General features: G+C 50.6%; 53 protein-coding genes (2 of these 53 running past the window's edge). 23 read left to right on the forward strand and 30 right to left on the reverse strand.

Annotation, left to right across the window (positions count from 1 at the left end):
- Window positions 1–280 carry the 5' portion of a translation initiation factor IF-3 gene (gene infC, locus F7P81_RS05620; protein WP_075653946.1) on the reverse strand. The gene continues 260 nt to the left of window position 1, outside the view, so the window shows 280 of its 540 coding nt (coding positions 1–280); its start codon is at window positions 278–280; the stop codon falls past the left edge of the window.
- 367 nt (window positions 281–647) lie between these two features.
- On the opposite strand from infC, the gene F7P81_RS05625 reads away from it, so the two are divergent.
- The 9 genes from F7P81_RS05625 to F7P81_RS05665 all read left to right on the forward strand — a co-directional run bounded on the left by F7P81_RS05625 (window position 648) and on the right by F7P81_RS05665 (window position 9,595).
- On the forward strand, window positions 648–1,415 hold the full coding sequence (locus tag F7P81_RS05625; RefSeq protein WP_151158817.1) for an alpha/beta hydrolase: 768 nt from the start codon (window positions 648–650) through the stop codon (window positions 1,413–1,415).
- A gap of 33 nt (window positions 1,416–1,448) precedes the next feature.
- Complete coding sequence (locus F7P81_RS05630; RefSeq protein WP_151158818.1) at window positions 1,449–2,594, forward strand: benzoate/H(+) symporter BenE family transporter; 1,146 nt, start codon at window positions 1,449–1,451, stop codon at window positions 2,592–2,594.
- Between the two features lie 180 nt (window positions 2,595–2,774).
- Complete coding sequence (locus F7P81_RS05635; RefSeq protein ID WP_151158819.1) at window positions 2,775–3,206, forward strand: DUF2852 domain-containing protein; 432 nt, start codon at window positions 2,775–2,777, stop codon at window positions 3,204–3,206.
- A gap of 90 nt (window positions 3,207–3,296) precedes the next feature.
- Complete coding sequence (locus F7P81_RS05640; protein WP_151158820.1) at window positions 3,297–4,094, forward strand: M48 family metallopeptidase; 798 nt, start codon at window positions 3,297–3,299, stop codon at window positions 4,092–4,094.
- Window positions 4,095–4,161: 67 nt separating this feature from the next.
- A complete protein-coding gene (locus F7P81_RS05645; RefSeq protein ID WP_151158821.1) occupies window positions 4,162–4,824 on the forward strand; it encodes a phosphoribosylanthranilate isomerase in 663 nt (220 codons plus the stop codon).
- Between the two features lie 48 nt (window positions 4,825–4,872).
- A complete protein-coding gene (trpB, locus tag F7P81_RS05650) occupies window positions 4,873–6,117 on the forward strand; it encodes a tryptophan synthase subunit beta (RefSeq protein WP_022709381.1) in 1,245 nt (414 codons plus the stop codon).
- Between the two features lie 2 nt (window positions 6,118–6,119).
- Window positions 6,120–6,959, forward strand: coding sequence for a tryptophan synthase subunit alpha (gene trpA / locus F7P81_RS05655; RefSeq protein ID WP_151158822.1), 840 nt, complete (start codon window positions 6,120–6,122; stop codon window positions 6,957–6,959).
- A 130-nt stretch (window positions 6,960–7,089) separates the two neighbouring features.
- A complete protein-coding gene (gene accD, locus F7P81_RS05660) occupies window positions 7,090–7,995 on the forward strand; it encodes an acetyl-CoA carboxylase, carboxyltransferase subunit beta (protein ID WP_151158823.1) in 906 nt (301 codons plus the stop codon).
- Window positions 7,996–8,257: 262 nt separating this feature from the next.
- Window positions 8,258–9,595, forward strand: a complete 1,338-nt coding sequence (locus F7P81_RS05665; RefSeq protein ID WP_151158824.1) for a bifunctional folylpolyglutamate synthase/dihydrofolate synthase — start codon at window positions 8,258–8,260, stop codon at window positions 9,593–9,595.
- A 69-nt stretch (window positions 9,596–9,664) separates the two neighbouring features.
- Here F7P81_RS05665 and trxA read toward each other — a convergent pair whose 3' ends face one another.
- From trxA to F7P81_RS05725, 12 genes are all read right to left on the reverse strand, one after another.
- Window positions 9,665–9,985, reverse strand: coding sequence for a thioredoxin (gene trxA / locus F7P81_RS05670; protein ID WP_151158825.1), 321 nt, complete (start codon window positions 9,983–9,985; stop codon window positions 9,665–9,667).
- A 110-nt stretch (window positions 9,986–10,095) separates the two neighbouring features.
- Window positions 10,096–13,626, reverse strand: a complete 3,531-nt coding sequence (addA, locus tag F7P81_RS05675) for a double-strand break repair helicase AddA (protein ID WP_374828054.1) — start codon at window positions 13,624–13,626, stop codon at window positions 10,096–10,098.
- Window positions 13,623–16,751, reverse strand: a complete 3,129-nt coding sequence (addB, locus tag F7P81_RS05680) for a double-strand break repair protein AddB (RefSeq protein WP_151158827.1) — start codon at window positions 16,749–16,751, stop codon at window positions 13,623–13,625. Before addB ends, addA begins: the two co-directional genes overlap by 4 nt.
- 134 nt (window positions 16,752–16,885) lie before the next feature.
- Window positions 16,886–17,626, reverse strand: a complete 741-nt coding sequence (locus F7P81_RS05685; protein ID WP_151158828.1) for a nucleotidyltransferase family protein — start codon at window positions 17,624–17,626, stop codon at window positions 16,886–16,888.
- Between the two features lie 5 nt (window positions 17,627–17,631).
- A complete protein-coding gene (tsaE, locus tag F7P81_RS05690) occupies window positions 17,632–19,158 on the reverse strand; it encodes a tRNA (adenosine(37)-N6)-threonylcarbamoyltransferase complex ATPase subunit type 1 TsaE (protein ID WP_151158829.1) in 1,527 nt (508 codons plus the stop codon).
- 87 nt (window positions 19,159–19,245) lie between these two features.
- Window positions 19,246–21,861: a sensor histidine kinase gene (locus F7P81_RS05695; RefSeq protein WP_151158830.1), complete on the reverse strand. Its 2,616-nt coding sequence runs from the start codon at window positions 21,859–21,861 to the stop codon at window positions 19,246–19,248.
- 199 nt (window positions 21,862–22,060) lie between these two features.
- Window positions 22,061–23,461, reverse strand: coding sequence for an adenosylhomocysteinase (gene ahcY / locus F7P81_RS05700; protein WP_151158831.1), 1,401 nt, complete (start codon window positions 23,459–23,461; stop codon window positions 22,061–22,063).
- A gap of 169 nt (window positions 23,462–23,630) precedes the next feature.
- Window positions 23,631–23,942: an HPr family phosphocarrier protein gene (locus F7P81_RS05705; RefSeq protein WP_022709257.1), complete on the reverse strand. Its 312-nt coding sequence runs from the start codon at window positions 23,940–23,942 to the stop codon at window positions 23,631–23,633.
- Between the two features lie 80 nt (window positions 23,943–24,022).
- A complete protein-coding gene (locus F7P81_RS05710) occupies window positions 24,023–24,424 on the reverse strand; it encodes a PTS sugar transporter subunit IIA (protein ID WP_022709258.1) in 402 nt (133 codons plus the stop codon).
- Window positions 24,425–24,709: 285 nt separating this feature from the next.
- Complete coding sequence (locus F7P81_RS05715) at window positions 24,710–25,192, reverse strand: HPr kinase/phosphorylase (protein WP_151158832.1); 483 nt, start codon at window positions 25,190–25,192, stop codon at window positions 24,710–24,712.
- Window positions 25,193–25,211: 19 nt separating this feature from the next.
- Window positions 25,212–27,053, reverse strand: coding sequence for a sensor histidine kinase (locus F7P81_RS05720; RefSeq protein ID WP_075653929.1), 1,842 nt, complete (start codon window positions 27,051–27,053; stop codon window positions 25,212–25,214).
- Between the two features lie 194 nt (window positions 27,054–27,247).
- Window positions 27,248–27,967 (reverse strand): response regulator transcription factor, encoded by a 720-nt coding sequence (locus tag F7P81_RS05725; protein ID WP_022709262.1) that lies wholly within the window; start codon window positions 27,965–27,967, stop codon window positions 27,248–27,250.
- Window positions 27,968–28,278: 311 nt separating this feature from the next.
- Here F7P81_RS05725 and F7P81_RS05730 point away from each other — a divergent pair, with 311 nt between their 5' ends.
- The 3 genes from F7P81_RS05730 (at window position 28,279) to lysM (ending at window position 31,025) form a co-directional block, all read left to right on the forward strand.
- The gene (locus F7P81_RS05730; RefSeq protein WP_151158833.1) at window positions 28,279–29,889 is read left to right on the forward strand and encodes a phosphoenolpyruvate carboxykinase; all 1,611 of its coding nucleotides are present in this window, start codon (window positions 28,279–28,281) and stop codon (window positions 29,887–29,889) included.
- A 103-nt stretch (window positions 29,890–29,992) separates the two neighbouring features.
- A complete protein-coding gene (gene arfB / locus F7P81_RS05735; RefSeq protein ID WP_151158834.1) occupies window positions 29,993–30,433 on the forward strand; it encodes an alternative ribosome rescue aminoacyl-tRNA hydrolase ArfB in 441 nt (146 codons plus the stop codon).
- Window positions 30,434–30,575: 142 nt separating this feature from the next.
- Window positions 30,576–31,025 carry a peptidoglycan-binding protein LysM gene (lysM, locus tag F7P81_RS05740; RefSeq protein ID WP_022709265.1) on the forward strand — a complete coding sequence of 150 codons (450 nt, stop codon included), beginning with the start codon at window positions 30,576–30,578 and terminating at the stop codon, window positions 31,023–31,025.
- Between the two features lie 63 nt (window positions 31,026–31,088).
- Here lysM and coaA read toward each other — a convergent pair whose 3' ends face one another.
- The 7 genes from coaA to hisB all read right to left on the reverse strand — a co-directional run bounded on the left by coaA (window position 31,089) and on the right by hisB (window position 35,908).
- Window positions 31,089–32,045 carry a type I pantothenate kinase gene (gene coaA, locus F7P81_RS05745; RefSeq protein WP_022709266.1) on the reverse strand — a complete coding sequence of 319 codons (957 nt, stop codon included), beginning with the start codon at window positions 32,043–32,045 and terminating at the stop codon, window positions 31,089–31,091.
- A 52-nt stretch (window positions 32,046–32,097) separates the two neighbouring features.
- The gene (locus tag F7P81_RS05750; RefSeq protein ID WP_075653926.1) at window positions 32,098–32,421 is read right to left on the reverse strand and encodes a phosphoribosyl-ATP diphosphatase; all 324 of its coding nucleotides are present in this window, start codon (window positions 32,419–32,421) and stop codon (window positions 32,098–32,100) included.
- Between the two features lie 171 nt (window positions 32,422–32,592).
- Window positions 32,593–33,381: an imidazole glycerol phosphate synthase subunit HisF gene (gene hisF / locus F7P81_RS05755; protein WP_151158835.1), complete on the reverse strand. Its 789-nt coding sequence runs from the start codon at window positions 33,379–33,381 to the stop codon at window positions 32,593–32,595.
- Window positions 33,378–34,121 (reverse strand): 1-(5-phosphoribosyl)-5-[(5-phosphoribosylamino)methylideneamino]imidazole-4-carboxamide isomerase, encoded by a 744-nt coding sequence (hisA, locus tag F7P81_RS05760; RefSeq protein WP_151158836.1) that lies wholly within the window; start codon window positions 34,119–34,121, stop codon window positions 33,378–33,380. Before hisA ends, hisF begins: the two co-directional genes overlap by 4 nt.
- Window positions 34,118–34,768, reverse strand: a complete 651-nt coding sequence (hisH, locus tag F7P81_RS05765) for an imidazole glycerol phosphate synthase subunit HisH (protein ID WP_151158837.1) — start codon at window positions 34,766–34,768, stop codon at window positions 34,118–34,120. Before hisH ends, hisA begins: the two co-directional genes overlap by 4 nt.
- 1 nt (window position 34,769) lies before the next feature.
- Window positions 34,770–35,303: a DUF2628 domain-containing protein gene (locus tag F7P81_RS05770; protein ID WP_151158838.1), complete on the reverse strand. Its 534-nt coding sequence runs from the start codon at window positions 35,301–35,303 to the stop codon at window positions 34,770–34,772.
- 2 nt (window positions 35,304–35,305) lie between these two features.
- Window positions 35,306–35,908: an imidazoleglycerol-phosphate dehydratase HisB gene (hisB, locus tag F7P81_RS05775; protein ID WP_151158839.1), complete on the reverse strand. Its 603-nt coding sequence runs from the start codon at window positions 35,906–35,908 to the stop codon at window positions 35,306–35,308.
- Window positions 35,909–36,173: 265 nt separating this feature from the next.
- On the opposite strand from hisB, the gene hslV reads away from it, so the two are divergent.
- The 4 genes from hslV to F7P81_RS05795 all read left to right on the forward strand — a co-directional run bounded on the left by hslV (window position 36,174) and on the right by F7P81_RS05795 (window position 39,851).
- Window positions 36,174–36,731, forward strand: coding sequence for an ATP-dependent protease subunit HslV (gene hslV / locus F7P81_RS05780; protein WP_022709154.1), 558 nt, complete (start codon window positions 36,174–36,176; stop codon window positions 36,729–36,731).
- Between the two features lie 57 nt (window positions 36,732–36,788).
- Window positions 36,789–37,388 carry a DUF2585 domain-containing protein gene (locus tag F7P81_RS05785; protein ID WP_151158840.1) on the forward strand — a complete coding sequence of 200 codons (600 nt, stop codon included), beginning with the start codon at window positions 36,789–36,791 and terminating at the stop codon, window positions 37,386–37,388.
- Between the two features lie 5 nt (window positions 37,389–37,393).
- Window positions 37,394–38,701 (forward strand): ATP-dependent protease ATPase subunit HslU, encoded by a 1,308-nt coding sequence (gene hslU, locus F7P81_RS05790; RefSeq protein ID WP_075653920.1) that lies wholly within the window; start codon window positions 37,394–37,396, stop codon window positions 38,699–38,701.
- 181 nt (window positions 38,702–38,882) lie between these two features.
- Window positions 38,883–39,851: a DUF1402 family protein gene (locus F7P81_RS05795; protein WP_151158841.1), complete on the forward strand. Its 969-nt coding sequence runs from the start codon at window positions 38,883–38,885 to the stop codon at window positions 39,849–39,851.
- Between the two features lie 217 nt (window positions 39,852–40,068).
- On the opposite strand, the gene F7P81_RS05800 is transcribed toward F7P81_RS05795, so the two are convergent.
- From F7P81_RS05800 to F7P81_RS05815, 4 genes are all read right to left on the reverse strand, one after another.
- A complete protein-coding gene (locus tag F7P81_RS05800; RefSeq protein WP_022709150.1) occupies window positions 40,069–40,446 on the reverse strand; it encodes a helix-turn-helix domain-containing protein in 378 nt (125 codons plus the stop codon).
- Window positions 40,443–41,132 (reverse strand): Smr/MutS family protein, encoded by a 690-nt coding sequence (locus F7P81_RS05805; RefSeq protein ID WP_151158842.1) that lies wholly within the window; start codon window positions 41,130–41,132, stop codon window positions 40,443–40,445. Before F7P81_RS05805 ends, F7P81_RS05800 begins: the two co-directional genes overlap by 4 nt.
- 58 nt (window positions 41,133–41,190) lie before the next feature.
- Window positions 41,191–42,306 carry a murein transglycosylase A gene (mltA, locus tag F7P81_RS05810; RefSeq protein ID WP_151158843.1) on the reverse strand — a complete coding sequence of 372 codons (1,116 nt, stop codon included), beginning with the start codon at window positions 42,304–42,306 and terminating at the stop codon, window positions 41,191–41,193.
- A gap of 61 nt (window positions 42,307–42,367) precedes the next feature.
- Window positions 42,368–43,072: a Tim44/TimA family putative adaptor protein gene (locus F7P81_RS05815; RefSeq protein ID WP_022709147.1), complete on the reverse strand. Its 705-nt coding sequence runs from the start codon at window positions 43,070–43,072 to the stop codon at window positions 42,368–42,370.
- Window positions 43,073–43,561: 489 nt separating this feature from the next.
- Here F7P81_RS05815 and F7P81_RS05820 point away from each other — a divergent pair, with 489 nt between their 5' ends.
- Window positions 43,562–44,104: an FxsA family protein gene (locus F7P81_RS05820; RefSeq protein ID WP_022709145.1), complete on the forward strand. Its 543-nt coding sequence runs from the start codon at window positions 43,562–43,564 to the stop codon at window positions 44,102–44,104.
- 324 nt (window positions 44,105–44,428) lie between these two features.
- On the forward strand, window positions 44,429–44,914 hold the full coding sequence (secB, locus tag F7P81_RS05825; RefSeq protein WP_022709144.1) for a protein-export chaperone SecB: 486 nt from the start codon (window positions 44,429–44,431) through the stop codon (window positions 44,912–44,914).
- Between the two features lie 71 nt (window positions 44,915–44,985).
- Here the strand turns inward: secB and dnaQ are convergent, their stop codons facing one another.
- The 5 genes from dnaQ to F7P81_RS05850 form a co-directional block, all read right to left on the reverse strand.
- Complete coding sequence (dnaQ, locus tag F7P81_RS05830) at window positions 44,986–45,687, reverse strand: DNA polymerase III subunit epsilon (RefSeq protein WP_151158844.1); 702 nt, start codon at window positions 45,685–45,687, stop codon at window positions 44,986–44,988.
- Window positions 45,688–45,706: 19 nt separating this feature from the next.
- Window positions 45,707–46,297, reverse strand: coding sequence for a dephospho-CoA kinase (gene coaE / locus F7P81_RS05835; protein ID WP_151158845.1), 591 nt, complete (start codon window positions 46,295–46,297; stop codon window positions 45,707–45,709).
- Between the two features lie 11 nt (window positions 46,298–46,308).
- On the reverse strand, window positions 46,309–47,160 hold the full coding sequence (locus tag F7P81_RS05840) for a shikimate dehydrogenase (protein WP_151158846.1): 852 nt from the start codon (window positions 47,158–47,160) through the stop codon (window positions 46,309–46,311).
- Window positions 47,153–47,752, reverse strand: a complete 600-nt coding sequence (locus F7P81_RS05845) for a Maf-like protein (RefSeq protein WP_022709833.1) — start codon at window positions 47,750–47,752, stop codon at window positions 47,153–47,155. The genes F7P81_RS05840 and F7P81_RS05845 overlap by 8 nt, the downstream gene beginning before the upstream one ends.
- 213 nt (window positions 47,753–47,965) lie before the next feature.
- Window positions 47,966–48,889, reverse strand: coding sequence for a pyruvate, water dikinase regulatory protein (locus F7P81_RS05850; RefSeq protein WP_374828030.1), 924 nt, complete (start codon window positions 48,887–48,889; stop codon window positions 47,966–47,968).
- 330 nt (window positions 48,890–49,219) lie between these two features.
- Between F7P81_RS05850 and hemE the strand changes: the two genes are divergently transcribed.
- From hemE to rho, 3 genes are all read left to right on the forward strand, one after another.
- A complete protein-coding gene (hemE, locus tag F7P81_RS05855; RefSeq protein ID WP_151158847.1) occupies window positions 49,220–50,245 on the forward strand; it encodes a uroporphyrinogen decarboxylase in 1,026 nt (341 codons plus the stop codon).
- On the forward strand, window positions 50,245–50,775 hold the full coding sequence (gene hemJ, locus F7P81_RS05860) for a protoporphyrinogen oxidase HemJ (protein ID WP_022709830.1): 531 nt from the start codon (window positions 50,245–50,247) through the stop codon (window positions 50,773–50,775). The genes hemE and hemJ overlap by 1 nt, the downstream gene beginning before the upstream one ends.
- A 244-nt stretch (window positions 50,776–51,019) precedes the next feature.
- A complete protein-coding gene (gene rho / locus F7P81_RS05865; protein WP_022709829.1) occupies window positions 51,020–52,285 on the forward strand; it encodes a transcription termination factor Rho in 1,266 nt (421 codons plus the stop codon).
- Between the two features lie 160 nt (window positions 52,286–52,445).
- Here rho and F7P81_RS05870 read toward each other — a convergent pair whose 3' ends face one another.
- Window positions 52,446–54,470, reverse strand: coding sequence for a thioredoxin domain-containing protein (locus tag F7P81_RS05870; RefSeq protein ID WP_151158848.1), 2,025 nt, complete (start codon window positions 54,468–54,470; stop codon window positions 52,446–52,448).
- A 91-nt stretch (window positions 54,471–54,561) separates the two neighbouring features.
- Here F7P81_RS05870 and mnmE point away from each other — a divergent pair, with 91 nt between their 5' ends.
- Window positions 54,562–55,890 carry a tRNA uridine-5-carboxymethylaminomethyl(34) synthesis GTPase MnmE gene (mnmE, locus tag F7P81_RS05875; protein WP_151158849.1) on the forward strand — a complete coding sequence of 443 codons (1,329 nt, stop codon included), beginning with the start codon at window positions 54,562–54,564 and terminating at the stop codon, window positions 55,888–55,890.
- Between the two features lie 219 nt (window positions 55,891–56,109).
- Window positions 56,110–57,671 carry the 5' portion of a tRNA uridine-5-carboxymethylaminomethyl(34) synthesis enzyme MnmG gene (gene mnmG / locus F7P81_RS05880; RefSeq protein WP_151158850.1) on the forward strand. Its footprint extends 334 nt past the window's final position, so only the first 1,562 of its 1,896 coding nucleotides appear in the window; the start codon lies at window positions 56,110–56,112; its stop codon lies beyond the right edge, outside the window.

Genomic DNA, 57,671 nt, shown 5'->3' on the forward strand with positions numbered 1-57,671 from the left:
CAACCGTCTTTTGCTTCTTACGCGCTTCGGCAGCTTTTTTCTGGTTTTGATATTTCAGCTTGCCAAGATCAACGATCTTACAGACCGGCGGCTCCGCATTAGGAACAATCTCAACAAGATCCAGACCCGCCTCTTCAGCGAGTGCAATGGCTTCCTGAATCGTCACTGTGCCATGGTTCTGGCCTTCGGCGTCAATAAGCTGAACCCGGGGTACCCGGATATCTCGGTTGGAGCGCGGTCCGTCTTTCTGGACCGGCGTCGCTCTGAACGGTCGGCGAATGGTCGTATTCTCCTCGAATTATTAAACATATACGGTGAATTCATGTCCGGATACGGGCTACGAATACCGCAGCTGCATCTTCAGCCTGTCTAAGGCACGCAGTGCAGCGCGAAAGTCAATAGCATCTTTTGAAATGCAAATCACCCCCCTCGGGGCAATATCAATGCAGTAAAATCACCCGAAAACCGGCTTAAAAGCTGCTTCTCATCACAGTTTCATTACTATGATGACAAATCGGCATCTGTGTGGCTGCTTTTAAAATGAGCATTGCCTCGCAGAATTTCAAGTTTATAGCTTGTGACAGCAATGTTTCGCCACCAAACAAAATTTATACGCCTAAACTTATAAGCATAGTCAGGAGCACCCCATGACCGATCAGGCCCCGCAGTTTCTTGATGTCAAAGGCACATCAATCGCCTTGCGTCACAGAAAAGGTGACAAAGCCCCCGGTCTTGTCTGGCTCGGCGGTTATTGCTCCGACATGCTCGGCGGCAAAGCCCAGCATCTCGATCAATGGGCGGAGGCGCATAATCATTCCATGCTGCGCTTTGACTATTCCGGCCATGGCGAATCCGGCGGTGAATTCAAAGACGGTACAATCTCGCTCTGGCTGGAACAGAGCCTTGCCACCTATCGCGCCTTCACAACCGGCCCGCAAATTCTGATCGGCTCCTCGATGGGGGGCTGGATTGCGCTGCGGATAGTGCAGGAACTCATCAAAGCCGGTGAGAAGCCTGCCGGTCTGATCCTGCTTGCCCCCGCTCCGGATTTTACTCAAGCCTTGGTAGAACCAGCGCTGACGGAAGATCAGAAAAACCAGCTTGAAACACAAGGCTATATGGAAGAGCCGTCAGAATATTCACCGCAGCCTTATATCTACACCAAAAACCTGCTCGAGGACGGACGTAGCAATCAGGTGCTCAACGGTATTATTGAAACCGGTTGCCCTGTCCATATTCTGCAAGGCATGGAAGACCCTGATGTGCCTTATGCCCATGCGCTGCGCCTCGTCGAACATCTGCCGGTTGATAATGTGACACTGACGCTGATCCGCGACGGCGATCACCGCCTCTCACGCCCACAGGATCTTGATTTGCTGACACGCACTGTGGAAGCCATGATCGCGCAAATATAACAATAAAAAGCCTGCAATAATCGGGAGGGGATCATGCGGTTTTCAGTGGTAGCATCGGCTGCAGTCGCGGCTTTTGTCGGGTTTGGCGGCACTTTAGCGCTGATTATTGCGGCAGCGACTGCACTTGGTGCAACGCAGGCCGAGACAGCAAGCTGGGTCACAGCCATATCACTCGCGCTCGCTGTCTCGTCCGGCTATCTCAGCTGGCGCTACCGTATCCCCATCATTACCGCATGGTCAACACCGGGGCTGGCGCTGATCGGCGCCAGTATCGGATTTACAATGCAGGAGGCTGTCGGGGCCTTCATCGTCACGGCCGTCGCGATCATCATCACCGGCCTGATCAAACCGGTGGCAAAATTTGTCGAGCGGATTCCCGCATCCATCGCCTCCGGCATGCTCGCCGGTGTTTTATCGAGCTTTGTCATCAATGCCGCCAAAACACTGTCGCTCGACCCGTTGCTGGTCTTGCCGCTAATCGGCTTGTTTCTGATTATCCGACTGTATAATCCGGCTATGGCTGTCATCAGTGTACTGATCGGCGGCGTGATTTTTGCGCTGCTGCTCGGTCGTGCCGATAATCTGCCGACACCGGAACTCTCCACTCTGACGATGATTGTGCCGGAATTCTCTCTGTCCGCCATGATCGGGCTGGCACTGCCGCTTTATCTGGTGACCATGGCATCCCAGAACCTGCCCGGTTTTGCCGTGCTGCGCGCTGCCGGATATGAACCGCCAACGGCCGCCTGCTTGCAGATAACCGGTCTTGTCTCGCTGATTTCTGCACCTTTTGGTGCCCATACCAGCAATATGGCAGCGATTTCAGCAGCAATCTGTACCGGTCATGATGCACATCCCGATCCGAAACAACGCTGGCTGACCGGACCGTTTTATGCACTGTGCTATCTGATTTTTGCGATTTTCGGCGCGTCACTGGTGGCGGTTTTTGCGGTGCTGCCGCCAGCATTAATTATGCTGATTGCCGGTCTGGGGCTGATCGGCCCGTTCATCAATGCCTTGTCGCTCGCTTTGAAAAACGAGCATGAGCGCTTTGCCGCAATTATCACTTTTGCCGTCACTGCTTCCGGCATTACAATCTTAGGCATCGGCTCGGCCTTCTGGGCGCTGATTGCCGGTCTGATCGTTGCCGGATCGGAATATCTTTCAAAATTCCGCTGAGAATTTAAAGCTTTGAAAAAGTTTAAAAATCAGTTCTGAAACACTGGTAAAACCGATCTGCCGACCCCGCGAAAACACCGATTCTGCGGGGTTTTTCTTGAATTCCGCCTCCGTACACACCACGTATTTTAGCGATTGGTGATTACTTCGGATCATCAAGCTGATTTACGGAGCCATTTCATGAACACATCCGCATTGATCCGCCCAGCCTGGACACCGGCAACAATTGCACTGATGGTCTTAGGCTTTATCTTTTTCTGGCCGCTTGGTCTTGCCATGCTGGCTTATATCATCTGGGGCGACCGTCTGCCCGGTGTAAAACGCGACATCAATCAGGCGACTGATGAATTTGTTGGTAAATGCCGCCGCAAAGGTCAGGATTTCTCCCGCTTCACCGGCGGCATGCAATCATCCGGCAACAGTGCCTTTGATGACTGGCGTGATGAAGAGTTGAAGCGCCTTGATGAAGAACGCCGCAAGCTTGATGAAGCCCGCTCTGAATTTGAAGCGCATATTCGTGAACTGCGCCGCGCCCGCGACCGTGAAGAATTCGAACGCTTCATGGCTGAACGCCGCAAAAACACATCAAAAGATGATGTGATTGAGCTGTAACCAGCGCGCATATTTACACACTATCTCAGAGGCGCATCGGCAGATGCGCCTTTCTTATAGTTCTAAGAGCGAATCACTTATAGTCTCGGCATGATCCTGTCTTTATTCCGCAAACCTCCGCTAAAAAAAGCAGCGAAAAAACAGCCTGCACCGAAAGCACTGCGTGCCGAGCGGACTTATCCTGTTGCGGGACGCAGTCTGCCGCTGAGTATTTGGGAAAATCCGCGCGCCAAAAGACTGACCCTGCGCATTGAAACCGGTGGCAAAGCTATCCGTGTTACCGTTCCGCCGCGCCTGCCGGAGCGTGAGCTTGATCTGTTCATTGCCCGTCATCACGGCTGGATTGAAGCACAAATTTCCAAAGTACCCGTCGCTGTGCCTTTTATGGACGGCAGTATCATTCACATTCGCGGCATTGCGCACCGGATTGTGCATGAACCGGCAAAGCGTGGCACCACAAGGCAGGATCGCGATGAAAACGGTCAAGCAATACTGATCGTGCATGGCGATGCCCAGCATATGGGACGACGCATTGCCGACTATCTCAAAAAACTGGCCAAGCTTGATATTAACGGGCTGGTGCTGGTGCATACGGGGCGCATCGGTAAACCGGCAACTTCTGTGCGCTTTAAAGACACAACCAGTCGCTGGGGCTCCTGCACCTCGAAGGGGGATCTGGCATTCTCATGGCGCATCATGATGGCACCGGCAGAGGTAATCAATTATCTGGTCGCTCATGAAGTTGCCCATCTGATCGAAATGAATCACGGGCCGGATTTCTGGGCGCTTTGCACCAGACTCTGCCCTGATACACCAACATCAAGGGCATGGCTCAAACGGCATGGCAGTACACTCCATGCGGTTTCCTTTGCCTCAGTGACGGATTAAGCTGTCCCTATGGCTTTTTACGCGCTAAACTCCGTACCTACTCAATAAACAGTCTGAAATTAAGCAAATGTCCTCCTCCGCTATTGAAGTTAAAATCTGCGGCCTGAAAACGCCGGAAGCCGTGGAAACCGTTCTGAAAAACGGTGCCAGCCATATCGGCTTCATCTTTTTCCCGAAAAGCCCGCGTCATCTCGAGCCTGCACAAGCAGCTAGGCTTGCCGCTGCTGCCCGTGGCAAAGCCAAAATCGTCGCTGTGACTGTGAATGCCGATGATGCGCAACTGGATGAAATTGTCGCTGCGCTGCAGCCGGATATTCTGCAATTGCACGGTAATGAAACACCGGAACGGGTGGCTCAGGTGAAGCAGCGCTACGGCCTGCCGGTAATGAAAGCCTTTTCCATCCGCGAAAACAGTGATTTTGATGTGGTTGCCCCCTATCAGGGCATTGCAGACCGTTTTCTGTTTGACGCAAAGGCACCAAAGGGTTCAGAACTGCCGGGCGGCAATGGTGTCTCTTTTGACTGGAACCTTCTGAAAGCACGGCAGGATCTGGGCAATTACATGCTTTCAGGCGGTCTGAACGCAGAAAATATTAATGTGGCTCTTGCCAAAACAGGCAGCTTTGCTATCGACATTTCATCAGGTGTTGAAAGCGAGCCGGGCAAAAAAGACGTGCATCTGATTGATGCGTTTTTTGCAGCCGTGCGTGAAGCAAGCAATACGAAATAAGACTGCCTTATAGGCATCCATTTGAATCAAAGATCGGAAGCATATCTCATGTCGAGCGAGCTCAATTCTTTCAAAACCGGGCCGAATGAAGACGGCATGTTTGGTATTTACGGCGGGCGTTTCGTTGCTGAAACCCTGATGCCGCTGATCCTTGATCTGCAGGCTGCCTATGATGCAGCCAAAGAAGACCCGGAATTCAAAGCCGAATTGCAGGCACTCTCCACCCATTATGCCGGTCGCCCTTCCAAACTCTATTATGCTGAAGGCCTGACCCGTTATGTGCGTGAACAGGCGCAAGCCAAGGGCGGCAAAGGCGGCGCGAAGATTTATTTCAAACGCGAAGACCTGAACCATACCGGCAGCCATAAAATCAATAACTGCCTCGGCCAGATTCTGCTTGCCAAGCGCATGGGCAAAACCCGCATCATCGCGGAAACCGGTGCCGGTCAGCACGGCGTGGCATCGGCCACTGTTGCTGCACGCTTTGGCCTGCCATGCGTGGTCTATATGGGCGCAACCGACGTTGAACGCCAGAAGCCGAATGTGTTCCGCATGAAACTGCTCGGTGCAAAGGTCAATGCCGTGACCGCCGGTAACGGCACGCTGAAAGACGCGATGAATGAAGCCCTGCGTGACTGGGTTACCAATGTAGAAGACACCTATTACCTGATCGGCACGGCGGCCGGCCCGCATCCGTATCCGGAAATGGTGCGTGATTTTCAGGCCGTGATCGGCACCGAAGCCCGTGAACAGATGCTGGAACGTGAAGGCCGTCTGCCGGATGCGATTATTGCGGCTGTCGGCGGCGGTTCCAATGCGATCGGCCTGTTCCATCCGTTCCTTGATGACACATCAGTTAAAATCTACGGTGTTGAAGCCGGTGGCCTTGGTCTGGATGGTGACAAGCATTGCGCTTCCATGACCGCAGGTAATCCGGGCGTGTTGCATGGCAACCGCACTTACTTGCTGCAGAATGAAGATGGCCAGATTCTTGAAGGCCACTCGGTTTCTGCCGGTCTCGACTATCCGGGTGTGGGTCCTGAACATTCATGGCTGAAAGATACCGGTCGCGTGAATTACGTGCCAATTATGGATGATGAAGCGCTCGAAGCTTTCCAGATCACCACCCGCACGGAAGGCATTATTCCGGCACTGGAATCTTCCCATGCGATTGCACAGGCTCTGAAACTGGCACCGGAAATGGATCAGGATCAGATCATGATCGTCAATCTCTCCGGTCGCGGCGATAAAGACGTGCACACTGTCGGCGAAATTCTCGGAATGGAAATGTAATCATGACAAAACGTATGGATGAGAAATTCGCGGCACTCCGCGCTGAGGGTCGCCCTGCGCTGGTCACTTATTTCATGGGCGGCGATCCTGATTACGCAACATCGGTTGAAATCATGAAAGCCCTGCCAAAGGCCGGTGCCGATGTGATTGAAATCGGCATGGCGTTTTCCGATCCGATGGCTGATGGCCCTGCCATTCAGGCCGCAGCCCTGCGCGCACTGCATGCAGGCCAGACTTTGCCGAAAGCCCTGCAGATGGTGCGTGACTTTCGCGTGAGCGATGACACAACACCGATCGTGCTGATGGGTTATTACAACCCGATCTATATTTACGGTGTTGAGCGCTTCATCAAAGATGCGCTGGAAGCCGGTATTGACGGCCTGATCGTTGTCGATCTGCCACCGGAAATGGATAATGAACTGTGCATTCCGGCCATTAAAGCCGGCATCAATTTCATTCGTCTGGCTACCCCGACAACAGATGAAAAGCGTCTGCCGAAAGTGCTCGAAAACACGTCCGGTTTTGTCTATTACGTGTCGATGAACGGTATTACCGGCTCGGCGCTGGCAGATACAGCACAGGTTAGTGAAGCCGTTGCACGGATCAAGAGCCATACAGACTTGCCGGTTTGCGTTGGCTTTGGTGTCCGTTCAGGCGAGCAGGCAAAAGCAATCGGTGCATCGGCTGACGGCGTGGTTGTCGGCTCCGCGATCGTGGCTGCTATTGCCGGTACATTGGATGCCAATGACAAGGTTCAGGGTGATCCTGTTGCTGCCGCAACGGCTGTTGTCAGCGAGCTTGCATCCGGTGTTCGCAGCGCCCGCCTTGCTCCTGCCCAATAAGCAGCGTAAAATAGATAATTAAGCTTGCCGGAGTAATCCGGCATTCTTTGTGTTCTGAATTTTGCGCTTTAAGCGCAATTTGGTATAAGAGCACAAAGACTTCAGGAATTAAGAACAACGGAAAGCCCATATGAACTGGATTACGAATTATGTCCGTCCGAAGCTCAACTCCATGCTGGGGCGTCGGGATATGCCGGAGAATCTCTGGATCAAGGACCCGTCAACCGGTGAAATGGTGTTTCACAAAGATCTGGAAAGCAATCAGTGGGTGATCCCTGCTTCCGGCCATCATATGCGCATTCCGGCTAAAGACCGCCTGCGCTTCTTCTTTGATGAAGGCAAATATGAAGTTCTGGAAAACCCTAAAGTTGCAACAGATCCGCTGAAATTCCGCGATGAAAAGAAATATGTTGATCGTCTGAAGGACTATCGTAACCGCACGCAGCAGGATGATTGCATCATCAATGCGCTGGGTACTATTGAAGATCTGCCGATTGTTGCCACCGTTCAGGACTTCGCTTTCATGGGCGGCTCCCTCGGTATGGCTGCAGGTGACGCAATCATCAAAGCGGCAGAAACAGCCATTGCGAAGAAACGCCCGCTGGTACTGTTCACCGCTTCCGGCGGTGCCCGCATGCAGGAAGGCATCCTTTCACTGATGCAGATGCCGCGCACAACTGTTGCCGTGGAAATGCTCAAAGAAGCAGGCTTGCCTTATATCGTGGTACTGACCAACCCGACATTTGGTGGCGTAACCGCTTCTTATGCCATGCTCGGCGATGTTCATATTGCTGAACCGGGCACAATGATCGGTTTTGCCGGTGCACGCGTGATTGAACAGACGATCCGTGAAAAGCTGCCGGAAGGCTTCCAGAGCGCGGAATATTTGCTGGATCACGGCATGATCGATATGGTGGTTTCCCGTCTCGAGATGAAAGAAACCGTTGCCCGTATCCTGAAAATCATGATGAAGCAGCCTGCAGCCGAAGTAAAACCTGCTATTGCTGAAGATGCTGCACGCGCAGCTTCTGCCTGACGGATTTATCCTGACCGGCAGAGTTTTTTGCCGGTAAGATGACTTTTCGCGCCGCTAAACCAGCGGCGCGTTTTCTTTTATAAGTACCCTGTTGCAAAACAGACTGCAAACTGGTCAGTTCATCTGCGATTATCAGAGCGTATCCCGAAAAGTGTGAAGCGCCTTCGCAGGGAAATCAGTTCACTGGACTGATTTCTTTTCCTGCTTCGATTGGGATAAGATACGCGTAAAAGCAAAAAGATAGAGCATTCCCGGATCTGCCATGACACAAAATCTCACCGCCGCACATCGTATTGAACGCCTTCTGGAAAAACACCCGAAGGGTTTTGATCTGTCACTTGAGCGCATCAGCCGCCTGCTGGAAGCGCTGGGCAATCCGCAGGATAAACTGCCGCCGATCATCCATATTGCCGGCACCAACGGCAAAGGCTCGGCCACCGCTTTCGCCCGCGCTTTACTGGAAGCGGAAGGACTGGCAGTGCATGTGCATACGTCCCCGCATTTGGTGAACTGGCATGAGCGCTATCGTCTGGGGCGCAAAGGTGAAACCGGCCAGCTGGTTGATGATGCAACGCTGTCGGATGCCGTTGCGCGAGTAACAGAGGCGAATGGTGAGCATATGATCACCGTTTTCGAAATTCTGACTGCCGTGACCTTTGTTCTTTTCGCTGAACATCCGGCGGATGCAGTTATTCTGGAGGTTGGTCTTGGCGGGCGTTTTGATGCCACCAATGTCATCACCAAACCGGCCGTATCGCTGATTATGCCGGTATCGCTCGATCACCAGTCCTATCTCGGCGATAAAGTCGAAATCATTGCCGCTGAAAAAGCCGGTATTATCAAGCGCGGTTGTCCGGTGGTGATCGGCTTCCAGAGCAGCGATGATGCCCGTCAGGTGATGATTGATATTGCTGACCGTTTGCGCTGTCCGCTGAGCGTTTTCGGGCAGGATTTCCTCGCCTATCAGGAACATGGCCGCATGGTCTATCAGGATGAGAGCGGATTGATTGATTTGCCGCTGCCTCGTCTCCCAGGCCGTCACCAGATTGCCAATGCAGCGGCAGCGATCAAAGCCGTGCGCGAAGCCGGTTTCGCGTTAAGTGATCAGGCAGTTGAAAAAGCCATGACATCTGTGACATGGCCAGCGCGCATGCAACGCCTGACACAGGGCGATCTGATGCGTTTTGCCCCTGAAAAGGCTGAAGTCTGGCTTGATGGCGGGCATAATCCGGGTGCAGGCGTGGTGATTGCCGAGGCTCTGGCCGAACTTGAAGAACGCGATCCGCGTCCGCTCTATCTGATTACCGGCATGATCAACACCAAAGATCCGGTCGGCTATTTTGAAGCTTTCACCGGCATGGCAAGACAGGTCTATACGGTAGCAATCAGTTCCAGCGATTCCGGTATTGACCATGAAACACTGGCCGATGCAGCGCGCAGAGCCGGTCTGGAAGCTCTGCCGGTTGCAAGTGTTGCTGATGGGCTCAAAGCCATCAAAGAACAAGTCAAAGATGAGGTGATTGCACCGCGCATTCTGATCGGCGGCTCGCTATATCTGGCAGGCGATGTGCTGGCAGCAAATAACACACCGCCGCAATAAATGATGATCTTTATAAAAAAGCCCCGCATGAACGCTCATGCGGGGCTTTTTTGATAATGCTTTATCTGATTAAGCCGAAGCTTTGATCCAGTCGGCCAGACGGCTCTTTGGTGCAGCACCAACCATATTGGCAGCGATTTCACCATTTTTGAACATTAGCAATGTCGGGATGGAACGTACGCCATATTGCGCAGCCAGTTCCGGATTTTCATCGATATTGACTTTAGCGATCTTCACCTGTCCGGACATTTCTGCTGAAATTTCTTCCAGAGCCGGTGCAATCATTTTGCAAGGTCCGCACCATTCAGCCCAGAAATCCACCACAACCGGCTCAGAAGCTTTCAGCACATCGGATTCGAAATTGCTATTGTCAATTTTAACGGTCGCCATAGGCTTTCCTCTTTCGCTGTTACAGGCCAAAACCTGCTATGAAATTCATTATTAGCTGATATGTGGTGTCATTGTGATGAAAGGTCAATATAGTTTTCGAAGCGACCTCTTCATACAGCCTTGCCCAGAGCAATCAGCGCATGTTCCATCACATCCTCATCCAGCACAATCAGATGCGGCCCTTCAGTGAACAGCAATGCAGCCTCAACACGTTTATGCGGATAAAGCGGCTCAACCAGCGCGCGATACAGTGCAAGCTGCGTGATATAGGCCTGCGGCACTTCCTGCTGCGTGCGGGCTGGCGGGCGATTGCTCTTATAATCCACAATCAGCACACGGTCGTCTTCAACACAAATCCGGTCGATCTGGCCGGAAACAACCTGTTCCTTGCCGCGCAATTGCAGTTTGCCCATCAATGAGACTTCAGCTTTGGAAGCGGGTGAAAATACCGCAGCAAATTGCGGATCATTCAGAATAGTACTGACCGCTGCCAGTGCTTTTTCGCGTTGTGATTCATGCCAATCGCCGGCAGCAATATTCAGATAACGCTGTGCTGCCTGTTCGCGTTGTTCCGCAGGCAAATCCGGCAAACGTTGCAGCAATGTGTGAATTACCGTTCCGCGTTGCAAACCGAAGCTGCGGCCACTGCCCTCACTTTGTGCGCCCTGCTCCAGAACCGGCGAACCGCTGCGCACAACCTGCTCCGCATCAGCCTCAATCAGTGCAGAGGCACCGGATGGCGTCAGCGGACGTGGCAGCCCCTGCTCCGGCTCCAATGGGCGGCGATAATGGTCCGGCAATGACGGATAAGCAGTCTCAGCCGCATCCGCTTTGTCTTGCATCTCCAGTTCTGCCAGTTCTGTCTTGCGATAACGCCGTGCGCTCACACCTTCCACCGGATGATCATAGGCCACGGCCTCATCACCCAGCCCGTCAGAGGCCAGTTTCAACCATGTGTTTTCGCTCTCGCGCTCGCCGCGATAACCGCACAGGATCAGCCGGTCTTCGGCGCGGGTCATACCCACATAAAGCAGACGGCGATATTCTTCCTCAGAGCGGGTTTTGAGCTCTTCCAGCAGCTCCGCAGTAAAACCGGTGCCGTAATCGCTTTTCGGCAGCCAGAGAAAGCCCTTGCCCTCATAACCGTCCGGCTCAGCCATATCAAAGCTCAGCAGCTTTGGTGCACGCCCTGCCGACCATGCGGCATTGCCGGGATCAACCATGAAAACCACAGCCGCTTCCAGCCCCTTGGAGGCATGCACCGTCATGATACGCACTTCATCGCGGTTCTGATCCAGCTCGCGCTTAATCTCCGGCGAGGCTGCTTCCAGCGTTTCCAAAAAGGCCTGTAGCCCGGGCAGACCACTGCGCTCGGTTGCCAATGCGTAATTCTGGAATTCGTCGATCACATCACCGGCTTCCGGCCCGAGCCGCGCCAGCAATTTACGCCGTCCGCCATCTTGCCCCAAAATACGGGCATAGAACTCAAAGACCGGCATTGTATCGGCCATATTGCGCCAGCGACGCAGTTTTGTGTACAGCACCTGCCATGCGCCCGCATCCGGCGCATCGCTTTCACCCAGCTTCTCCATCGCTGCATAAAGCGTCTGTTTTGTCCCGCGCGGCTGCGCAAGACGATAAAGTTGCTCCTCGGTCAAACCAAAGAGCGGGCTTTTCAGCACACTTGCCAGTGACAAATCATCCGCCGGTTGCAGCACAAAACGCCCGACAGCCATCAGGTCTTTAATCCCGATATGGCTGGTCAGGCGCAAGCGGTCAGCACCGGCCACCGGCACACCGCGATTTTTCAAGGCACGGGACAGCGCAGGCATAAACAGATCACGTTTGCGTACCAGCACCATAATATCGCGCGGCTCCATGCGCCGCCCTTTGCCATGGATCGGCTCACCTGTATCAAGCCAGTGACGAATAGTTGTGGCAATTTGCTCAGCCAGCTTGACGGCCGGTGCAGGCAATTGGTCGATCGGTGTACGCCAGTCCTCAACCTCTTCAACCTTTTCAGGCGTCAGAATATCCCAGACCTCAACCTCACCGGCGTCATTGGAACGGATCGCCGCATGAACGGTTGGCTGCCGCTCAATGCCAAGTCCACGAAAAGCCTCTTCACGCGAAAATACCGTATCCACCGCCGACAATACATCCGGTGTGGAGCGGAAAGAGAAGTTGAGACTGACTTTTTCAAAGCTCAATTCCGCACGCGCTGCCATGCGCGAAACAGCTTTACCAGTCGCAGCAAAATCCTCAGGCCGTGCGCCCTGAAAGGAATAAATCGACTGTTTCTCATCGCCCACTGCGAAAAGGGTACGGCGCACATCACGCTGCCCCGAGCCGGAAAAGAACTCAGCAGAGAGCATATTGATAACCTGCCACTGCTCAGGGCTGGTATCCTGCGCCTCATCCACCAGAATATGGTCGATACCGCGATCAAGCTTATACTGCACCCACATGCCTGCACCGTTGCGTGACAGCAGTGAGACGGTGCGGTTGATCAGATCATCAAAGTCCAGAAGTCCACGATTGCGCTTCATCTTCTCATAGCGCGACAGCAGATCATCAATCAGTGTGAAGGCCGCAAGGTTGAGCCGGATCAGCTTCAGCAGTTTAAGCCGGTCGAGCCCTTCATAAATATCGGCAGCGACACGGTTAAAGTCGTCTTCGAAATCCGGTAGTTCCGCTTTAACCGCAGCGGTTGCCACCCATGAGCCGTTTTTCGGCTCACCTGTGGATTTGAGAAATGCCTTGCGCAGAATCTCCTGCATTTGTGCCGGTGTGGTCTGCGGTTTAATCATCCGCAATTGCAGCACCACATCCTGCGCACGGGCAGCAGGTTTGCGCAGGTTCATCACCGCATCCAGCACATCTTCGGAAAACTCGGTCACCGGCCAGAGATCGGAGAGAATATCGGCTTCAGTATCATCGGGGTCGAAGCCGAAATGACGATAGAAAACATCCTGACGGGTTTCTGCAACGCCGGTCTGCCGGATAAATCCATGCAAAGCATGGCGTTTGGACACCGCTTCATCCAGCAGATTTTCCAACCCCATTTCACCGGCGGTTTCCAGCACCGTAGCGAAAGCTTCAGCCAGACCCGCATGGGCAGAGGTGGAGGCCACTTCCAGCAATTGCCGCCGTGCTTCCCCTACCAGTGCCGTCTGCATCATATCGTCGAGCATTTCAAAATGACCGGCAATATTCGCTTCGAGCGGAAACTGGTGCAGGATGGATTCACAAAAAGCATGAATGGTCTGAATTTTCAAACCACCCGGCGTTTCCAAAGCGCGGGCAAACAAACGCCGAGCGATTTCAAGACGGATCGCATCGGGTTCACGTTTTTCCAGATCTTTGAGTTTTTTGCTCAAGCCTTCATCATCCAGTACTGCCCATTCCGACAGGCGCTGAAAAACACGGTTCTGCATCACGGCCGCTGCGGCTTTAGTATAGGTCAGACAAAGGATTTTGGACGGGTCTGTGCCCTCCAGCAACAGCCGGATCACCCGCTCTGTCAAAACATGGGTTTTGCCGGAACCGGCATTAGCCGATACCCAGACAGAATCGTAAGGGTTCGCAGCCTTGGCCTGCGCATCAATGGTTTCCTGCGGGATGATTTTAGGTTTCATTATGCATCTCCGCCTTCGTCAGCACCACCGGCAGACCACTCCAGAACCCGCGCCAGATGATCATAATCACCCGTCAGATCACTTTCGCGGAACGGCAAAGCACGGGAACGATAGCCCTGCTCCTCGCGATTATATTCCGTCAGCAATTCACCGAGACGCGTCCACGATTCTTCCCCCAGCTCCACAGCGGTTTTCACGCTGGCGCCGCGATCAGTACTGAGAATGGATTCCGGCTTGAGCCTTCCGCCGCCCTGCAAGCGCACATAGAGCAAATCCTGTGCATCGCTCTGGCCGATCTCTTTAAAGGCACCGCGCCTAAGCAAGGCCGCTTCCAGTGCCAGCTGTGGGGACAACAGCACATGAGCCTGACGCACTGATGGGGTCGAGCCGGTCTTATAGTCGATCACTACCGTCGTGCCGTCGCGCATTACATCAATACGGTCAGCACGTCCGGACAGTGTCACAGCCAGCGGCTCGACAACCGCTTTTGCCGATGAAATCTCCGCATGGCGCTCACGCACATAAGGCGCGCGTTCACGTTCCCAATGTAAGAACTCCGGTATCAGCGCAGTAAAACGCGGCCACCACACGGCTTCGATCTCCGGCGGCAGATCGGCATCAGTGAAAGCACCGCGCCCGATTTCCAGCAATTCTTCTTCCGCCTGCGGTGACAGAGGGTCAATATCGCGGCGGGTAAATTCGCCGAGAATGTCATGAAACAATGTTCCGCGCTCAGCCGCTGCCGGATCACGGATCAGTGGTTCCAATGCACGCAGACGCAGGATTTTCTTGGCATAGATCGCATAAGGATCGCGGCGCAGTGTTTCAATTTCTGTCACCGAGAAATGTTTCGGTCGCGCATCAACCGGCGGCTTTGGCTCCGGACGCGAGACAAACGGCACATCGGGGCTCACATCAAGCAGACGCGCCCAATACAGATATTTGCCGCCGCGTTCACGCATGGCGTCCGTTACCGCTTTACCCGTCACCGTTTCCAGTCGCAGCAACCAGCGCGACGGCACAGTCGGCGCATTTTCAGAGCGCTGCGAGCGAGAGAAAATCACCTGTTCCATACCCGTAGCCATGGCAAAATCATGCGCGGCAAGGCCGGTACGCACTTCCGGCGGATCAAGCGCGATCATACCTTTCATCGGGCGCGACATGAACGGATCATTGCGGGTTTTCGCTGGCCAGATGCCCTCATTCAACCCGCCGACAATCACCGTATCAACCGTCTGAAGACGCGCCTCCAGCGCCCCCCAGATAAACACACGCGGATGGCCGCCCGGATGCGGCTTGACCGTTTCATTGGCCAGCAGCGCTTCAAACATATCCGGCCATTCTTCCGGCAGAAAATCCAACCCTGTATCAGCGGCAATCAACTGGCGCAGAAATGCACTGAACTGCTCGCCCTGCTGCCCCTGATAGAGCAGATGCACGGTATCATCGATATCCCGCGCCAGATTTTCCAGTGCCTCGACACTCGCCCGCATAATCTGCGGCACTTCAATCCGCGCTTGAATGCGGATGAGATCGGTCAGCGGTGCCACAGCAGCCGTCATTGCCGCACAGAAACTCTGCAACTGAAGTAGCTCTGCCGCCGCAATATTATCCTGCCAGGCCGGTTCATAAGGCTTGGCAGAGGCTTCCATCATTTTTTGTTCAAGGAAGCCCGGCAGATCTGCAATATCCGCCCTGCCCGTACCGCCGCGTAACGCAACCAGTTCCAGCATTTCCGCGGCACGACGCAGATCACCACGTTTTTGCCCCAGCCGCACCAGCGGATGCTTGGCCAGTGCCAGCAGCGCCACCGGATCACCCGGTTCAAACACACAAGTAATCAACAGACGCAGCAGAATAACCGCCTCTGTATCGCGCAGAAGTTTGCCGCCGGAATCATCCGCATCAATGCCGAAACGCGTAAGCTCCAGCACCACACGCCGCGCCAGATTACGGTCAACCGTCACCAAAGCTGCGGTTTTATCCGGTGCTTCAATCGCATCACGTAACGCCAGCGCCACCGCCAACGCTTCTTCACGCTCATTGGCCGTTTCGATCAGCGCCACATTCTGCATCGCATCACGCACAGCCTGTGCATCGAGCTTTAAATGCCCCCATAGGTCTGTGGTTTCTGCCGGACGCAGTGCCTCACTGACAATGTGCTCACGCATACGCTTAGCCGGATTCGTAATTTCCAGATGCTGCACATCTTCACGACGACACTGCATCTGATCCAGAAGCTTGCGCAACCCATATTGCGGGTGGCCATAGGTAGACGGATTATTCAGCCCGTCGGCGAGCAAAGTCCACGATTTCTCATCCAGATCACGATCCAGCCCCGGAAATACCACTGCACCTTTTGGCAAGCGAGCGATGGTTGCTACCAGTTTCGCCGTTGCCGGAATAGAGCCGGTGGAACCGGCCACAATCACAGGGCCTTGCGGCGGATTTTTCTGCATCCGCTGTGTTTCAAATTCAATCAGCCAGTTGCGGTGCTGCGATGCATTGGAACGGTTGCGCTCAGCCAGAACATCCGGCCAGATTTTGGTGACGATTTCCAGAAATTGCAGTGTCACCCGCCACCAGTCGGCAAGTTCTTCCGGTGCGATCAGACCAAGTTCGTTCCAGCTCGCGCCTTCTGTCTCCACCTGATCCATCAGCCGCACCAGATCGCGCGCCAGCCAGATAGCATCAGCAGTCGTTGCCGGAATGGCAATATCCTCTGCCCCGAACAACGCGCGAATATGCGACGGCAGGCTTTCCCGCCACGGGCGGATCAGCTGCGCGAGCAATAATAGTCGTTCCGGCTCACTCATCGGCGGGGCAAGCTGGAGAAACTCTTCCGCAGCACTGTCAAACAGCGCCGCACTTTCTTCCACATCACCGAGCGGGCGGATAGACGGCAAAAGAGCGGCATTAGCCGGATTCCGGTCAACCAGCAAAGCGCGCAGAGCGCGTGCTGCACGACGTGTCGGCACATAGATCACCGCGTCTGCCAGAGCCAGCGGATTGCCTGCATCAGCGCCAAAGCCTTCGATCAACTCACCATTCAGCAAAGCATCGGCAAAACGCGGCAGAAATGGTGTTCCCGATGCAATCGAATAAAGACGCGGACGCCGCTCACTCATAGACCCGTCTCCCTGATACCAAAGCGTATCCCGAAAAGTGTGAAGCGGTTTTCGGATAAGATACGCGTAGAAATAAATAGATAGAGCATTTTCTATAGGTTACGGCAAACCGAAAATGCTCTGAATATTCTGCTTTACGCGAGTGTCAAAAGGGCAGCTTCTGCCTCGCCGATCGCTTCCGGCGTACCGACCGTCAGCCAATGTCCCTGCATGACCATACCGTAAAGCCGGCCTGCGGCAATGGCCGCATTAAAATAGCTATTGAGGGAAGAAACACTGATTTCTTTACCGACAAAGAGCTGCGGATTAACCAGTGCCGCACCGGCATAAATATAATCGGAACGCTCATCCACAGGCACACGGCGCAATGTGCTGTCTTCATTGAGATGAAAATCGCCGCGTCCTTCATGACCGGTGGAATGATGCCGGTCTGCCAGCATCAGCAGAATATCCATTCTGCTTTCATCCCAGTTTTGCGCGAGGCTTCGCAGATTTGAATTCTGGCTATCAACCCAAAATGTATCGGCATTGAGGATATAAAATGTCTTATCGCCAAGCTCCGGCAGAGCTTTGAGAATACCGCCTGCGGAATCGAGCAGTAGTTCGCGCTCATCGGAAATGGTGATCGCAATATCATCACGGGTTTTCAGATGTTCTTCCATCTGATCGGCCAGATAATGCACATTGACCACGGCCTTTTTAACACCGGCCTCAACCAGCACATCCAGCCCGCGATCAATCAATGTGCGCCCCGCCACTTTAATCAGCGGCTTTGGCGTGGTCAGGGTCAGCGGGCGCATCCGAGTGCCCAAGCCCCCTGCCAATACCATTGCTGTATCAGGAGCAAATGTTTCTGAATTCTTCTTATCCGGCATGGGTATTAATCCTGCAAAAGACCATTGTCCTGATACCATTTGCGCACCGGTGCGAGAGACGGATGCTGCAAGGCACGGGCTGCATAGGCCTGAATACGCGGCAGATGCTGTAAATAAGCCGGCTTACCATCGCGCTTGAACAGACGCACAAAAATACCAAGAATTTTGGTGTTACGCTGCGCAGCCATAATCGCATAGGCGGAACGGAAGGCCTCTTCGTCAAAAGCCTTGGCCAGCTTGCGGCGCTCATCACAATAAGCCACGACAATCTGATCTTGTAACTCATCAGGAATTGTCACACGGGCATCCATTGCCAGTGACGCCAGATCATAGGCGGACGGGCCTATCATCGCGTCCTGAAAATCAATGATGCCAAGACGGGCTATGCCTTCTGCCTTATCCTGCCAGAGAATATTCGGTGAATGATAATCGCGCATCAGCAGGCTATATTCTGCGTTTTCAAGGCTTTTGAATACGCTGTCCCATGCCTGTTCAAAGCTCTGTGTCTGTTCAGCACTGGCAGGCTCGCCCTGCACATAGGGCAGATACCAGACCGGCAGCAATTCCGCCTCGATCAGCATCGCATCACGGTCAAACATATGCAGATGATGAGTACGGTCTTCACTGATCGCAGTATCCTGCGGCCAATCATGCTGATGCAAATGCGCCAGCATTCGTGCTGCCGCTACATAGCGCTCTGCGATTGGTTTGCCTTCACTATCCAGAACGCCTTCTGCGCCCAGATGCTCCATCAGCAGAAAACCACGATCGAGATTAAGCGCCAGAATTTCCGGTGCGCGGAAACCTTTTTCACGCAGCAACCGGTTCATCGCAACGAAAGCATCCATATTCTCCGCCAGATGGGCAATCTGGCGATACGGACGACCATCTTTAACCGGCGGATCATAGGGCATAGCCGGTGCATTCATCAGTATTTCGGTACCGCTCTCACTGGTAATCAGCTCATAACCGCGCGGCGATGCGTCGCCCAGCAGATAACGGCGGGAAGCATGATGGCGGTCAGATTTTTCCAGAAAACTGCGGATACCGAGCGAGCGGGAAATACGCCGCGCAGCTTTAGCAGTGACTTCCATCGTCAAACGGCGGCCATCACCTTCATGATCAATACTGATCGCAATCGTTGGAGCAGGTAAAACGCCCTCACCCTGCTGCGGCCATTCCACCAGCACTGCACCGCTTTCCAGCGCCTCATCAAGCCCCAGCTCATCCAGCTCTTCAGGCGAGGACAGGCGGTAGAGATCTGTGTGAGCTATGGGCAAACGCAATTCAGGATAAGACTGTACCAGCGTAAAAGTCGGGCTCGGCACTTCGTAAAAATCATCATTGGCTATAGTGCGGATGATCGCGCGTGCCAGAGTGGATTTACCTGCGCCCAGATCACCTTTCAGCGTAACAAGGTCGCCTTTAGCCAGCGCCAGCGCGATATCTTCCGCAAAACGGATCATCGCGGCTTCATTTTCCAACACCAACTCTACCGTATAGAGAGTGCTGCTATCCTGTTCATCAGCCATATCAGCTTCCGTTATTATATGCTCTGCCCGTCATCTCCGGACATGATGAGAATAATGATATTCAGAGGAAAAGACAGCCTGATCCGGTTATTCGGCTGCTGCACGATACAGGCGCGCATCCAGCGGGAAACGAACAAGCACAGTTGTGCCTGACGACGGTGCGGTGCGGATATCAACCGTACCGCCATGCAGCTCCACAAAGCTTTTCACCAGTGACAAACCAAGCCCTGCACCACGGCGACGGCCGCCATTGCTGTGCGACTGGAAGCGTTTGAATACCGTATCCAGCACTTCCTTAGGCATGCCCGGCCCGTTATCGTGGACACTGAAAAGAATATGATCACCATCAAGACGCGCATCCAGACCGACAACCGAACCTTCCGGCGCATAATTGGCCGCATTGCTCAGCAGGTTGAACAGCACCTGATGCACACGATTGGCATCGCCGCGGAAACTGGTGACAGCATTTTCAATATTGATCTGCAGCGCAATATTATGTTCGCGCAGACGGTCTGCGACGCGTTCGCTGGCAGCGGTAACAGCATCACGCACCGGTACATCGCTGACATCCAGCTCCATGATACCAGCATCAACGGTCGCCAAATCAAGAATATCATTCACAATGGTCAGCAGAGTCAGGGACGATGTGCTGATATGTTCAACATATTCGCGCTGACGGTTGTTCAACTCACCGAAGCCCGGTGTCTGCAACAATTCGGTAAAGCCGATAATATTGGTGAGCGGCGAACGCAGCTCATAGGATACGTGCTGAACGAAATCATTCTTGATCTGATCGGCCAGTTCCAGCGCTTCATTCTTGTCTTTCAGCGCACGTTCCACATGCACCGTATCGGACACATCGACAAAGGTCAGCATCATCTGGCCTTTTGGCAGCGGCACAACGGCATAAGAAAGGATCGTGCCGGTAGACAGTTCCGCCTGCCCCTGCGTGCCTTCGCGCTTGTCGGCAATACCGGTGACGGCCGAGACAAACTCGTCCCAATAACGGTCATCGGCCAGTTCTTTGCACTGCTTGCGAATGACCGAAATATGCGTGCCTTCAACGGCAATTGTCGGCGGGATCGACCACAATTCGGCAAAGGCCGGATTGGACAGGCGGATACGCCCGTCAGCACCAAACACAGCCACACCTTCCGCCAGATGATCCAGCGTTTCGCCCTGCACCTTCATCAAAGTATTATAGCGGCTTTCGAGATCGAATTTCTCGGTCATATTCTCGAAGAACCATGTCACACCGCCTTGCGGATGCGGATTGGCAACCACGCGCAAGGTGCGGCTGTCCGGCAGATGCCACCAATGTTCCTGCGGATCAACAGCACGATAGGCCGACAGCATGGATTCTTTCCAACGTCGCCATTCCGGCTGTTCCGGCAATTTGCCGTCACTGCGCAAACCATCAAACAGCATGGCATTGCTCGGGTGGCTTTCCAGATGGGCAATATCCAGCGACCACAATTTGGCAAAAGCCTGGTTGAAGAATTGCAGCTTCATTTCAGGATCAAAAATCGCCACAGCTGTTGAAAGCTGGTCGAGAGTTTCCGCATGGCTGCGGAGCGTGCGCTGCAATTCTGCCCGCACCTGCTCCAGATCGCTCATATTAGCTGCAAAACCGGCAGAACCAGCCGAACAGGAAACCTCCGCCACATCCAACATATGGCGGTCACCGGCAATAACCGTGGCCAGCCGGTCACGGAAAGTGGCAATGGATGTGCCCTGTTGTGCTGCCTGCATCATAGCCGGCTGATGGCTCAGATTAGCTGCAGACGGATCGGCAGACAGAACGCGCTCACGCTCAATCTTCTGGCGCGCCTGCTCGCCGAGCAATTCGCGCCCTTCCTGCAGAACCTGATCGAGATCACTCGCACCGACAGCCTGTACATAGGCATTATTCGCCCAGTTCAGCCGCCCTTCCACATCCCGTGTCCAGACAGTCTGATCCAGACGGTTCAGAAGTGCATGGAGCATTGTCAGCGTGTCGGACAGCTCATTATTCTGCACCTGCAATTGTGCCGCTCTGGCCTGAACACCGTCAACATTAATGAAACGGGTAATGGCATAGGCACCGGTTGTCTGCCCCTGCACTTCGAGCATGGTGCCGTTATTGGTCTCAACCAGAAAATCAAAGGAGCGGCCATATTCGCGCAGCGATAAAATCGCGCGCTCCAATGCCACCACGGAATCGGTGCGCAACCAGCGCCCGAAACTTAAAAAAGCCGCCGGATCCTGCGGCACTCCGCTGGCCACCGGCAACTGACCCAGCACTTCTGTCTGCGTATTATGTTGTGGTGTTCCGCGTTTTGCCGGTTCCGCGCCTGCCCAGACCACAATACGCTGATCTTTCAAATTAAGCAGGGTTTCGCTGCGCGTCACCGCATGGCTGAGATCAGCAACACGGGCACGCAAAGCACTGTTCTCGCGGTTAACACGGTTACGGCTGCGGATGATCCAGCTGACAGATAACAGCGCGGCACCTGTTACCCCTACAACAATTGCAAATTGCACCACTTCATTCGGGCCTAATGTGCTGCCGCCCGGCATCGGAATTCGTCCGATATCATAGCTTTGCGCCAGTGCCTGACCGGATACCAAAACAGAAGAAAATGCGGCTGTCGCTGCCAGAGCTTTGCGAAAATGACGGCTTATAACAGAGCCAATATTTCGAAATGAACTGACACCTGACATGCCTTAAAATTCTCCGCCGCAGCATTTGCTGCTTCATAACTGTTTAAAAATCAGCGGCAGAATTTTCTGCCATTATCTTCGAATCATAGCACAATACAGCTACAGGGAATCTGTTTGAAGCGCTGCGGGCGCAAAAATAAAGGCCGGAAGAATGTCAATCCTTCCGGCCACAATATGTTGTATGTTAATTAAACTATAGTTAATACCTGTAGTGATCCGATTTAAACGGCCCCTGCGGTGTTACACCAATATATGCAGCCTGTTCCTCAGAAAGCACAGTCAGCTTCACGCCAAGCTTGGCCAGATGCAGCCGCGCAACCTTTTCATCGAGATGTTTCGGCAGCACATAGACTTCGTTTTTATAAGTCTCGCCACGGGTGAACAACTCGATCTGACCCAGCACCTGATTGGTGAAAGAGGCCGACATCACAAAGCTTGGATGACCGGTTGCATTGCCGAGATTGAGCAGACGACCTTCAGATAACAGGATCAAACGCTTATCGTCCGGGAAGGTGATCATATCCACCTGCGGCTTGATATTCGTCCATTTCAGATTGCGCAGCGCACCAACCTGAATTTCATTATCAAAATGGCCGATATTGCCGACAATCACCATATCTTTCATCTTGCGCATATGCTCGATGGTGATGACGTCTTTATTGCCGGTTGTGGTGATAACAATATCCGCATCCGCTGCGGCATCATCCAGTGTCACCACCTCAAAACCATCCATTGCCGCCTGCAGGGCGCAGATCGGATCAACTTCCGTGACCTTCACGCGGGCACCGGCACCAAGCAGTGACTGGGCAGACCCTTTACCCACATCGCCATAACCGCAGACAATTGCCACTTTACCGGCCATCATCACATCGGTACCGCGACGGATACCGTCTACCAGCGACTCTTTACAGCCGTATTTATTGTCAAATTTCGACTTAGTTACGCTGTCATTAACATTAATGGCAGGGAAAGGCAGCTGACCTGCACGCTGCAACTGGTAAAGACGGTTTACGCCGGTAGTCGTTTCTTCCGTCACACCTTTCAGCGCCGCGCGCTGGCGGGTGAAAAAACCCGGTGTTTCAGCCATACGTTTTTTGATCTGCGCGAAGAGGATTTCCTCTTCTTCACTGCCCGCTTTTGACAGAACATCTTCACCGGCCTCAGCGCGTGCGCCGATCAAAATATACATGGTGGCGTCGCCGCCATCATCGAGGATCAGATTGGAAGGCTCGCCATCCGGCCACTGGAAAATTTTGTCCGTATAGGTCCAGTATTCTTCCAGTGTTTCGCCTTTAATGGCGAAAACCGGCGTGCCTTCAGCCGCAATCGCCGCCGCTGCATGATCCTGTGTCGAGAAGATATTGCAGGATGCCCAGCGCACTTCCGCACCAAGCGCCTGCAGTGTTTCAATCAGCACAGCTGTCTGGATTGTCATATGAAGGGAACCGGAAATCCGTGCGCCTTTCAATATCTGTTTCGGCCCGAATTCCTCACGCGATGCCATCAGACCCGGCATTTCTGTTTCCGCAATGACGATTTCCTTGCGTCCCCAGTCAGCCAGACCGATATCCTTGATGATATATTCTCCCGATACAGACATCTGCACTCCGCTTTCAGCTGTTACAACTTCAATAAAAATATGTGTAGCAGATCAGAGAAAGCGGCTCAAACAAAAATATAAGGCAATCTTTATATCTTTATGTAACCTGAGTCAGCCAATAAAAAAGCACCGGTGTGACCGGTGCTTTTAAAAACTGAATTAAGTCTCTTTAGCATTCTTCGCCGAATTTATCGCCGACAAGCTGCTCCAGCGCATCAAGTACGGCTGTTGCCTCAACGCCGCAAGCGCTGACATCAATGCAACATCCCGGTGATGCGGCAAGCATCATCAACCCCATAATCGATGTGCCACCAACACTCATTCCGTCTTTTTCAACACGGACATGAGCGTCAAAACTATCCACCAATTGCACGAATTTTGCCGAAGCCCGCGCATGCAGACCCCGCTTATTCACGATCGTAAATTTGCGGGTCTCTGCCTTATCAGGCTCATAACATCCGCTGACAGCAACCTGAGCCATATTTATTTTTCCCGTCAGTACCTAATCTGATTACCCATCAGTACCTGAGATTATTACTTACTCGTCAGTACCTGACTTTGTTATTTGCTCGTCAGTACCTGACTGGCAACATTAATATATTTACGGCCTGCATCCTGCGCTTCACGCAATGATGCTTCCATATCACCGGACTGACGCACACTGGTCAGTTTAATCAGCATCGGCAGATTAACACCGGCAATGACCTCAACCCTGCCTGCATCAAGCACCGAAATTGCCAGATTGGAAGGTGTTCCGCCGAACATATCGGTCAGAATAATAACACCCTGCCCCTGATCGGCCTTAGCAACCGCCGCGACAATATCCTCACGACGTTTTTCCATATCATCATCGGCACCGATACTAACGGTTTCGAAATTTTCCTGAGGGCCGACAACATGCTCAACAGCATGGTGAAACTCTTCGGCCAGCCTTCCGTGCGTAACAAGCACGAGTCCGATCATTATTAAACTGCTCCTGCTGGTCGCTTTTCCATTGTCGCACTCACAATATAAAAGCTTGTAAGCTCAATCCGAACCTAAAGTTCAGACATCTACCCCTAAGACATAAATTTTATGGCCGTTATTTTCTGAATTCAGGCTCAGATTTTTAATATTGGCCAGACCTTCTATGTTGGCACCGAGAATAATGAGTGCAAGCAAAAAATAAAGCCCCCCACGGCTTTCGTCGGTTATGCCGCACTGAAACACAGATTTTATTCTAAACCAGCCGTTAAAAAACAAGGGCTTTCAGGCAGTTTCACGGCTGCCCCAGCGTTTCATAAATAAAGTCGCTTCTATCGCTCTTGCACATTGCAGCGAATCGCAATCCCCTGCCAATTCCGGCAAGACCAGCACAGGAACCATAATTCCTGCCAGTTCGCGCTCTTCATCTGCCGGATAACGGGGCGCTTTATCCGCACTTACCAACTCTACCAGCAGGTTGATTTCTGCCTGTGGCTGATACGGCACCTCAAATAAACCTGCCCCGCGAATTTCAACAGCACCGGCAATCGCTGAAGGTGTGGAAGCGATCAGCTTCCCCTCTTCTGTACTGATCGTCGTCTGGTCATCAGAAATCAATGTGCCGACACGGCCTGTCTGCTGCGCACGTTCGATCAGAGTGAGCGCCAGCGATGATTTTCCCGAGCCGGAAGCACCGCATATTAAAATGCCAAAGGAACCAAGAACCAGAGATGTGGCGTGAAACACAAAACTTTCAGAATTGCTCATGCGTTTCTCCGCTTTATTATCAGTTTTCCGTATTCTGTGCCGCCTGTGCACGCTGACGTCTGGTGTTTTCCGGTAGTTCCGCAGGCAAATCAATCAGGAACCGCGCACCCAGCCAATGTTCAGCATCTTCAGGGTCAGGAATATTAGAAGCTGTTAGTGTACCACCATGTGCTTCGATAATCTGCCGGCTGATTGAAAGCCCCAGACCGGAATTCTGACCAAAAGCCTCCGAAGACGGGCGATCCGTATAGAAACGCTCGAAAATACGTTCAATATTTTCAGCGCCGATACCCGGACCATTATCCTCAACGACAACCTGAATTTTTGAACCTTTATGGTTCAGGTAAATTCTGATTTCACCATTATCTTCCGGCACAAAGGTACGGGCATTTTCAATCAGGTTAGAGACAACCTGACCAAGCCGCAAATCATGCCCCGGCAGATAAAAACCTTTTGCCCCTGCCGGAAGCTTGCCGATATCCAGCAGGATTTTTGTGCCCACTTTATTGCGGCGCACTTCTCTCGCAGCTGCCACAATATTATTGAGCAGCGCCTGCATATCCACACGATCCGTATGCTCACGGGCAAGTTCGGCATCCAGACGCGATGCATCGGAAATATCGGTAATCAAACGATCAAGGCGGCGCACATCATGCTGGATCACGTCAAGAAGACGTTTTTTAGCACTTTCGGTTTTCGCCAGAGGCAGCGTTTCAACTGCACTGCGCAGAGAAGTCAGCGGATTTTTCAGCTCATGGCTGACATCGGCCGCAAAACTTTCAATCGCCTCAATACGTGCATAAAGCGCATCAGTCATATCGCGGATCGACGTTGAAAGATGGCCGACTTCATCCTGACGATCGGAGAAATCCGGAATTTCAACACGGCCTTTAATACCGTGGCGCACACGATCCGCTGCTTCAGACAATTTGCGCAACGGATTAGCAATCGTAGAAGCCAGAAACAGCGACAGGATCACCATCACCAACGACACAACAACAAAGACACGCAGGATCGCATTGCGCTCACCGCGGACAATCTTATCAATATCACCGCCCTCGGTCGACATCAGCAAAACGCCGAGCACCGCACGGTAACGCTGGATCGGCACAGCGACGGAGACAACCAGCTCACCTTTTTCATTCCGGCGCTGTGCTTTACCGGAAGAACCGGTCAAAGCTGTAATCACTTCCGGATAGACAGAACCATTACCGCCCGGCGGCTCCTGATAGAGCGGCAGACTGTTGCGGTTAATCAGATTATTGAACCATGTGCTGATCTGCTCGCCAAAACTCTGATCGTCCTCATCCAGTACCGGCAAATCATAGCTCAGCACCTGTCCGCGCGAATAGAGATGGCGCGAGTCCAGCAGGATATTGGCATTATTATCGTAAATACGCGCACGGGTACTGGTCGGAGAAATCAATGTCCGCAGCAGTGGCGCTACTTTTTCCGGATTGATCGGAAATTCCCAGTTATCCGGAGAATCCGGAGAAGGCGTAATACTCTGACCGGCCTGCAGCTCCAGCAGCTTATCCGGATCGATCATGATCGAATTGGTATCAACGCTTGCCGATGAGGCAATGGAAGCCGCGATAATCTTACCTTGCGTCAGAAGACTTTCAATCTTCGCGTCCACCAGACCATCACGAAACTGGTTGAGATACATAATCCCCGAAACCAGCACCGCAAGCGCCGCCAGATTGAGAAACAGAATACGCTTGGTCAGACTGGAGAAAACATAATTGCCCAATGTACGGCGCAGCGGTGAAAACAGACGCCGCCAGACAAGCGAGCGCTGACGGCGCGCAAGACGTTCCTTGCGGCGCAATGTCGTTCTGTTTTCCGTTTCAGCGACCATTGAGGGCGATCAGTTCCTTCAGCGAATTAAGACGGAGCGGTTATGCAATGCATTATAACCGCTCCGTGCTTTTATATCAGCTATATTTGCAAAGCTTCACGCTTCGGGCTTTTTTATATTACGAAGCTTTTACGCTTCGTACTTTCTAAAATGCGAGGCTTTTACGCCTCGTGCTTTCTTATATTGCGAAGCTTTTACGCCTCGCGGAAGCGATAGCCAACACCGTAAAGCGTCTCAATCATTTCAAAATCATCGTCAACAACTTTGAATTTCTTACGCAGACGCTTGATATGGCTGTCGATCGTGCGGTCATCCACATAAACCTGCTCGTCATAAGCGGCATCCATCAGCGCATCACGGCTTTTCACAACACCCGGACGCTGTGCCAGCGAATGCAGAATAAGGAATTCTGTCACAGTGAGGGTGACCGGTTCGCCTTTCCACGTGCAGGTATGGCGCTCCTGATCCATTTCCAGCTGGCCGCGCTGCAATGACTTTGTCGGCTGACCCGGATTTTTAACCGCACCTTCACGGGCCGCCACACGGCGCAGCACCGCTTTAACACGCTCTACCAGCAGACGCTGCGAGAACGGCTTGGTGATAAAATCATCCGCACCCATTTTCAGGCCGAACAATTCGTCGATCTCATCATCTTTCGATGTTAGGAAGATCACCGGCAGATCAGATTTCTGGCGCAGACGGCGGAGCAGTTCCATACCATCCATACGCGGCATTTTAATATCGAAAATTGCAAGATTTGGCGGACGCGCCATCAGACCATCCAGCGCGGAAGCACCGTCTGTATAGGTCTCGACCCGATAGCCTTCCGACTCCAGAGCAATGGAAACAGAAGTCAGGATATTGCGGTCATCATCTACGAGCGCAATGGTCTGTGTTACCGGAACTTCCCTCATCAGGTCGCTTCTCCTCAATCAAATTCGACTATTCAACTTATATAGCACGTCTTTTAAGCAGGACAAATTAAGTACAAAGTAAGGCAGCAGCAGTTTTTCTGATGCTTCGCCTGCAATTTATACCCGCTCCAGACACCTTGCTTATGTGGATAGCGGCAAAATAAATTGCCATAAAAACGATTTAAAAAAAATTTAAAAAATTTTAAACGATTAAAGATTTGAAATTGTCTCGCTAATCTGGTTGTGACTTTGCCTTAGCGCGGAGAGAAAATGCGCTGTCGACCAACCAATGAAAACTGCGAGTGAAAATTATGATCGAGACTGGCAATCGCAATCCAGCTGCTTCCATTGCAACGACGGGGCTAAAAGACCTCGCCGCGGTCTATTATAATTTCGGACAGGCCCAGCTCTATGAGGAGTCGATCCGCCGCGGTGAATCAACTCTGACTGCACAGGGCGCTTTGATGGCCGTGACCGGACAACATACCGGACGTAGCCCTAAAGACAAATTCGTTGTGCGTGATGCAACCACCGAAGACCAGATCTGGTGGGACAACAACAAGCCGATGAGCCCGGAAAATTTTGCCAAGCTGCATGCCGATTTCATTGAGCACGCCAAAGGCAAAGAACTGTTCGTTCAGGATCTGATCGGCGGCGCCGATGCCGAGCACAATATCAAGGTTCGCGTTGTAACCGAATTTGCATGGCACTCACTGTTCATCCGCAACCTGCTGATCCGTCCTGAAATTGCTGCCCTGCAGAGCTTCATGCCGGAAATGACCATTATTGATCTGCCATCCTTCCGTGCTGATCCTGAAAAATACGGCTGCCGTACAGAAACCGTGATCGCCTGCGATCTGGTCAACAAAATTGTGCTGATCGGCGGTACTTCCTATGCCGGTGAAATGAAGAAGTCGGTCTTTACCGCTCTGAACTACATTCTGCCTGCAAAAGGCATTATGCCAATGCATTGCTCGGCTAATGAAGCACCAAACGGCGACACCGCGATTTTCTTCGGTCTGTCCGGCACCGGTAAAACCACCCTCTCAGCTGATCCAACACGCACGCTGATCGGTGATGATGAACACGGCTGGAGCGAAAACGGCATCTTCAATTTTGAAGGCGGCTGCTACGCCAAGACCATCCGTCTCTCGGCAGAAGCTGAACCGGAAATCTATTCCACAACACAGCGTTTCGGCACCGTGTTGGAAAATGTTGTTCTTGATGAAAACCGCCAGCCGGATTTCAACGATGGTTCGCGCACAGAAAATACCCGTGCAGCCTATCCGCTGGATTTCATCTCCAATGCATCCAAGACAGGCACTGCCGGTCAGCCTAAGAATGTTATCATGCTGACAGCTGATGCGTTCGGCGTCATGCCTCCGATTGCCAAGCTGACCCCTGCTCAGGCTATGTACCACTTCCTGTCCGGTTACACCGCTAAGGTTGCCGGTACTGAAAAAGGTGTGACCGAGCCGGAAGCAACCTTCTCCACCTGCTTTGGTGCGCCTTTCATGCCGCGCCATCCTTCAGAATACGGCGATCTGCTGCGTAAACTGATTGCTGAGCACAAAGTTGACTGCTGGCTGGTAAACACCGGCTGGACCGGTGGCGCTTACGGCACCGGTAACCGTATGCCGATCAAGGCAACACGCGCCCTGCTCTCCGCAGCACTTGACGGTTCGCTCAATGGCGCGGAATTCCGCACAGACCCTAACTTCGGTTTTGAAGTTCCGGTTGCAGTTCCGGGTGTTGATTCAAGCATTCTCGACCCACGTTCAACATGGGCGGATAAAGCTGCTTATGACGCACAGGCTAAAAAACTGGCCAACATGTTCATCACAAACTTTGCCAAGTTTGAAGATCATGTAGATGCTGAAGTCCGTTCGGCGGCACCGGCTCTGGCAATTGCTGCTGAATAAATAAATCTGCATTTCTGAAATTAAGAACGGTGCCTTTCAGGCACCGTTTTTTATTTCTGCACTTATCTTCGCAGATTTCAGATATTCCGTTATAAATCCGCTCATGACGGAACAAAACAAACATCTTATCCGCATTACCAACCGGATCAGCATTCATGAAAACCTGCTGGAGGAGAGCTTTATCCGCTCTTCAGGTCCAGGCGGACAGAATGTGAATAAGGTTTCAACAGCCGTGCAGCTGCGCTTTGCAGCCATGCAAGCGGGCTTGCCGGAAGATGTCTATGCGCGTCTCATCAGCCTTGCTGGGCAGCGTGCCAATAAAGACGGTGAGATTGTGATTGAAGCCAGCCGCTTCCGCAGTCAGGAAAAGAACCGTGAAGATGCCCGCAACCGTATGATTGCTTTGATTATTGAGGCTGCCAAACCACCACCGCCACCGCGGAAAAAGACCAAGCCGACCAAAGGCTCTGTCGAGCGACGCCTGAAAGCAAAATCCGGTCGCGCAGACGTCAAGAAAATGCGTCAGCGTGTCAAAGGTGATTAGAGCGACCTTTGTGTGCCAGATCTGGCACACGGCGCTCTAATACCCGATAATCCCTGTTATTTTATACGGGTGGCTTCCTTAATTCATTTACCTGCCTATATTCTTTAAGCGGATGATATCTGACACTCAAAGGAGAAACGGAATGGGCATATTTGATTTTGTGAAATCGGTTGGTACCAAACTTGGCTTTGGTGACGATGAGCCTAAAGCAGAAGATCTGAAGAAAGAGCTGGATTCTCATAATCTCGGTACCAGTGATGTGCAGGTAACTGTTCAGGGCGACAAGGCTGTACTTTCCGGCAATGTCAAAGATCAGTCCGCTTTTGAAAAAGCGATTATTGCTGTCGGTAACTCCCTCGGTGTTTCCAAAGTGGAAGCCTCGGAACTGAAAGTTGACGGCGCTGCTGAAGGTGCGGCACCGGTTTTCTACACCGTGAAAAAGGGCGACAATCTCTGGAAAATCGCTGAAGCCCAGTATGGCAAAGGCCATGGCGATAAAAACCCGAAAATCTTTGAAGCCAATAAGCCGATGCTGACCTCACCGGATAAAATCTATCCGGGTCAGGTTCTGCGTATTCCGCCACTGGCATAATTCAGGTTCAAAACAAAAAGCCCCGCTGTCATCAACAGCGGGGCTTTTTTTACAACTTGAAGTTCAGATTTTGCGCAGAGCGACTTCTTCAATCATATGATTTTCGCCTTTGCGCAGGATCAGATCAGCACGCGGACGGGTCGGCAGAATATTCTCAAACAGGTTTTTGAGATTGATATTCGTCCACAGGCCTTCGGCAATCGACAATGCCGCCTCTTCCGACAATTGCGAATAGCGATGGAAGAAGCTCTGCGGGTCACGGAATGCCGTTTCACGCAGTTTCATGAAGCGGTTGATATACCATTTGTGGATCAGTACCGGATCAGCATCAATATAGATCGAGAAATCAAAGAAATCCGACACAAATGGTACGGCTTTGCCGTCCGCAGGCAGATCACGCACCTGCAGCACATTGATGCCTTCAAAAATCAGAATATCCGGCCGGTCAATGGTCACATGCTTACCGGCAACCACGTCATAGGTCAGATGCGAATAGACCGGCGCCTGAACATGGCTCATGCCTGCCTTCATAGACGACAGGAAGTTGAGAATGGCACCGGCATCATAACTGTCCGGAAAACCTTTCCGCTCCATCCGGCCTTCGGCACGCAGTACTTCATTGGGATAGAGAAAGCCGTCAGTCGTCACCAGTTCGACTTTAGGGCTTGATGGCCAGCGGCTCAGCAATTCCTTCAGAATACGCGCTGTGGTCGATTTTCCGACCGCAACGGAACCGGCAATACCGATGATAAACGGTGTTTTGACCGTATCATCCTTCATCAGAAACTGTTTGCGCTGTTTGTAGAGCGATTGCAGCGCTTCCACATGGGTCGACAGCAGACGCGACAAAGCCAGATAAATCCGGCGCACCTCATCCAGATCCACCGGATCGTTCAGCGAACGCAGACGTTTCACTTCATCCAGCGTCAGGGTCAGCGGCGTATCGGCACGAAACTCTGCCCATTCCGCAGCGGTAAAAACCTGATAAGGCGAATAATGCTTCTTTTTGAAAAGATCCATGGAGTGCATTTCGATCTCTGAATAAACCCGGGAACCAGATGAATGCTTCAGTCTATTCCGGTTTTCGTGCAGCTTTTTCCTGAAGACCGGTTTGTGATGTACGTTTATCCAGTTCCTGCATCACGGATTCCAGCGACACACCCGCAATCTTCCATACTACCAGCAAATGATAGAGCAGATCGGCACTTTCAGAAATGACAGCTTTTTCATCCTGCATCATCGCCGCAATAACAGTTTCAACCGCTTCTTCGCCCAGTTTCTGGGCGGCCTTATGCTGACCTTTGGCAATCAGTGAGGCTGTATAAGATGAACCATCTGTTGCAGCCGCGCGATTAGCAACAATCTGCTCAAGCTCAGCAAGGGTGAAATCTGTCATGCTGCACTCCTGTTTCAGTGCAATTTATAGAATGCGCGATGAGAATCCCGCACAGCAATGCGAATGGTCTTTAAAGCAAATGAGGGATGAAAAGCACCCCTCATTGCATGAAACAACTTAATTTTATCAGTAAATCAAACGGGTTTCCTCTCAGAAAACCAGTTTGATCTGTTAATTTTGAACATCATCCAGACGCATAGCAATACCGTGACTTGCCATATAGCGTTTGGCTTCTTCAATTGTGTAAGTGCCGAAGTGGAAAATAGATGCTGCCAATACCGCGCTGGCATGGCCTTCTTTAACACCGGCCACCAGATCGTCCAGAGAGCCGACACCACCGGAGGCAATCACCGGAACGCTCACAGCATCGGCCACAGCGCGGGTCAGCGCCAGATCATAACCAACTTTGGTGCCGTCCCGATCCATCGAGGTCAGCAGAATTTCCCCTGCTCCGCGATCAACCATTGTGCGGGCAAATTCAATCGCATCAAGACCGGTTGCATTGCGGCCGCCATGGGTGAAAATCTCCCAGCGATCTGCCTCTCCTGCTCCCGATACTTTCTTGGCATCTACGGCCACGACAATGCACTGATTGCCGAATTTATCTGCCGCTTCCGCAATCAGATCAGGATTTTGTACCGCAGCAGTATTGATAGAAACCTTGTCAGCACCGGCCAGCAAGAGCTTACGGATATCAGCAACAGCACGTACACCGCCGCCAACAGTCAGCGGCATGAAACATTGCTCAGCGGTACGCGCAACCACATCGAAAATCGTCTCGCGATTGTCGGAGGATGCAGTAATATCGAGAAAGCATAATTCGTCAGCACCGGCTGCATCATAGGCTTTTGCGGCTTCCACCGGATCTCCGGCATCAATCAGATCAACAAAGTTGACGCCTTTCACCACTCTTCCATCTTTAACGTCCAAACATGGAATAACCCGTGCTTTCAAAGTCATTGTGCGGCCTCCTTCCCGGCACGTAACAGTGCCAGCGCTTCCGCCGGATCAATACGGCCGTCATAGAGTGCACGACCGGAAATCGCACCTTCAAGCTTGCGGGCATCAGGCAGCGTCATGCGATGAATATCATCCATCGAGGCCAGCCCACCGGATGCGATCACCGGAATAGACACGGCTTCTGCCAAGCCCAGAGTTGACGGCCAGTTGATGCCTGCCAGAATACCGTCGCGGTCAATATCCGTATAGATAATAGCGGCGACCCCTGCCCCTTCAAATTTCTGCGCCAGCTCAATCACGCCGAGTTCTGAAGCCTCTGCCCAACCCTCAACCGCAACCTTGCCGCCTTTGGCATCAATGCCGACAGCGACTTTGCCCGGAAATTCTTTACAGGCTTCAATCACCAGCTGCGGATCACGCACGGCAACGGTGCCGAGAATGACGCGGGAAAGCCCCTTGGAAAGCCATGCCTCAATATGTTCCAGCGTGCGGATACCGCCGCCGAGCTGAACCGGATTTTTAGTCGCTTTAAGGATGGCTTCCACGGCCGCACCATTGACGCTGGAACCTGCAAAAGCGCCGTTCAAATCAACCACATGAAGCCACTCAAATCCCTGATCTTCAAAGGCTTTCGCCTGAGCCGCAGGATCAGTGTTATAAACCGTGGACTGGTTCATATCACCCAGTTTCAGGCGAACGCATTCACCGTCTTTCAGGTCAATTGCCGGAAAAAGTATCATGGCTTCCACTTCAGGAAATTAGTAATGAGTTTAAGGCCGAGGCGCTGGCTTTTTTCCGGATGGAACTGCGTGCCGACAATATTATCGCGCGCAATTGCCGCCGTTACCGCTCCGCCATAGTTGGTGGTTGCCAGCACATCAGCGCTGTTTTTCACATCAAACATATAGGAATGCACGAAATAAGCATGCAAGCCATGCTCGCCGGTTTCTATATCGTTGAATACCGGATGGGCATGGTTCAGCTCGATGGTATTCCAGCCGATCTGCGGAATTTTCAAAGCGGCATCAGACGGCTTCATCTCGCGCACATCGCCCTCAATCCAGTTGAGGCCATTGGTGATGCTTTTTTCCAAGCCCCGCGTTGAAAGCAGTTGCATCCCAACACAAACGCCGAGAAACGGCCGTGCTTTATGCTGAACAACTTCGCTCAAAGCATCGACCATGCCGGAAACTGCATCCAGACCGCGACGGCAATCGGCATAGGCGCCAACACCCGGCAACACAATATGATCTGCGGCCAGTACGGCTTTGGCATCACTGGTCACGTCCACATGAATGGGACTGCCCATATCCGATACCGCACGTTCAAAAGCCTTGGCTACCGATTTGAGATTTCCGGAACCATAATCAATAATGGCAACACGCATGTCACGACCTTCCGTGATAATCAACCAGACCGATCATAGCGCCGTCTGCAGCATGTATTGCCGCAGGAACCGCCGTGCCGGTCACAGTGCCGGACAAAACCTTATTGTCAGAAGACACAGAGACAGGCTCTGCTTTTTCTGCCGGTTTTGCAGCACCATAAAAATAAAGAATTTCCGCATCGCTCAAGTCATTGGCGCTGATCAGTGCCACTTCCTCATAACCCTTGCGTCTGAGCGCTGTGAGATACCAGTTACGCCCTTCCAGCGCAACAAACAGCGACAGCAAAAGTGACAGGCCGGAAACGACAAAAGCAGAAGAAAGATAAGAACCCAAAACGCTGAATGCACCCCAGCCGATCAGAGCCACCATCAGCGCATGCCACCACAGGCGATGCGTAAGCAGCCAGAGAAACGGCAGGATCAGCGCGAAGACGGTAAATTCATCGCGCACAAAAATCGTATGGTCACCCGCAACAGCTTTAACCGGTTTCAGTTTTACCGCATCCGTTGGTTCCAGAACGATATAGCTGGCCATAATCAGCCTTTCAGCGTGCCTTTTGTCGAAGGAATGGCATCTTTCTGCCGTGGATCGGTTTCAATCGCCATACGCAATGCGCGCGCCACAGCTTTGAAACAAGTCTCGGCAATATGATGATTATTGATACCATAGCGCATATTCACATGCAGGGTAATGCCTGCATTCTGCGCCAGCGCCTGAAAGAATTCCCGCACCAGCTCCGTATCGAAAGTACCGATTTTCGGTGCATTGAAGGCCACATTCCAAACCAGAAACGGACGGCCGGATACATCGAGTGCCGCAGAGGTCAGTGTCTCGTCCATAGCGAGATCAATCGAGGCATAACGGACAATACCACGGCGCTCACCCAGAGCTTCCGCAATGGCCTTACCAATGGCAATGCCGGTATCTTCAACCGTATGATGGTCATCAATATGCGTATCACCCTTGGTGGTGATTTTCATATCAATCAGCGAATGTCGCGATAATTGCTCCAGCATATGATCGAAAAAGCCAACGCCGGTCGAAATATCGAAACGGCCCGTACCATCCAGGAAAACTTCAGCTTCAATGCTGGTTTCTTTGGTGCTGCGGCTGACTTTTGCTATACGCTGATTGCTCATATTGATAACCCGATCTTGTTCTTCTCCGGCCTTGTTCTAGAGCACATCCCGAAAAGTGTGAAGCGGTTTTCGGGTAAGATGTGCTTTAATTCTAACAAGCAGAGCATTTCCAAAAATTCTAATAATTACAAATGCTCTGTACAGTGGTTGAGTTTTGCCAAATGCTTTGATGAAACAGGCTGTATTATTGTCCGTTGTAATTTACGTATGAGATCATAAATACAGCAGATCGATTTGATGAAGACCAATCAGCGGAGTTGCGCAAATGATTGAACATAATCCGAATACAATTTACGGCACCACCATTGTCACCGTGCGCAAGGGCAATAAAGTGGTGATCGCCGGTGACGGACAGGTATCCCTCGGCCAGACCATTATGAAGGGCAATGCCCGCAAAGTGCGTCGTATCGGCAAAGGCGGCAGCGTGATTACCGGTTTTGCCGGTGCGACAGCTGATGCTTTCACCCTGCTGGAGCGGCTGGAAGCCAAGCTGGAACAATATCCCGATCAGCTGATGCGCGCATCCGTAGAGCTGGCTAAAGACTGGCGTACAGACCGCTATCTGCGCAAGCTGGAAGCCATGATGCTTGTTGCCGACAAGAATATCACGCTGGCCATTACCGGTCTCGGCGATGTTCTGGAGCCGGAAAACGGCGTGATGGCCATCGGTTCCGGTGGTAATTATGCGCTATCGGCAGCCCGTGCATTGATCGACACAGACATGGATGCGGAAACAATTGCCCGCAAAGCAATGACCATTGCAGCGGAAATCTGCGTTTACACAAACAGCAATTTCACTGTCGAAAGTCTTGATTGCGCGTAAGAACTTGCCAATTATGCGGTATCGTTATTTAGTTTTGTAAAACACTAAAGGTTTATCGTGACCGCATCATCACTTCCGCCTGCCGCGTCAAAGCCACATTGGCAGTGGGATAAAATCCTGCTCATCATTGCAATCACAGCAGCCATTCAGGCGGTTATTTTGTACATGATGGGGCGCGTTCCGGTCTGCGAATGCGGAACAATCCGTTTCTTCGTCAATGAAGTGAACAGCAATGAAAATTCCCAGCAATTCTTTGACTGGTACACGCTGTCTCACATCATTCACGGTTTTATTTTCTACGGATTGTTCTGGCTGATTGCACCAAAAGCACCGCTGCATGTGCGGTTGCTGCTGGCGCTCGGACTGGAAATCGGCTGGGAGCTGGTTGAGAATTCGAATTTCATTATTGAGCGCTACAGGGCCAATACATCCTCCGTGGATTATTTCGGCGACAGTATTCTCAATTCCGTATTCGATACGCTCTCCATGGTGCTGGGCTTTTTTCTCGCAGCCCGGCTTCCTATATGGGTGATTATCGTCACGGCAGTGTTTTTCGAAATTCTTGCCCTTATCGTTATTCGAGACAACCTTATTCTCAATGTTATCATGCTGCTGCATCCGGTTGACTTTATCCGGCAGTGGCAAAGCGGATCCTGATAAATATGACCACATTTTCTCCACGTGAAATCGTCTCTGAGCTTGATCGCTTCATTATCGGTCAGAAAGCTGCCAAGCGCGCTGTTGCTATTGCCCTGCGCAATCGCTGGCGCCGTCAGCAGCTGGAAGGCAATATGCGCGAAGAAGTGATGCCGAAAAATATTCTGATGATCGGACCAACCGGCGTCGGTAAAACGGAGATTTCACGCCGTCTTGCCAAGCTGGCCGGTGCGCCTTTCATCAAGGTTGAAGCAACAAAATTCACTGAAGTCGGCTATGTCGGCCGCGATGTGGAACAGATCATCCGTGATCTGGTGGAAATCGCCATTGGCCTCGTTCGCGAGAAAAAGCGCGAAGAGGTGAAAGCCAAAGCCCATATCAATGCGGAAGAACGCGTATTGGACGCACTAGTCGGCAAAACTGCCAGCCCTGCGACCCGTGACAGTTTCCGCAAGAAACTGCGTGAAGGCGATCTTGATGATAAAGAAATCGAGATTGAACTGGCAGATAACAGCTCCGGTATGCCCGGTTTTGAAATTCCGGGGATGCCAGGTGCCAATATCGGGATGATCAATTTAAGCGATATGCTGGGCAAAGCCATGGGCGGGCGGACAAAACCGCGCAAAACCACGGTTAAAGAATCCTATGCGTTGCTGATCAATGATGAATCCGACAAGCTGCTTGATCAGGATCAGGTGACACAGGAAGCACTGGAAGTCACCCAGAATGACGGTATCGTTTTCCTTGACGAGATCGACAAGATCGCATCCCGTGAAGGCGGTATGGGGGCAGGGGTTTCCCGCGAAGGCGTGCAGCGCGATCTATTGCCGCTTGTCGAAGGTACCACCGTTGCGACCAAATACGGGCCGGTTAAAACCGACCATATCCTGTTTATCGCTTCGGGCGCTTTCCATGTTTCCAAGCCATCAGATTTGCTGCCGGAATTACAGGGACGTCTGCCGATCCGTGTTGAACTGAATGCTCTGACACGCGAAGATTTCCGCTCGATTCTGACGGAAACCGAAGTCAGCCTGCTTAAACAATATGTGGCGCTGATGGCCACAGAAGAAGTGACGCTGGAAATTACAGACGATGCCATTGATGCGCTTGCGGATATTGCTGTTGATCTCAATTCAACCATTGAGAATATCGGTGCACGCCGTCTGCAAACGGTAATGGAAAAAGTATTGGATGATATTTCATTCAATGCGCCGGATAAAAGCGGCTCCACTTTCACCGTGGATGCAGCTTATGTGCGTAGCAGCATCGGTGATCTGGCCAAGAATATCGACCTGTCACGCTTCATCCTTTAATACGGATATAAGCCGACTATAAGCATTGTGTGACATTCACACATCATATGCAGTTAAGTTTTTGAAACCCTCTCGACTTGTGCGCGAGGGTTTCATATTTTCTGCGCGAAGTTAAAATGCCGTGCTTTCCTGAAATTCCCATTCAGCAGGACAAGCAAATGCGAACGGAGCAAAAATACCTATGAACCTCGGCAACAATTTTAAACGGATAGCAATTGCTGCCGGAACAGGTTTTTTTGCACTGACACTCGTCTCAAATGCCCAGGCTACAACTGTTGTGCCGGCCGGTAACCGCAATGCCGAACAGCCGACTATTCCCGGCGCTTCTGCCAATCGCACCAAAAAAATGCGCACGACTTATGAAGCCAAATATCAGAAAATCTACGGATTGCTGAAATCGGATCGTGGCTTGCGCACCAAAATCAAATCGGCGGCCGCAGCCTATAATATTGATCCCGTGCATATTGCCGGTGCGATTATCGGCGAGCACACCTATAATGTTGATGCCTATGACCAGCTGCAAACCTATTATGTCAAAGCTATTTCCTATGTGAAACAAGGCGTCAGCTTCAGCTATAAAGGTGAATCTGTCAGCGATTTCATCAAACGCCCTGAATTTGAGAAATGTGCCGGTCTGTCAGATAGTTATTCCCTCTGGACCTGCCGTGAAAATATCTGGGACAGCAAATTCCGCGGCAAAAAAGTTGACGGTAACGCCTATCCGAATAACCGCTTTGCTGCCGTATTTTTCCAACCTTTCTATGCAGGTCAGACCTTTGGTCTCGGTCAGATAAGTCCGCTGACGGCTTTGCAAATGTCAGATATGGTCAATCGCGTCTCCGGCCTGCCGAAGCTCAGTGCTGATGATGGTGCACAGGTTTATAAAACCATTATGGACCCTGATCTGAGCCTGCACTATATGGCGGCGACCATCAAACATTCCATTACCGCCTATAATAAATATGCCGATTTCGATATTTCGAAAAATCCGGGTATTACCGCAACCCTGTATAATACCGGCGGGGCAGACAGCCGCGCCCGCGCTCTGGCGGCTATCAATGCAGGCAAACAAAATAAACAGCTGCCGCAGGAAAATTACTATGGCTGGCTGGTCAATTCCAAAATCGATGATCTGAAATCATTATTTTAAATTGAGGTTTCAGAGTGCGTCGCGTTTAATTGTATCCGCTGCACGCGCTCTGTTACCTTGTTTTTCCGCATGTCGTTATCGGAAAACCGGTGTCCACTTTTCCGCGACATGCTCTAGAGCGTTTACGTCCAGATTAGATCACAGCGCTCGCTCTAGATTCTTTATTTGCTCGCATTATCACGGGCGTCAAGTTGATCCAACTTGACTGTGAAATGCTCTAACGTAGGCTGCGGTGTTTTTTATGAGCCAGCCGCAGCGTTGTGCTAAGGCTTTCAATCATATTCCTGTCCAGAATACGGATATGATTGGCCAAGAGATTAGCTAATTCTGTAGCCTCCGGTGACAAGCCAGAAGTGTCGATCGTTACACGCGGATGAGAGATCATTGCCAGATTTTGCAATTCCTCTGCCTCATCCCAGATAATATTGAAATAGCCGATAATTCTTTGCAGCAAATCCCATGTCGGCTGACCACGGCGCCCGTGCTCCAGTGCTGAAAGATAGGCGGCCGACACGCGGATAGCTGTCGCCATTTCCTTCTGGCTGACACCGCGTTCCTCACGCAATTTCCGTAAACGCTGACCAAATGGTGTCATGATAATGGCCGCTTTCCTGACGGGAAGGACTGGCGCTCTGCGAGCTTCTCAGCCGGTGTCTTGCGCAGCCTGACATAGAGCGCTCCTTGCCCGCCGTGATGGCGCACGGCATCCTCATAGGCGCTCACATAGAGGCGGAAGAGGGGCGTGGAGAACCAATGCGGCACAGCCTGTTTTAACACGCCGTCACTGCCCATAGATGTACCTTTACCGGTAATCACCAAGACAAAGCGTAGACCTCTGTGCCAGGCATCTGAGAGGAAACCATATAGCAGATCATGCGCTTCATGCTGGCGCATACCATGCAGATCAATCCGCGCCTGAATTTCAACGCGCCCCTTGGCAATCTTACGGATTGTCGGCCGGTCGATATCGTGAAGCGGATTGGTGACCACATCTTGTTTCTTACGGCTTTGCAGAGATGTTTCACCGGCTGCTTTGGCAACAGACGCTTTGACCGGCTCGGCCTCCACACGCTGCGGAATATTGATGCCATTCTCAATATCCCACAGATGCATATCCTCGATCACAAAGGCCTGTCGTGGCTTAACAGGACGCAAAGGACGGGTTGTGCGTGCAAATGTTTCCCAGAGAATACGATCCTCATTTTTGAGAAAGCCAGAATTCTGTTTTGATAAAACCTCAGCCGGATCGGGTTCCACTTTCGGATTTTTTGGTATTTTCATTATATTTTTATCCGAAATGCGCGTGGCAGGGCGCTTATTCTTTTTGTGTTTCATAATGCTAATCCGCCACAGTTTTTCTGGGAACCAGCATTATAAAATCAGCATCATGGCGTATTCCGCCGGCAAGCTCGCCAGCTGCATCGCCGGAACCGAAAAACAGATCGCCGCGGGCAGGGCCAAGAATGGCTGATCCGGTATCCTGAGCAATCATCAAATGACGAAAAACCTCGCCATTTTCTAAATTCTTATGTGTGTTTATGAAAAACGGCGTGCCAAAGCAATGATATTTACGATCCACCGCCAGCGATCTTTGTGCAGACAGAGGTACTTTGGCAGCCGCCACCGGCCCTGACAAAGGATCATCCACCGGAGCTTCACGGAAGAAAATATAAGACCGGTTATGCCACAGAATTTCATCAATACGGGCAGGGCGCTCTGCCAGCCATTGCCGGATCGACTGCATAGTGACCTTTGCAGGTTCCAGCTCGCCTTTATCAATCAGAACCCGTCCTGCACCGGTAAAGCCATGGCCTGACTTAGCCGCATAGGTCAGGCGCATCTGCGTGCCATCGTCAAAATTCAGACGCACAGCGCCTTGTACATGAGCGAAATAAACATCCACTCTATTGTCTACATAGGCAATTTCCAGCCCCTGATCTGCCAGCGCACCCTGATCAATTGCTTGCCGGTCAAAATATTCTGTCACCTGCCCATTATGATAACGGCCAAAAACCATATCTTCGGGCAAATTTTTCGGACGGTTATCCGCATCCAGCTTGATGAGATCTGGCGGCTTTCGATAAAACGGCACTGAATATTGTGCAGTTTTTACACGGGAAGCAGCAATTTCCGGTTCGTAAAAACCGGTTACAAAACCGGTTTTCCGGTCATGGGGAATGATTTTAACGGGATAAAAGCAGCGCTCAAAGAATGCACGCGTTGTCTGCCGGTCAATTTGTTGTCCCGCCGCCAATGAACGGGCTTGCGCAAAAACAGGCACAAGGTCTTCAAATTGCGGGCCGAGACTGCCGCTCTTGTAAAGATGTGTTTCGGCATAGATGGCGGATTTCAAAAAAGCATAAAAGGCTGCCGCGTGATCATCTTCTGCCCAGCCCGCACAATCTTTGAAATTGAGAAGCTCAGTGGAGCAGTGCGCAGCAGACAGATCTGACATAACACTGCTCCTCAAATATTTTTAAGCTCGACAATTACCGATGCTGACCCAGTAACAGAGATTAATCTTCCGCTTCGGTTGCCACCAGTTTCCAGTTCGGATCGCGGTTTGCAGTGTTACGGGCAAAAGTCCAGACATCGCGGATTTCCGCAACTGTTTCCAGATCGCCGTCGATAATATTGCCTTGCTTGTCCTGTGTCGCAGAGATCATCTCGCTGACAATACGCACTGTAACCTGTGCATCTTTGCCTTTCATATCAGCCGCAATGATTTTTGCCTGATTGATACCAACAAAGGTGGAATTCACTTTTTCACCACGGGTTTCGCGCTCTTTAATCGCAGCATCAAAACCTTCGTAAACATCTTTGGAAAGCAGGTTTTTCAAAGTTTTACGATCGCCATCGGCAAAGGACAGCACAATCATCTCATAGGCCATTTTGGCACCGTTGAGGAATTCTTTCGGATCAAAACCGGCATCCTGTGCGCGAATATTGCGCAGGCCGTTGTTCAGCTCCGAGCCTTCCGGTGCCATTGCATCAATTGTTGTAAAATCTTTTGCCTGATTTTCAATTGTCTGGCGTTGCGGCAGCGAAACAACATTGTCTTTCTGCTGCGACAGAGCGGCAGTATCATCCTGACGCGTTGTATAAGGATCAAAAGGCGGCCGCTCATTGCCTGTGCGTTTGCCCAATACACTGCGCAGTTGCAGGAAAATAATCACTGCAACAATGAAGAAAAAGAATGTGCCAAAACTGAAAAAATTCATACCGCTCGCCAATTATCTCCGCAGTGATCTGCCGGAACTCACAATGAACTTCTAGAGCATTTCCAGTTTAAATTGAATCATTATAAATGCTCTAGTCTTTTGTTTTTATGCGTATCTTGTTCCGAAAACCGGTTCCCACTTTTCGGGATGCACTCTAGCTATTCAGTTTCAGGTTTTGCCTGTACTGAAGAATTATACAATATCTTTTTTACAGAACATATTCTGAATATGCTGTACCAGACCGGATATTGTATAATTCTTCAGTACGGGCAATCTCCCAGATGTGCTGCAACCAGTTATTAAGACGGCTCAAAGATACCATAAAAACGCTATGTTTTGAAAAAATATATAGTTCACCGCATTCCGGCATTCAAATGCCAAACCGGAATTCTTATCTGTATATCCTGTTTAAAATCATAATCCGGCATATTTACGGTAAAATCCGTCCGTGCCGCTCCACTATCAAGAGGTTCATCACCCGTGACAAAAATGCTTGGTCCGATCAGCCTGCTGCTGTTTTTAGCCCTGCCATTTATAGAGATCGCCGGTTTTGTCATTGTCGGTTCGGAAATCGGTGTGCTGGCAACACTTGGTCTGATTATCCTCAGTGCGGTTCTGGGTTTTGCATTATTGCGTCGTCAGGGTCTGAGCCTGCTTAACCAGATGAAAGCAGAAACCGCCGCAGGACGTGCACCGCAACGTGAAATCATTCACGGAACCTTGCTGATTTTTGCCGGTATTTTGCTGATTATTCCGGGATTTCTGACCGATATTATCGGGCTTTTGCTGTTTATCCCGTTTGTCCGCGACCTGATCTGGAACCGTTTTTTACGTAACCGTGTTGTGATGGCGACTGATTTTCAGGCAGGCAGCGCCAGCTATCAGCATTACGGACAAAGACATACGCCACAGGATGACGATATTATTGATCTCGACCCTGAGGATTATTCCAGTTCATCGGATGAGGACAAAAAGAGTAAGAACTCTCCCTGGGGCACAGATCCGAAAGAGATTGAAGACAACAGAAAATGAATAAGCGGCGTGAAAACCGCAGAACAGCATAATTTATTGCCGGTACTGCGTTTTTACGCCTGTCTTTTTAGTATTATCAAATAATGCGCCGCGTTATTGCCTGTAAAAGGTACATATGCTAGCCAAAAGACACATGTTTCGGATTGCTTTTGCAACAGCCATTGTTTTCTGAAATCAGGGGTTCAATTTTATGGTTCAATTGCTTCTTGCGAAGTTTGTTTTACAATAAAATTGTATAAGCTTTCAAAGTGTTACAGCACAAATCATGTGTTGTCATACTGTTCGACGGTCTGTCGATCATCGTTAACAAAAAGGTATATGATAATGGCAGAGACGCCAAACGAAGCACAGAACGGTAACGGTAGTGCACAGCCATCCCTCAACATTCTGGCTCAGTATATCAAGGATTTTTCCTTTGAAAGCCCGAATGCACCGCTTTCCCTGCGTCCGCGTGAAAATGCGCCAAACATCAGCATCAATGTTAATGTGAACGCAAATCCGATCGCTGAAGGTGATTTTGACGTTGTTCTGACCCTGACCGCACAGGCCGGTGAAGGCAAAGAAGTTCTGTTCAGCACAGAGCTGGTTTATGGCGGCGTTTTCCGCATTCAGAACATTCCACAGGAACATATGCTGCCGATCCTGTTCATCGAATGCCCGCGTCTGCTGTTCCCGTTTGCCCGTCAGATCATTGCTGATGCAACACGCAATGGTGGCTTCCCGCCGCTGATGATCGACCCGATCGATTTCGCCACCATGTTCCAGCAGCGTATGGCTGAAGAACAGGCAAAAGCTCAGGTTAAAAACTAAGCTTTCTGAAGATTTTACAAAAAAGCCGCTGCGTCTCAGACACAGCGGCTTTTTTATTTTCTAAGCAATAATCAGTTCAGATATTTTTTCCAGATTGCCTTATCACCCATTTTATCAATGAGCTTCTGATGCGCAGCAAGGTCATCAGCAGTCAGGCGTGAGGGCAGGGGCTGAGGACGCGCTTTCAGAACAATCTCTGCAATAGGTTCATTGCCGTTCTTGTCTTCATTGGCAGATTGTACGCTTAGACCCAAAGATGTCTGGCGGCCGCCGAGCAGCTCAATATAAACTTCTGCCAACAATTCCGTATCAAGCAATGCACCGTGCAATTTACGATGCGCATTATCGACGCCATAACGCTTACACAGTGCATCCAGCGTGTTTGGCCCCATCGGATGCTTGCGACGCGCCAAAGCCAGCGTATCGATCACCACGTCAGTAGAAATCGGTGTCCGGTCAATCCGCTCCAGTTCGGCATTCAGAAAGCCGATATCGAACATCGCATTATGCGCGACCAGCTTAGCGCCTTCGATAAAGGTCAGAAACTCGTCCGCAATTTCAGGAAAGGTCGGCTTATCCAGCAGGCTTTCATCGGTAATACCATGAACAGCCAATGCGTCCGGATGAACCTTTTTGCCCTGCGGATTGATATAGATATGAAATGTTTTGCCGGTGATGAATTTATTCACCATCTCGATACAGCCGATTTCAATCACCCGGTCTTCATTTTTTTCAAGGCCGGTGGTTTCCGTATCGAAAACAATCTCGCGCATAGTTCGTCCTGTAAATTGCTTATGCAGCTGTGTTTAACAGCTTTTCTAAAATCTCTGAAACTTGCTGACGGGCAAATTCTTTGTCCTGCCCCGTATCAACAATAAAATCGGCTTTTGCGCGTTTTTCAGCATCCGGCATCTGACGTGCCAGAATAGACTGAAATTTCTCTTCCGTCATATTCTCACGGGAAAGCACCCGTTCCCGTTGCATTTCATAAGGTGCACTGACCACAAGAATTTTATCCACACGACCTGTTCCCCCGGTTTCAAACAGCAGCGGAATATCCAGAACCACAAGTTTGGCACCTTTGACCTCAGCATCGCGCAAAAACTGCTGTTCTTTAGCATGGACGAGCGGATGAACAATATTCTCAAGCTTTTTAAGCTCATCCGGCTTGCCCAGAACACTGGCCGACAGGATTTTACGATCAACTTGCCCGCCAATAACAGCTTCAGGAAAGGCTTCCGCAATCAGCGGCACGGCTTCAGACTGATAAAGCTGATGGACGACCGCATCGGCATCATAAACCGGCACACCTCTATCCGCAAAAATCTGTGCGGTTGTGGATTTCCCCATGCCGATTGAGCCTGTCAGTCCAAGCTTTATCATAAGTCTGCCTATCAAGATTTTTGAACATCATTCAATATGATCTGACGCAGTTCATCTGTCACCTCAGGACGCACGCCGAACCAGTGTTCAAAGCCCGGCACTGCCTGATGCAGCAACATGCCAAGACCATCAACACAACGCAAACCGGCCTGACGCGCCTGAGCCAAAAACGGTGTTTCCAAAGGAATATAGACAATATCCGTTGCAACCGCACCGGTTTTGGCTTCAGAGAAATCAAGCGGAAAAGCTTCTACCTCGCCGTGACCGCTCATACCCAGTGAGGTTGTATTCACAATCACATCGGCTGAACGCACAAAGCCCTGTGCCTGATCCCAGCCTGCGGCTAAGATTTTTGAACCAAAATGATCGGCCAGAGCCTGCGCCCGCTCCACAGTGCGGTTCACTACAATAATTTTCTCAAAACCACGGTTCAGCAAAGCATAAAGCACTGCGCGGCTGGCACCGCCTGCGCCCAGAACCAAAGCCGTTTTGCCGCCTTTGTCCCAATCCGGCAATTGCGCATCGAGATTTGCGGCAAAACCATAGGCGTCCGTATTGCCGCCATTGAGCTTGAATTCCGCATCTATCCACAGGGTATTCACAGCCCCGATGGCCTCCGCTGCCGCATCACGTTTTTCACATAATGCAAAGGCAGTTTCCTTATGCGGAATGGTCACATTCCCGCCGCTTAAGCCTTGTTCTGCAAGGGTTTTAGCAAAGTACGGAAAGTTGTCAGGACTGTTTTCAATTGCCTTGTAAGAACCGCTTAAACCGTAGCGTTGCAGCCAGTAATTATGAATTAAAGGCGAGCGCGAATGTTTAATCGGAAAGCCGGTTACAAAGGCCTGTTTCATCTCAGCCATCAATAATTCCTCTGGCACGCAATTCTTTCAGCAAAGGCAGTAATGGCAGGCCGACAATGGTGAAATAATCACCGTCTATTTTGTCGAAAAGCTGAATGCCTTCACCCTCAACCTGATAAGCACCGACACTGGAAAGCGCAATATCGCCGACCCGCGCCAGATGACGGCCAATAAAGCCCGGCTCCAGATGACGCATTGTCATATTGGCAACTGAAACATGACGCCATACGGTCTGGCCGTTTTGCACCAGCACCACCGCGCTGTTCAGCTGATGGGTTTTACCGGACAAAGCCAGCAAATGACGGCGCGCACCGTCCATATCCGCAGGCTTGTGAAAAATTTCATTGCCGAGTGATAATGTCTGATCGCAGCCGATAATCAGTGCATGCGGAAAACGTTCACTCACTTCTTCCGCTTTGGTTTCTGCAAGGATCAGCGCCACGTCTTCCGGCGTTGCACCGGTTTCATAAAGCGGTGCCTCCACCGCGCGCTCATCAATATTGGCTTTCTGCGATGTAAACTGAATGCCCGCATTTTTTAAAAGTGCTGCACGAAAAGGGCTTTGAGAAGCAAGAATCAAAGGCAGTGCCATATTGAAAACTCCGTTCAAATATCAAAAAACTCACTGCCATATACGCAGCACAAAATACTTCTCTGAAGAATATCAGATATTTCACTACACTACAGCATAATTCATTAAACTGGAATCATTTTAGGTAAAATTATGCTGTAAATATAATGAGTTAGAGCAACCTTTGTGCGCCCAAGAGGGCGCACGGCGCTCTAAACAGTGAAAAAATACCTATCAATCATCCGTTCTGACGCGCGGGCGCAGAGCCAGAATAGCTGCGGCTGTCTCTTCAATAGAACGACGCGTCACATCAATCACCGGCCAGTTGTTGCGCTCACAAATATTGCGCGCATAGGCCAGTTCCTGCGCAATATTGATACGATCCGTATAGCTCTCCGTATCCAGCCCCGGAGATGTGCCGAGCAAACGGTTCTGACGGATGTGAGAAATACGCTCGGCGCTGGCAATCAGCCCGACAACAAGCGGCTTTTTCACATGAAGCAGCGCTTCCGGCAGCGGTATGCCTAAAACCAACGGAATATTAGCCGTTTTGATCCCGCGATTGGCCAGATAAATACTGGTCGGTGTTTTGGATGTGCGGGAAATACCGATCAGAATAATATCGGCTTCTTCCAGATCCGGCGGCAATTGCCCGTCATCATGTTCCATCGTGAAATTCAGCGCATCAATCCGGCGGAAATAATCGGCATCCAGCACATGCTGCGCACTGGCACGGCGATGGGCAGGCGCACCGAGATAGGATTGAAAAGTTGCCAGCACCGGTTCCAGCACCGAGACGCTTGGAATACCCATCTGCGAACAGGCTTCATCAATTTTCAAAGCCAGTTTCTGATCCACCACGGTGTAGAGAACAATGCCCGGTTCGGCATCAATATTCTCCAGAATTTTAGCCAGCTGTTTCTCGGTGCGGATCAGCGGATACATGTGCTCAATCGCCCGCGCATGACTGTATTGAGCCGCCGCCGCACGGCCTGCTGCAAGGAGAGTCTCTCCTGTTGCATCTGAAATCAGATGAAGATGAAAGTAAGAAAGAGTCTTTGTCACAGATTTCTCACATCCCTGTTGATGGCTGTGTGTAAAAAGTACCGGCTCAGAGACGTTTTTCTTTGCCTGTTGATTTAAACAGGATTCATCCACAGCGCGCCGGACTGTATATTCGTGACAATAAACACTGTGGGTAACAGGAGCAATTCAAAGTTGCACGGAATTCATTCAATGGTTTTCCACAGGATGGGTTTAGTGGTATTTCCAATAAGTATTGGTTTTTATTGATAAATTTTTAGTCGCATTGCTTTTTCCCGTTTGATGGGCAATTTATCCACATCAGCCGGTTTTCATGATCGTCCTGTGGGAAAACTCAGGGAAACATTTAATCCCCGTTATCAACAGACTCTAAGAATCATAAGAATCCAAAAATCATCACTTTCTTTATGGGATAACCGGGGAAAACCGGTGTGGGTAAATCGCATGACACGTAAAGTTCTGAACGTTCTCAAAGGTGAAACCGTCTTTCCACCACCAATCTGGATGATGAGACAAGCAGGACGTTATCTGCCGGAATATCGCCAGACACGGCAGCAGGCAGGAAGCTTTCTTGATCTGTGCTATAATCCTGAACTGGCAACGGAAGTGACACTTCAGCCTATCCGCCGTTATGGCTTTGATGCAGCCATTCTCTTTTCAGATATTCTTGTCATCCCCCATGTTCTTGGACGTGACCTTCGCTTTGAAGAAGGAAGGGGACCTTTAATGACACCTGTGACAGTTGATGAAATCAAAGATCTCGACATTACAGGTAAAGCAGCCAAATTAAGCGCTGTTTATGAAACCGTCAGCCGTTTGCGCGAGCAATTGCCGAATGAAACCACGCTGCTCGGATTTTGCGGTGCTCCGTGGACTGTTGCCACCTATATGATTGCCGGCCACGGCACGCCGGATCAGGCACCGGCACGTCTGTTTGCCTATCAGCACCGCGATGTTTTCATCAAGCTGCTGACTGATCTTGCAGATATTTCTGCGGAATATCTGATTGAGCAGCTTAATTGCGGTGCCGATGCGGTTCAGATCTTCGATTCATGGTCCGGCGTACTGGACGAAGATTGCTTTGAAGATTTCTGCATCAAGCCGGTTGCCCGCATTGTTAAAAAAGTCCGCGAAACCCATCCTGATGCTGTGATTATCGGTTTTCCGAAAGGGGCAGGGATGCTCTATCGGGATTACCGCGCCAAAACCGGCGTAAATGCTCTTGGGCTGGACTGGTCTGTTCCTTTGACCTTCGCACAAGAACTACAGCAGCAAGGCGCTGTACAGGGCAATCTGGACCCGTTGCGTGTGGTTGCCGGTGGCAAAGCTCTGGATGAAGGCATTGATGTTATTCTTGAGAAGCTGGGGCAGGGACCGCTGATCTTTAATCTTGGTCACGGCATCACACCGCAGGCACCGCTCGAAAATGTCGCTCAAATGGTCAACCGTATCCGTCAGGCAGGTGCATAATGGATAAATCCGGCACAAATACAGGCAATCCTGCTGTGAGAGCAGTGGTTGCTGTCGCTATAACTGCCATTGCTGCCTATGCGCTGTTTTTTGCAGCGACAGATGCAGCCTATCTCTGGATCAAAGCATTTCATATTATTGCTGTGATCGCATGGATGGCGGGCATGTTATATCTGCCGCGGCTTTTTGTGTATCACAGTCAGGAAAAGACCGGATCTGAAGCCTCCGAAACTTTTAAAATCATGGAACGCCGGTTGCTGCGCTATATCATCAATCCGGCGATGATTGTGACCTGGGTTTTGGGCCTGTGGCTGGCGTGGAAAATCTTTGAATTCCGCGGCGGCTGGCTGCATGGCAAGATTTTGCTGGTTGTTTTGCTGTCCGGCCTGCACGGCTATCTTTCCAAAAGCGTGCGGATGTTTGCTCAGGATAAAAATACCAAATCAACCAAGCATTGGCGCATTGTGAATGAAATTCCGACAGTTCTGATGATTTTGATCGTCATTCTGGTTGTCGTAAAGCCGTTCTGATCCCTATATAAGAATAAGAAATTACGCTTTGAGCGTTGTTCAGAGCGTAATTTCATCTTCTGAGACGATTTTATAGAGCTGCAAAGCAGCTTGGCTCTTGCTCAAATCACCGGAACCGGTTAAGGAAAGACACCTTCCTTCAAGAATAGCAGGTTTCCGATGCCGGTCATGCCCCTCATGACCATTATGAGCGCTCAACTGCATTTTTCTTTTTTCAATCTTTTATAATATGAGTTCCGCACCCATGCAGGAAATGAAACTACAAGATCTTAAGAACAAGACACCTGTCGATTTGCTCGCTCTCGCTGAAGAGCTGCAGGTTGAAAACGCCAGTGTTATGCGTAAACAAGAACTGATGTTCGCTATTCTGAAGAGCCTTGCCTCTCAGGAAGTCGAAATCATCGGTGAAGGTGTCGTCGAATTATTGCCGGATGGCTTTGGCTTTTTGCGTTCGGCAAATGCCAATTATCTGCCAGGTCCGGATGATATTTACATTTCTCCTTCGCAGATCCGCCGTTTTTCGCTGAAAACCGGTGATACAGTTGAAGGGCCGATCCGCAGCCCGAAAGAAGGCGAACGCTATTTCGCACTTCTCAAAGTGAATACGATCAATTTTGAGGATCCGGAAAAGATTCGTCATAAAATCCATTTTGATAATCTGACACCGCTCTATCCGAATGAGCGTTTCAAAATGGAACTGGATGTTCCGACCAATAAAGACAATTCAGCCCGTGTGATCGATCTGGTTGCACCGCTTGGTAAAGGCCAGCGTGGTCTGATCGTGGCGCCGCCACGTACCGGTAAAACGGTTCTGCTGCAGAATATTGCGCATTCGATTACCGCCAATCATCCGGAATGCTATCTGATCGTCTTGCTGATTGACGAACGTCCTGAAGAAGTGACCGATATGCAGCGCTCGGTAAAGGGCGAAGTTGTATCTTCGACCTTTGATGAGCCGGCATCCCGTCACGTTCAGGTTGCCGAAATGGTGATTGAAAAGGCAAAACGCCTTGTTGAGCATGGCCGTGATGTGGTCATTCTGCTTGACTCGATCACCCGTCTCGGCCGCGCTTATAACACCGTAATTCCTTCATCCGGTAAGGTTTTGACCGGTGGTGTGGATGCGAATGCGTTGCAGCGTCCGAAACGCTTCTTCGGTGCCGCCCGTAATATCGAAGAAGGCGGCTCGCTGACTATTATCGCAACCGCGTTGATCGATACCGGTTCGCGTATGGATGAAGTTATCTTTGAAGAATTCAAGGGTACCGGTAACTCGGAAATCGTGCTTGACCGCAAAGTTGCTGATAAGCGCATCTTCCCTGCGATGGATATTCTCAAGTCCGGTACACGTAAGGAAGATCTGCTGGTACCGCGTCAGGATCTGCAGAAAATATTTGTTCTGCGTCGTATTCTTTCGCCAATGGGCACAACCGATGCGATTGAATTCCTGATCGATAAGCTGAAACAGACAAAGAATAATGCTGAATTCTTCGATTCAATGAATACGTAATTTGTTTCACTATGCAGATATTAAAAACGCCGCCTCAAAAGGGCGGCGTTTTTGTTTAGAGCATTTCACAGTCAAGTTGGATCAACTTGACGGCTGTGATAATGCGACCAAATAAAGAATCTAGAGCATGCGCTGTGTTTCAATCTGGAAATAAATCGCTCTAGAGCAGCTTCTCAAGATCAGCGGCATCATAGACCGGCGGTAAACAGACCTGATTGCGGCACAGAATGGCACAGGAGCGTTCGCCAGCCAGAGACAGGAAAGAAGCCCATTGCGGCTGCTGGGAGGCTTGACTACGGCTTAGAATGATATCTGTGCGGCAAGGATCGGCATGACGTGATGCACAGCGATATAATTCATCATCTTTATTCTCAATAATCAGCACAAGCTTAACCGGATCAAGCAGTTGCACTGAGGCATTGAGAATTCCTGCCTGCCCATAGGCCATGTGCTGGCCACGCCCCAAAGCACGCTCTGCAAGCCTGTTGGCCTTCACTAAAAGCTCTTCATCCTCAGTGATCAGTGCCAGTCTTGTACAAGCTTCGATAATCTGGCTGGTGCTACTTGGAATAGCTTCATCCTGATCGCCAAAAAGATAGAAAATCACATCATCATTATCCAAAGCTGTTAGCCGGTAATCACCATTCTGGTCGAGATGATGCTGATTAAGTGAGATTAACAATGCTTTGGCATCATCAATATAGTTTTGCTGCGGATCAGCCTGATAAAGCGACAAGGCTGCATTAATGAGTGCTGCATAATCAGAGGACAGGGCAGGGAGCTTTGATGCAGTCTTTGACCAGACATGTCTGATAGCTGCGCCTTGCTGAGGATATAATGTGCGATAGGTTGTTTTTGCGAGTTCCAGCCAGTCGGTACGTTCAAAAACACGGGCAGCTTCAGCTAATGCGCGGATAAAATAAGCATTCCAGTCTGTCAGACATTTTTCATCGCGGCCGGGTCTGGTTCTCTGATTTCTGATGCCAAGCAGTTTTTCCCGCAGTGGTTTAAATATTTTATCATCTTCTTCGCTGAAATTCAGCATATCCAGCCGGTGAAGAATATTGCTGCCTTCCCAGTTTCCAGCAGGACTGACATTGTATTTTGTGATGAACTCAGGAGCATCTTTGCCGAGAATGCTCTCTATTTCTGACTGATCCCAGATATAAAATTTGCCTTCAACACCTTCGCTGTCCGCATCAAGTCCGGAGGCAAAACCACCATCCGGCAAAGCCATTTCATATGACAACCATTGAATAATTTCTTCGATTCGAACCCGAAACAATGGATTATGCGTGCTGCTCCATGCCCATAAGCATTGCCTGATCGTCTGCGCATTATCATAAAGCATCTTTTCAAAATGCGGCACGAGCCAGAATGCATCGGTGCTATAGCGCGCCAGACCACCGGCAAGATGATCATAAATACCGCCATTGAGCATTTTCTCCGTGCTGAGAACAAACAGATCATAATGCTGTTGCTGCTGGCTGATTTTCCATGATGTCCAGAGCATCGACATGAACGGAAAATTCGGAAATTTAGGTTGTCCGCTGAGACCGCCATATGTCGTATCAATACGTCTGGCTATTGTATCAGCATAGCGTTGGAAAGCGTTTTCATCATTCTCAGCAGGTTTAGCATCCGGTGTTAAAACAGTCTGCAAATGTGTTTTAAGCGCTGTCACATTGCCATTAATTCGCTCGCGGTCATTTTTCCATAAAGTGCCGAGGCTTTGAAGAATATCCATAAAGCCGGGCAAACGACCATTGGCATGTTTTGGAAAATATGTGCCACCCCAAAAAGCATCGCCTTGCGGTGTCAGAAAAATTGTGAGCGGCCAGCCACCTTGCTCTCCCATGGCTGTGAGGGCTGACATATAAATCTGGTCAATATCCGGTCGTTCTTCCCGATCCACCTTAATATTGATAAAATGCTCATTCATCAGTTGAGCAACTTGCTCATCCTCAAAACATTCATGCGCCATGACATGGCACCAGTGACAGGCGGAATAGCCGATCGAAAGCAAAATCGGCTTGTCATGAAAACGGGCGAGTTCGAGCGCTTCATTGTCCCAGAGCTGCCAGTTGACCGGATTTGCACTGTGCTGTTTCAAATATGTGCTGTTCGCTGTATGAAGGCGATTAGAGCTGGCATTGTTTTGTGTCGGGCTTTGCGTCGGGTTCATGGCTTTGCCTTTCCGATTTTCAAGCCGATACAGTAGTGCTTCAGGCAGCTAAAGAACGGCAATCATTCTCTTAACTTGTAACGGATTTTCGATGTCAGTGCAGTCTTTTCATCACGATACTATTTTTGCGCTTTCAAGCGGGCGTTTGCCTTCAGGCGTGGCAATTATCAGATTATCAGGCCCAAAAACTCGATTCATTACCGAAACTATCATTGGAAAATTGCCAGAAGCGCGAAAAGCCGTATTCAGTAATCTTAAAAATAAAACAGGCGAAGTTTTGGACAGCGGTCTGACACTTTTTTTTGAGGGACCTAAAAGCTTTACTGGAGAAGATTGTGCGGAATTTCATATTCACGGCGGTATTGCTGTGGTTGAAAAATTTCTGGAAAGCCTGTCAGAATTTGAAAAATGCCGTTTAGCCGAAGCCGGAGAATTTACGCGTCGCGCATTTGCGAATGGCAAGATGGATTTGACGATGGCCGAAGGGCTGGCCGATCTGATTTCCGCTGAAACAGAAACGCAAAGACGTTTAGCGCAGCAAGTTGCTTCCGGCGCGCAACGCAATCTTTACATGGACTGGCGACAAAAACTCATTCAAGCGCGTGCATTTATCGAGGCGGAACTTGATTTTGCCGATGAAGGCGATGTACCGGGATCAGTATCGGATCGCGTCTGGAGTGAGATGCAGGATCTTAGTGTAAAGATTGAAAAACATATTGAAGACGGAAAACGCGGGTCAATGCTGCGTGACGGTTTTCATATTGTGATTATTGGCGCACCGAATGCCGGAAAATCCAGTCTGATGAATTTACTGGCAGCACGTGATGTGGCTATTATTTCTGATGAGGCCGGTACAACGCGCGATCTGCTTGAAGTGAAGTTAAATTTGAATGGCGTTGCAACTTATGTAACAGACACAGCAGGCATTCGGGAAACAACAGGTAAAGTTGAGCAAATTGGCATTCAGCGAGCGATAGACAAAGCTGCGGAAGCAGATTTGATTTTATACATAGAGGATATTTCCAACCCTATCACGGTAGACATTTCTGAGTTCCAGACAGATATTTGGACGATTGGCAACAAAGCCGACCTTAAATCTGAAACCATACCAAACTATGACTATTTGATCTCGACCAAAAATAATGAAGGCATCAACAACCTTCTGGATAGATTAAGTACCTACATTTCAGAGAAAACAAAACTTCAAAACGATGTCGTTCCGACGCGCCGCAGACATATTGATTTATTAAATCAATGCAAATCTGAAATTGAGAAAGCCGTTAATTCGAAAACCCTACCACTGGAATTAAGAGCTGAAAATTTACGCATTGCCTCTCAGCACCTTGGAAAAATTACCGGTGACGTAGACGTAGAGGATATTCTCGATCTCGTATTCTCTCAATTCTGTATCGGAAAATGATTCACGTGAAACAAATTTCATGATATAGGCTGATTAACAATCAGAGATGTTTCACGTGAAACATTCTGTGGAATCTAAAAACACAATTTGACTCGACTGAATTATTCTGAGTCGACAGATTCCCACTTCTGAAATTCTTGTACACTCTTGAGTTATGTGTTCCCTTTTCAGAGAGAACATGAGAATGATGATTCACGTGAAACCAAACAAGTTTTGGATATGATTATGACAGGTTTTTACGACGTCATTGTTATTGGTGGTGGTCATGCCGGGACAGAAGCTGCCGCAGCATCAGCAAGAACCGGCGCTAAAACTGCTTTAGTAACGCATCATTTTGATACGATCGGTGTTATGTCCTGTAATCCAGCTATTGGCGGATTAGGAAAGGGACAGCTCGTCCGTGAAATTGATGCGCTTGATGGTTTAATGGGTAAAGCTGCCGATCAGGCAGGTATTCAGTTTCGTCTATTGAATCGTCGTAAAGGTCCTGCTGTTCGTGGCCCGCGCACTCAGGCGGATCGCAAATTATACCGTCTGGCTATTCAAAACTTCATCAGAGAACAGCAAAACCTGACGGTCATTGAAGGTGGTGCAGCAGATATTCTCGTTGAAAATGGTGTAGTCAAAGCTGTTCAACTCATGGATGGTACAATTATCAATTGTGCATCTGTTGTGCTGACAAGCGGAACATTCTTGAATGGCCTTATTCATATTGGTGAGAAAACTATCCCTGCTGGACGCATGGGTGAAAAACCGGCACTGGGACTATCTGAACGTTTGATTGGTCTTGGCTTTGCTTTAGGTCGTTTGAAAACCGGTACGCCTTGCCGTATTGATGGCAAGACGATTGACTGGGCAAGTCTGGATAAACAATCAGCAGATGAAGATCCGGTTCCGTTTTCAATGATGACGGATAAGATCACAGTACCACAAATTGATTGCGGAATTACACGGACAACGGATGCGACGCATCAATTGATCCGCGATAACATCCATCGCTCGGCAATGTATTCAGGGAATATTGAAGGCATTGGCCCTCGGTATTGTCCGTCGATTGAGGATAAAATCGTCAAATTTGGCGACCGTGACGGGCATCAGATTTTTCTTGAGCCGGAAGGTCTTGATGATGATACTGTTTATCCTAATGGTATTTCGACCAGCCTGCCGGAAGATGTGCAGCTTGATATTTTGAAAACCATACCCGGATTGGAGCATGCGAAAATGCTGCAGCCAGGCTATGCTATTGAATATGACTTTATTGATCCGCGCGAATTGCAGCGCAGCCTTGAAACTCGTCGGGTTAAAGGTCTGTTCTTAGCTGGCCAGATTAATGGTACAACCGGTTATGAAGAGGCCGGAGCACAAGGCTTACTTGCTGGTTTGAACGCTTCCAGACATGCCGGTGGCAGTGAGCCGGTTATTCTTCAGCGTACAGAAGCCTATATCGGTGTGATGATTGATGATCTGACAGCGCGTGGTGTTAGTGAACCATATCGCATGTTTACATCGCGTGCAGAATTCAGACTTTCACTTCGTGCAGATAATGCCGACAGTCGTTTGACGCCTTTGGGTGAAAACTGGGGACTTATTGGTTCAGCGCGGCAAACACGCTTTAATGAGAGAAAACAAGAGCTGGATCAGGCGAGGGAGCTTGCTCAATCCTTATCCATTACACCAAATGCTGCGGCTGGTTTTGGATTGAATCTCAACAAAGATGGGATTCGCCGCACGCTTTATGATCTGCTTTCCTATCCGGATATTAATCTCGAGCGTCTCACAGA

The organism is Pseudochrobactrum saccharolyticum, assembly GCF_008801715.1.
GTDB classification, from domain to species: Bacteria; Pseudomonadota; Alphaproteobacteria; order Rhizobiales; family Rhizobiaceae; genus Pseudochrobactrum; species Pseudochrobactrum saccharolyticum.

Coding starts and splice junctions, on each gene's coding strand:
- F7P81_RS05710 (WP_022709258.1), bottom strand. CDS start 24,424: ATGATCGGACTCGTGCTTGTTACGCACGGAAGGCTGGCCGAAGAGTTT.
- ahcY (WP_151158831.1), bottom strand. CDS start 23,461: ATGTCTGTATCGGGAGAATATATCATCAAGGATATCGGTCTGGCTGAC.
- F7P81_RS05705 (WP_022709257.1), bottom strand. CDS start 23,942: ATGGCTCAGGTTGCTGTCAGCGGATGTTATGAGCCTGATAAGGCAGAG.
- F7P81_RS05730 (WP_151158833.1), top strand. CDS start 28,279: ATGATCGAGACTGGCAATCGCAATCCAGCTGCTTCCATTGCAACGACG.
- trxA (WP_151158825.1), bottom strand. CDS start 9,985: ATGGCGACCGTTAAAATTGACAATAGCAATTTCGAATCCGATGTGCTG.
- hisF (WP_151158835.1), bottom strand. CDS start 33,381: ATGACTTTGAAAGCACGGGTTATTCCATGTTTGGACGTTAAAGATGGA.
- hslV (WP_022709154.1), top strand. CDS start 36,174: ATGATTGAACATAATCCGAATACAATTTACGGCACCACCATTGTCACC.
- hslU (WP_075653920.1), top strand. CDS start 37,394: ATGACCACATTTTCTCCACGTGAAATCGTCTCTGAGCTTGATCGCTTC.
- F7P81_RS05695 (WP_151158830.1), bottom strand. CDS start 21,861: ATGTCAGGTGTCAGTTCATTTCGAAATATTGGCTCTGTTATAAGCCGT.
- coaA (WP_022709266.1), bottom strand. CDS start 32,045: ATGGATCTTTTCAAAAAGAAGCATTATTCGCCTTATCAGGTTTTTACC.
- F7P81_RS05795 (WP_151158841.1), top strand. CDS start 38,883: ATGAACCTCGGCAACAATTTTAAACGGATAGCAATTGCTGCCGGAACA.
- F7P81_RS05820 (WP_022709145.1), top strand. CDS start 43,562: ATGCTTGGTCCGATCAGCCTGCTGCTGTTTTTAGCCCTGCCATTTATA.
- F7P81_RS05640 (WP_151158820.1), top strand. CDS start 3,297: ATGATCCTGTCTTTATTCCGCAAACCTCCGCTAAAAAAAGCAGCGAAA.
- F7P81_RS05840 (WP_151158846.1), bottom strand. CDS start 47,160: ATGGCTGAGATGAAACAGGCCTTTGTAACCGGCTTTCCGATTAAACAT.
- lysM (WP_022709265.1), top strand. CDS start 30,576: ATGGGCATATTTGATTTTGTGAAATCGGTTGGTACCAAACTTGGCTTT.
- F7P81_RS05815 (WP_022709147.1), bottom strand. CDS start 43,072: ATGAATTTTTTCAGTTTTGGCACATTCTTTTTCTTCATTGTTGCAGTG.
- F7P81_RS05725 (WP_022709262.1), bottom strand. CDS start 27,967: ATGAGGGAAGTTCCGGTAACACAGACCATTGCGCTCGTAGATGATGAC.
- addB (WP_151158827.1), bottom strand. CDS start 16,751: ATGAGTGAGCGGCGTCCGCGTCTTTATTCGATTGCATCGGGAACACCA.
- F7P81_RS05685 (WP_151158828.1), bottom strand. CDS start 17,626: ATGCCGGATAAGAAGAATTCAGAAACATTTGCTCCTGATACAGCAATG.
- mltA (WP_151158843.1), bottom strand. CDS start 42,306: ATGTCAGATCTGTCTGCTGCGCACTGCTCCACTGAGCTTCTCAATTTC.
- F7P81_RS05720 (WP_075653929.1), bottom strand. CDS start 27,053: ATGGTCGCTGAAACGGAAAACAGAACGACATTGCGCCGCAAGGAACGT.
- hemE (WP_151158847.1), top strand. CDS start 49,220: ATGACACGTAAAGTTCTGAACGTTCTCAAAGGTGAAACCGTCTTTCCA.
- hisB (WP_151158839.1), bottom strand. CDS start 35,908: ATGAGCAATCAGCGTATAGCAAAAGTCAGCCGCAGCACCAAAGAAACC.
- secB (WP_022709144.1), top strand. CDS start 44,429: ATGGCAGAGACGCCAAACGAAGCACAGAACGGTAACGGTAGTGCACAG.
- F7P81_RS05625 (WP_151158817.1), top strand. CDS start 648: ATGACCGATCAGGCCCCGCAGTTTCTTGATGTCAAAGGCACATCAATC.
- F7P81_RS05750 (WP_075653926.1), bottom strand. CDS start 32,421: ATGACAGATTTCACCCTTGCTGAGCTTGAGCAGATTGTTGCTAATCGC.
- dnaQ (WP_151158844.1), bottom strand. CDS start 45,687: ATGCGCGAGATTGTTTTCGATACGGAAACCACCGGCCTTGAAAAAAAT.
- arfB (WP_151158834.1), top strand. CDS start 29,993: ATGACGGAACAAAACAAACATCTTATCCGCATTACCAACCGGATCAGC.
- trpB (WP_022709381.1), top strand. CDS start 4,873: ATGTCGAGCGAGCTCAATTCTTTCAAAACCGGGCCGAATGAAGACGGC.
- F7P81_RS05845 (WP_022709833.1), bottom strand. CDS start 47,752: ATGGCACTGCCTTTGATTCTTGCTTCTCAAAGCCCTTTTCGTGCAGCA.
- mnmE (WP_151158849.1), top strand. CDS start 54,562: ATGTCAGTGCAGTCTTTTCATCACGATACTATTTTTGCGCTTTCAAGC.
- F7P81_RS05645 (WP_151158821.1), top strand. CDS start 4,162: ATGTCCTCCTCCGCTATTGAAGTTAAAATCTGCGGCCTGAAAACGCCG.
- coaE (WP_151158845.1), bottom strand. CDS start 46,297: ATGATAAAGCTTGGACTGACAGGCTCAATCGGCATGGGGAAATCCACA.
- accD (WP_151158823.1), top strand. CDS start 7,090: ATGAACTGGATTACGAATTATGTCCGTCCGAAGCTCAACTCCATGCTG.
- F7P81_RS05630 (WP_151158818.1), top strand. CDS start 1,449: ATGCGGTTTTCAGTGGTAGCATCGGCTGCAGTCGCGGCTTTTGTCGGG.
- tsaE (WP_151158829.1), bottom strand. CDS start 19,158: ATGGCTGATGAACAGGATAGCAGCACTCTCTATACGGTAGAGTTGGTG.
- F7P81_RS05805 (WP_151158842.1), bottom strand. CDS start 41,132: ATGAAAATACCAAAAAATCCGAAAGTGGAACCCGATCCGGCTGAGGTT.
- F7P81_RS05665 (WP_151158824.1), top strand. CDS start 8,258: ATGACACAAAATCTCACCGCCGCACATCGTATTGAACGCCTTCTGGAA.
- hisA (WP_151158836.1), bottom strand. CDS start 34,121: ATGATACTTTTTCCGGCAATTGACCTGAAAGACGGTGAATGCGTTCGC.
- trpA (WP_151158822.1), top strand. CDS start 6,120: ATGACAAAACGTATGGATGAGAAATTCGCGGCACTCCGCGCTGAGGGT.
- hisH (WP_151158837.1), bottom strand. CDS start 34,768: ATGCGTGTTGCCATTATTGATTATGGTTCCGGAAATCTCAAATCGGTA.
- hemJ (WP_022709830.1), top strand. CDS start 50,245: ATGGATAAATCCGGCACAAATACAGGCAATCCTGCTGTGAGAGCAGTG.
- F7P81_RS05635 (WP_151158819.1), top strand. CDS start 2,775: ATGAACACATCCGCATTGATCCGCCCAGCCTGGACACCGGCAACAATT.
- F7P81_RS05800 (WP_022709150.1), bottom strand. CDS start 40,446: ATGACACCATTTGGTCAGCGTTTACGGAAATTGCGTGAGGAACGCGGT.
- F7P81_RS05770 (WP_151158838.1), bottom strand. CDS start 35,303: ATGGCCAGCTATATCGTTCTGGAACCAACGGATGCGGTAAAACTGAAA.
- F7P81_RS05870 (WP_151158848.1), bottom strand. CDS start 54,470: ATGAACCCGACGCAAAGCCCGACACAAAACAATGCCAGCTCTAATCGC.
- F7P81_RS05715 (WP_151158832.1), bottom strand. CDS start 25,192: ATGAGCAATTCTGAAAGTTTTGTGTTTCACGCCACATCTCTGGTTCTT.
- rho (WP_022709829.1), top strand. CDS start 51,020: ATGCAGGAAATGAAACTACAAGATCTTAAGAACAAGACACCTGTCGAT.